Genomic DNA, 57,445 nt, shown 5'->3' with positions numbered 1-57,445 from the left:
GGGGGCGGGTCCCGTGCTCATGGCCTCGCGTCACCTGGCACGCGTCGCCGAGAACGCCGACGACTACCGTCGCGTCTACCGCGAGGTGCTCGCATCGGCCACGGTGCCGGTCGTGCTGCACTGGCTCGGCACCGCCTTCGATCCCGAGCTCGCCGGCTACTTCGGAGCGGATGACTGGCAGACGGCATCCGCTGTGCTGCTCGATGTCATCGCCGAGAACCCCGACAAGGTCGCGGGCGTGAAGATGAGCCTGCTGAACGCCGAGTCCGAGATCTCGGTGCGCGAGCAGCTGCCCGAGGGCGTGCGCATGTTCACCGGAGACGACTTCAACTACGTCGGCCTGATCGGCGGCGACACCACCCGGTCGTTGAGCGAGGAGCGAAGCACCGAGACGAAACGCACCCACTCCGACGCGCTCCTGGGCGCGTTCGCGGCGATCACCCCGGTGGCCTCCGCGGCGATCCAGGCGCTGGATGCCGGAGATCCTGCGCGCTATCTCGAGATCCTCGGCCCGACCGAAGAGCTCAGCCGTCAGGTGTTCGCGGCTCCGACGTTCTACTACAAGACGGGCGTCGCCTTCCTCGCGTGGCTCAACGGGCATCAGCCCGCGTTCCAGATGGTCGGCGGGCTGCACTCGGCGCGGAGCCTCGTGTACCTCAGCCGCATCGTCGAGCTGGCGAACGCCTCGCTCGCACTCGAGAACCCCGAGCTCGCACGCGAGCGCTGGCACGGGATGCTGCGCCTGAACGGCATCGATGCAGGAGGCGTGACCGCATGACCGTCGATCCCCGCCTGTCGATCAACCAGGCCACCATCAAGCACGCCGATCTCGCGACCGCGCTGCGGGTCACGGCGGATGCCGGTGTCCAGGCGATCGGTCTGTGGCGCGAGCCGGTGAACGAGGTCGGCCTCGACGTCGCGGCACGCATGCTCACGGACTCGGGTCTGCGGTTCACGACGCACTGCCGTGGCGGCTTCTTCACCCTCCCCGAGGGGCCGGAGCGCGTCGCCGCACTCGACGACAACCGCCGCGCGATCGAGGAGACCGCGACGCTCGCCGCTGCGGGCGCCGAGGGATCGACCGCCGTGCTCGTGCTCGTCGCCGGCGGCATCCCCGCCGGGTCGCGCGATCTGATCGGCGCGCGTGAGCGGGTGCGCGACGCGATCGGCGTGCTCGCGACCGATGCGAAGGCGGCGGGCGTGACGCTCGCGATCGAGCCGCTGCATCCGATGTACGCCTCCGACCGCGCCGTCGTCTCGACCCTCGGCCAGGCGCTCGACATCGCCGCCGACTTCGATGCCGATGTGGTGGGCGCGGCCGTGGACACCTTCCACATCTGGTGGGACCCGCAGGTGCTCGACCAGATCGCCCGCGCCGGCCGAGAGGGCCGCATCGCGACCTATCAGGTGTGCGACTGGAAGACCCCGCTCGCCGCCGACGTGCTGCTGTCGCGGCACTACACGGGCGACGGCGTGATCGACTTCGGCTCGCTCACCCGCGCCGTGATCGACACGGGCTACGACCGCGACATCGAGGTCGAGATCTTCAACGCCGACATCTGGGCGGATGCTCCCGAGAACGTCGTGCGTCGCACGGCCGAGACCTTCGGGGCCGCGGTCTCGCCGCACCTGCGCTGACGCCCGGGAGTCGATCGTCCCGGGCGTGCGATTTGCAGGACTCGGGCACGGATGCCGGGCGGGGGCACGGTTTCCGGTCCTGCATCCGGGCCGCGGTCCTGCAGAGGGCACGGCGAGCCGACACGACGCGCGCCGCCGGACGCAACCCCCGAGACGCCGAGCCGCCCCCCTTGAGAGGATGAACCCATGACGAAGATCCGACCCGGGCTCTGCTCAGTGACCTTCCGTTCGCTCGAGACCGAAGAGGTCGTCGGGCTCGCGGCAGAAGCCGGGCTCGAGGTCATCGAGTGGGGTGCCGACGTGCATGTGCCGGTCGGCGACATCGAGCGTGCCGCGCAGGTGGCCACCGAGACGGCGGATGCCGGGCTGTCGTCGTGCTCGTACGGGTCGTATTTCCGGGCAGGGGCCGATGAGGAGCTCACGCCCGTCCTCGACAGCGCCGAGGCGCTCGGAGTCGACCGGGTGCGCGTCTGGGCGGGGCACCTCGGATCGTCGGAGGCGTCGGACGAGCACTGGGCCGACATCGTCTCCCGCCTGCGCGATGCGGCGGCCGAGGCGCAGGATCGGGGCATCGGCCTGGCCCTCGAGTTCCACTCGGGCACGCTCGCCGACACGGCGCCGACCACGCTGCGACTGCTCGCCGACGTGAACAGCCCGGCACTCAGCACCTACTGGCAGCCGACGGTCGCTGCGACCGTCGACGCCGTGCTCGGCGAGTATCGCGACCTCGCCGTGCACACCACCGCCGCGCACGTCTTCTCCTGGTGGCCCGCGCAGGAGCGCCTGCCGCTGCGGGCGAGGGATGCGCTGTGGACGCGCTTCTTCGCCGAGGCGCTGGCATCCTCCCGGCCGCCCAGGGATGCACTGCTCGAGTTCGTCCCCGGTGACGACCCGGCGCTGCTGCGAGGCGAGGCCGCGGCTCTCCGCTCGTACCTGTCGATCTGAGGCCCGGTGCCCGCTCTGACGCGCTGCTGCGCGATGCCTCTTCGCTCCCCGTTCTCGCGGTCGTCCCGCAGTATGCTCGGGGCATGAGCCAGCCGGAAAGCCCTTCCCGCGTGCGTCAGCCGCGTCACGCGCGAGGCGCCGCCCCGACCCTGCACGACGTCGCCCGTGAGGCCGGTGTCTCGCTCGCGACGGCATCCCGTGTCCTCAACGGATCCGAGCGCAAGGTCGCCGAATCCTTCCGCGAGAAGGTCGAGCAGGCGGCAGCCGAGCTGGGCTATACGGCCAATGCGTCGGCGCAGGCGACGGCCCGTGGATCCTCTCCCGTGATCGCGCTGCTGGTCGCCGACATCGCCGACCCGTACTTCGGTCTGATCGCCGCCGGCGTCGCCCGCGGAGCCGACGAGCAGGGGCTCGTCGTCACGATCGCGATCACCGAGCGCGATCCGGCCCGCGAGGCGCGCATCGTGCGGGCTCTCAGGGGGCAGCGGCCGCAGGGACTCATCCTCGCCGCCTCCCGCACGAACGAGCCGACCGACTCCGACACCGCGCGCGAGCTGGCCGAATACGCCCGCTTCGGCGGACGCGTCGTCACGTTCGGTGCGGGCAGCGCCGAGAACCGGCACGTCGAGATCGACAACCGCGCCGGAGCCGAAGAGCTCGGTCGGCGCATGGCGGCGCTCGGGTACCGCTCGGCCATCGCGATCGCGGCGGCCGAGGGCGTGCTGACCTCCGATGAGCGTCTCGCCGGGTTCCGTGCCGGCTTCGAGTCCGGCGGCGGCGCGATCGACCGGGTGATCCGCGGCGACTTCCGCCGCGAGTCGGGTGTGCAGGCCATGAGCGCCGCACTCGCCGACGGGGTCGAGCAGGGGACTCTCGTGTTCGGCATGAGCGACGTCGTCGCGATCGGCGCCATGTCGGCGATCCGCGACGCAGGACGCGAGATCGGCACCGACATCGCGGTGTGCGGCTTCGACGATGTCCCCTCGAGCAGCGACGTCACACCGGCGCTCACGACGGTGCGCGTGCCGCTGAGCGAGGTCGGCTACCAGGCCTTCCGCGCGACGGTCGACGCCGACTGGGAGCAGGCGGCACTGCCGCTCGAGGTGGCCGTGCGGGCGAGTACTCCTGGCACCGAACCCGGCATCGACCGATGACCCGGGTGGTCCTCGCTCCCGACAGCTTCAAGGGCACGATCACCGCGGCGGATGCTGCGGCATCCCTCGCCGCGGGCTGGGCGTCGATCGATCCGACCGCGACGTTCGTGCACCGTCCGATGGCCGACGGAGGGGAAGGCACCGTCGCGGCGTTCGAGGCCGCGGTGCCCGGTGCTCGCCGTGTTCCGGTGGTCGTCGACGGCCCTGCCGGTGCCCGCATCGACACGAGCTGGCTGCTGCTTCCTCCTGTTGCCGATGCTCCCGGCGGTACCGCCGTCGTGGATCTGGCCTCGACCTCGGGCATCGAGCTGCTCGACGAGCTGCGCCCGTGGAACGCCGACACCACCGGCTTCGGCCAGGCCATCGCCGCCGCCCTCGATCACGGCGTCTCGCGGCTGGTCGTCGGCATCGGATCGAGCGCGTCGACCGACGGCGGCACCGGGATGCTGTCGGCGCTCGGCGCCCGCTTCCTCGACGTCGCGGGCGACCCGGTCGCGCGCGGTGCCCGGGGCCTCGCCGACATCGCCTCGGTTGACCTGACCGGTCTGCGCCGAGCCCCGGAGGTGCGGGTGCTCACCGACGTGACCAATCCGCTCGTCGGCGCCCGCGGTGCGGCTGCGGTGTTCGGCCCGCAGAAGGGCCTCGTCGGTGACGACATCACCCAGGTGGATGCCGCGCTCGCGCGCCTCGCCGACCTGCTCGCCCTCGACGCCGCTCTCGCCGGCACCGGCGCTGCCGGCGGCACGGGCGGGGCGCTGGTCGTCTGGGGTGCGACGCTCGCCCCGGGAGCGGCCGAAGTCGCAGAGCTCATCGGACTCGCAGACGCGATCGCCGACGCCGACATCGTCATCACGGGCGAGGGCTCGTACGACGGACAGTCCGGCGACGGCAAGGTTCCCTCGTTCATCGCGGGCCTCGCGGCTGCGGCGGGGGCGACCGCCCTGCTCGCCGCCGGACGCATCACGCCCGACTCCGGCACGGCGCTGTTCGCGGCATCCGCCTCGCTGACCGACATCGCGGGGTCGTCGGAGGCCGCGCTCGCCGAACCCGCCCGCTGGCTGCGCGAGGCCGGGGCGCTGCTCGCCCGGTCGGCCTGACCGAGCGAGCATCGGCGAGACTCAGCCGCCGAGGGCGGCCGACACCACGGCGCGGGCCTCGGCCTGCACCTCGGCGAGGTGCTCGGGGCCGCGCAGGCTCTCGGCGTACAGCTTGTAGACGTCTTCCGTGCCCGAAGGGCGGGCGGCGAACCAGGCGTGCTCGGTCTGCACCTTGAGGCCGCCGATCGCCGCGCCGTTCCCGGGAGCGTGCGACAGCTTGGCGGTGATCTCCTCGCCCGCGAGGGTCGTCGCCGAGACGGCATCCGGCGCCAGCTTGCCCAGCGTCGCCTTCTGCGCGGGCGTCGCCGGAGCGTCTACCCGCTGGTATGCCGACGATCCGAACGCCTGCTCGAGCTCGGCGTACCGCTCCGACGGGGTCTTGCCTGTCACGGCGATGATCTCGGCGGCGAGAAGGCACAGCAGGATGCCGTCCTTATCGGTCGACCAGACGGTGCCGTCCTTGCGCAGGAACGACGCTCCGGCGGATTCTTCGCCTCCGAAGGCCACGGAGCCGTCGAGCAGCCCCGGAACGAACCACTTGAAGCCGACCGGCACCTCGAGCAGGCGGCGTCCGAGCGACTCGGCGACGCGGTCGATGATCATCGACGACACGAGGGTCTTGCCGATCGCTGCGTCGCGCGGCCACTCGGCCCGGTGCGAGAACAGGTAGTCGATCGCAACCGCGAGGTAGTGGTTCGGGTTCATCAGCCCGGCGTCGGGGGTGACGATGCCGTGGCGGTCGGCATCCGCGTCGTTGCCCGTCAGGACGTCGTAGTCGCCCTTCTTGGCGACCAGCGAGGCCATCGCCGAGGGGGAGGACGGATCCATGCGGATCTTCTCGTCCCAGTCGAGCGTCATGAAGCGCCAGGTCGGGTCGACCTCGGGATTCACGACCGTGAGGTCGAGGTCGTAGACCTCCTTGATGAGCGCCCAGTACTCGACCGAGGCTCCACCCAGCGGGTCGGCGCCGATGCGCACGCCGGCGCTGCGGATCGCGTCGATGTCGATGATCGTCGCGAGGTCCCGCACGTAGGCATCACGGAAGTCGTAGCCGGGAACCGCATCCCAGTCGACGTCGGCGAAACGCTCGCGCTTCACGTCGACCAGTCCGCCGGCGATCAGCTCGTTGGCGCGGTCGGCGATCCAGCCCGTGGCGTCCGTGTCGGCCGGTCCACCGTGCGGCGGGTTGTACTTGAAGCCGCCGTCGCGCGGCGGGTTGTGCGACGGGGTGACGACGATGCCGTCGGCGCGGCCGGGAGCATCCGGGGCGAGGTCGCGGTTGAAAGTCAGGATGGCGTGGCTGAGTGCGGGCGTCGGAACCCACGAGTCGCGCGAGTCCACCCGCACGTCGACGCCGTTCGCGACCAGCACCTCGATGGCGCTGCGCTCGGCCGGAAGCGAGAGGGCGTGGGTGTCGCGGCCGAGAAACAGCGGGCCGGTGATGCCCTGGGCCGCCCGGTAGTCGACGATCGCCTGGGTGGTGGCCAGGATGTGGTTCTCGTTGAAGCTGTTCGAGAGGGAGGAGCCGCGGTGACCGCTGGTTCCGAAGGCGACGCGTTCGGCGGCGACCTCCGGATTCGGGACGCGGTCGTAATAGGCGGCGATCAGTTCATCGACATCGATCAGATCGGATTCTTCGGCTGGTAGACCGGCACGGCTCGTCATGCAGACAGTCTGCCCCCATCTCGGCATCCGCGCATCTTCTGCGCGCTCGGAGTTGCCCTAAGGTGAAACGCGTGACTGAACGCCGCACCTACAGCTATCTCGGCCCTGCCGGAACGTTCACCGAAGCGGCGCTCGAACAGGTCGCCGAGGCGCGCGGACAGGAGTGGCGCGCCGTGCACAACGTCGGCGAGGCGCTCGCCGACGTGCTCGAGGGCCGCAGCGATGCCGCCATGATCGCGATCGAGAACTCGGTCGAGGGCGGCGTCTCGACCACGCAGGATGCCCTCGCCACACTGCCGGGCCTGCGGATCGTCGGCGAGTACCTGGTGCCGGTCAACTTCGTGCTCGTGGCTCCCCGCGGCACCACGCTGGCCGACGTGCAGGTCATCGCGGCGCACCCCGTCGCCTACGCGCAGTGCCACTCCTGGCTCGGCGAGCATCTGCCGACGCACTCGCACGTGCCCGCGGCGAGCAACGTCGCCTCGGCGGTCGGCATGCTCGACGGCGATCTGCCTGCGCAGGCGGCCATCGCAGCCCCCGGCGTCGTGAAGCACCTCGACGTCGACGTGCTGGCCGAGGACATCGGCGACAACGCCCAGGCCGTCACGCGCTTCGTGCTCGTCACCCGCACCACCACGGCACCGGCTCCGACCGGCGCCGACAAGACCTCGCTGATCGTCGAGCTGCCCAACGATCACCCGGGTTCGCTCCTCGAGATGCTCGAGCAGTTCTCGACCCGAGGCATCAACCTCTCGCTGATCCAGTCGCGTCCGATCGGCGACGAGCTCGGCCGCTACCGATTCGTGCTCGACGCCGACGGGCACATCGAGCACGAGCGCATGGCCGACGCCCTGCTCGGCATCCGCCGCTTCAGCCCCCGCGTGGTGTTCCTCGGTTCGTACCCGCGGGCCGACCGGCAGATCGTGCAGTACCCCGAGCGCTATGCCGACGACATCTTCGTCGAGGCGCGCGATTGGCTGCGCGGCATCCTCTCGGGCGAGCCCGAAGACTGACGCGGTTCGCGCGGCCGCTCGGACAGCGCAGACCCGCGCTGCACGAGCGCGACCACTTTCTCGGTCACATCCGGGAGGTCGTCGATGAGAACTTCAGGAATGCGTCTCGGATGCGCTCCAGGTCGCTGCGAGCCCGGTGATCGTCGCGGCTGCCGTGGCGGTGTCTTCGCGACTGCCGCCCGCACGCCCGGCGGCAAGGCCGGCGAGATAGGCGCTGAGCGGTGCGGCGGGGCGGGCGACGCCGTGCGCGACATCGCGGGCGAGGTCGAGGAGCAGCGCGATGTCGACCGACTCGCGGTCGATCTCGAGGGCCGCGCAGGCGGCGGTGGTCCAGTCCTCGAGGGCCTCGACCGGAAGGTGCTGCGTTTTGTCTGTCATGTCGTCTCCTCGTCGGATGCACTCGCGGTCGCGTCGTCGCGGCGGGGCATCGACATCATCGCGCGGGCACGTTCCAGATCGTCCCACGTGTCGACGTCCATCGCCAGGTCACCGGCCGGAAGCGTCGTGAGGGCGAGGCCCGCGAGCAGCGCGCGCACAGAGGCGCCGTGCCCCGAATCAGGCAGCGCGGCGACGGCCCTGCGGAGCGAAGCGGTGCGATAGCGGCCGAGCAGCCACTGCATCCGTCCCGCGGCATCGGTCAGGCAGATGCCGTCCACGCTCTCGTTCTCGTTCTCGTTCTCGTTCGCGTTCGGGGAGAGCGGCGGATGCTGTCGCAGCACAGCGACGGCCGCCTCGGCGTTCGGCAGGTCGGCGGCGAGGACGTAGACCTCCGCTGTGTCGATCAGGGCGAGTGCGGCGGCGATGCCGGCCACGGGGCCTCCGAAGGAGGGCGTCTCCCGTGCCCACACGACGTCGGCCTGCAGGGGTGAAGGCGGGCCGACCACGACGATCGGCGCGCAGCCGGCGACGGCGGCCACGGCCCTGTCGAGCAGCGTGCGTCCGTCGATGTCGAGCAGCGGCTTGGCCGCGCCGCCGAGGCGAGAGGCCCGGCCGCCCGCGAGGATGATCGCTGCGGACGGGGTCTCCGGCATCGTGCTCACGAGAGCAGCATCACGTCGATCAGGTCGCCCGCGGCGACTGCCGAGACGTCCTCGGGAACGACCGCGTAGGCGTCCGCTCGCGCCAGCCCGGCGGCGAGGTGCGAACCGGACGACCCATCCGCGGCGGCCGGGCGCACGGACCAGGCGGCCGGGTCCGAGCGGTCGAGCGTCACGGGCACGTACTGCCGTCGCCTTGCCGGGCTGCGCCAGCCGGTCGTGGCAGCGACGCGGAGCACTGGGCGGTGCAGCGGCTCGCGACCCTGAAGAGCGAGGAGAGCGGGGCGCACGAACGCCTCGAACGACACCGCGACGCTGGCCGGGTTGCCGGGGAGGCCGAAGACCAGGGTGTCGTCGAGGCGTCCGAACGCCTGCGGCCTGCCCGGTTGCATGCCCACGGCGACGAAGTCGATGCGATCGCGCAGCACGTTCTTGACGACCTCATGGGCGCCGGCGCTGACCCCGCCCGAGGTGACCACGACGTCAGCGTGGTCGAGCGCGCGTGCGAGCAGCGCCTCGAACGTGGCATCCTCATCCGTCACCGTCTCGACCGAGACGACCTCGGCACCTGCCTGCGTGCACAGCGATGACAGGAGCACGGAGTTGGATTCGGGGATCTGGCCGTGCGCGAACGTCCCGCCGGCGGGCGCGAGCTCGCTGCCCGTCGAGATGACGGCGACGCGGGGCCGTCGTCTCACGACGATGCTGTCGACGCCGACCACCGCGAAGGCCGTCATCTGCAGCGGGCCGACGACGGTCCCGGCGGCGGCGACCTCGGCATCCGCCCGCAGTTCCTCACCCCGGCGACGGATGTGGGCTCCCTCGCGGACTGGTGCGGTGGTGACCACCGCGGGGGCATCGATGCCCTGCAGGCCGTCCCTGGTGTGCTCGAACGGGACCACCGCGGTGGCCGTGCGGGGCACCGGGGCACCGGTCATGATCCGTGCCGCGTCGCCCGCGCCGAGCTCGGGTTCGACGGTCGACCCGGCGGGCAGATCGGCGATCACTCGCAGCGCGATCGGATGCGCAGCTGATGCCGCGGCCACGTCCGGGTAGCGCACGGCGTATCCGTCCATCGCGGAGTTGTCGAACAGCGGTGCATCCACCCGGGCGTGCACCGGCGCGGCGAGGGTTCGCCCCTGGGCATGGTCGACCAGCACGGACTCGTGCGGGAGTTCGACCACGGACGCCAGCACCGTCGCGAGATGCTCATCGACCGTCCGCATGGCGGGAGGAGCAGCAGGAGGCGCGATACGCATGCAGTCAGCGTACGACGGTCGCGGGCATGACCCCGCGACCGTTGCGCCCCGCCCTCCCCGTCTGGGTCAGTGCTCGCGGAACATGGGCCAGGCGCTGCCCGGCGACATGTGCGAGTGCAGCGCGCCCTTCGCCGACGCGAGATTCGGGTACGTGCCCGTCGCCGCATCGGAACCCGCCATGACGACGGTGTACCCCTCGTCATCGTGTCGGATGCTGCCTGCGACACCGTTCGTGCCGTACGCCACCCAGAGTGCCAGGGTCTTGGTCGTGCTCATCATCGAACCCCTTCCGTTGCTCGTGACGCTACGCCCAGGCGCACCGGAATACCAGCCCTTGACGCGGGGGCGGGGCGCGGTCGATCAGAGCGCCGCGGCGACGAGCTCCAGCGTCTGGGCGCGGCCGGCGGCGGAGTCGCGCGGCTCGGATTCGTAGGCTCCTGCGACGGGCGACAGCATGACCTCGTCGACGCCCCACTTCGACGCAAACGTACGCACCTCTTCGGCGACGGATTCGCCCGTTCCGACGAACCAGCGCGAGTGGGCGGCCTCGACGACCTGGTCGGTCGCGGCATCCGGCTCGGCGGCCAGTGCCTCTTCGACCGTCTCGAGTGCGGTCAGCGGCTTGTTCAGGCGAAGACGAGACATCATGCGCAGCTGGGGGAGTGCGCGGGCCTCGGCCTCTTCCTGGGTGGGGGATGCCACGACGTTGACCGTCAGGAAGGTGCGCGGCTCGGGGTGCTGCTCGCTCGGCTGGTAGCCGGTGCGGTACAGGTCGAGGGCGCGCTCGAGGCCCTGCCCCGAGAAGTGGTTCGCGAAGACGTACGGCAGGCCGTGCGATGCGGCGAGCTGGGCGGAGTAGTCGCTGGATCCGAGCAGCCACACCTCGGGGCTGCCGGTGGCCGACGGCGTCGCGTGCACGGTGTACTCGCCACCCGACGTGAAGCGCACGGTCGCGCCCTCGCCCGAGATGAGAGCCGCGATGTCCTGCACGTTGCGGGGGAACTGCTCGACGTCGCTCGTCGTGCCCGATCCGCGCAGCAGCTGCGTGATCACGGGGTCGCTGCCGGGCGCGCGGCCCAGGCCCAGGTCGATGCGGCCGGGGGCGATGGCCTCGAGCGCGGCGAACTGCTCGGCGACGATCAGCGGAGCGTGGTTGGGCAGCATGACGCCGCCCGAGCCCAGACGGATCTGCGTCGTGCGCATCGCGGCTGCGGCGATCAGCACCGGAGGAGTGGTGGATGCCACGGCGGGCATGTTGTGGTGCTCGGCGAACCAGTAGCGGCGATAGCCGAGCCGGTCGGCGGTGGCCGCGAGGGACAGGGAAGCGGAGATCGCCTCGGCACTGGTCTGCCCGGTGCGAACCGGGACGAGGTCGAGAACGGAGAGCGCGGTGGAAGTCATCCCCGGATGCAACGGCGGAGGCGGGCGGGGAATTCCCGCCCGCCTCATCGTGCCCGGTGGGTCGTCACGCTGCGGCGAGGGAAGAGGATGCCGACGGCGAGAACTCCTCGGCCAGAGCGTGGCGTGCGACGTGGTAGCGGATGTGCCAGGCCGCGCTGAAGCTCTGCTCGGGAAGCCGAGCGAGCACCGCTCGATCGTCGGAGCCGAGACCGTCACGGGCTGCTTCGCGCAACAGGTCGTCGCGCGTCGCCGGGTACTCCATCCCGCGCAGGAAGCGGTCGAGTGCAGCGGAGTTGTGCATGGGTCGTCCTTTCCAGAGGAGGAAGTGGGGGCCGGGTGTGCCCCGGCCCCGTGCTGTCAGGCGGCGATCGACTGTCGGTTGTCGCTCGACTCGACCTCGATCTTGCGGGGCTTCGCCCTCTCGCTGACCGGGATGATCACCGACAGCACGCCGCTCTCGTACGAGGCGCTGATCGCGTCGAGGTCCACTCCGTCACCGAGCGAGAACTGACGGAGGAACGAGCCTGCTCCGCGTTCGCGTGCGAGCCAGCGGACGCCTTCGCGCCCGTCGGCCGTGCGCTGTGCACGGATCGTGAGCTGTCCGCCGTCGAGGTCGACGTCGATGGAGCCCGGATCGATGCCGGGAAGATCGGCGTGCAGGACGTACCTGTCGCCGTCGCGGAAGAGGTCCACCGGCATGAGACGCGGTGCGCGGACCGAGTCCAGCACGCTCGCGGCGAAGCGGTCGAGTTGACTGAACGGATCGAATGACATGGCCATGAGTGTCTCCTTTCATGTGGCCCAGGTGGGCATCGGTGGTGCAGATTATCTGCACCGTTTGCTATAGATTTTTTATAGAACAACTCCCGATAGAATGCAAGTGCCGCAAGAAGGAGGTTCCGATGGCTGATCGTGATCCGGCGATGCCGGTCTATGGCATCGCCGTCGCCGCCCAGCTCAGCGGCGTCCCCGAGGCGAGTCTGCGTCTCTTCGAGGCGAAGGGTCTCGTCACTCCTGCGCGCAGTGACGGCGGCACCCGCCGGTACAGCGACGACGACCTCGAACGGATCCGCCGCGTGACGGGTCTGCGCGTCGAGGGGATCAACATCGTCGGCATCCGCCGCGTGCTCGATCTCGAGGACGAGAACGCCGGGCTCCGCGACGAACTCGCCGACGGCGGGGACTGACCCGGAGACCCCGCACCCGCGCACCGGCGACCCCGCACCCGCGACCCCGTTCCCGGGCCGACGGGCAGTACTTTAAAAGGCATGGATGCCGAGATCTTCTACGTGCTCGTCGGTGCTGTCGTCGTGGCGGCGATCGCCCGATGGCGCGGCTGGCCGGCACCGCTGCTCGTGACGGTGGTCGCGCTCGCGGCATCCTTCCTGCCTTTCGTGCCCGACGTCGAGATCGACGGCCACCTGCTGCTGAATCTCGTGCTTCCGCCGCTGCTGTACTCGGCCGCCCTCGACGTGTCGTTCGTGGGCTTCAAACGCAGCCTCCCGCAGATCCGTCGACTCGGCATCACTCTCGTGCTGCTCACATCGCTCGCGGTGGGGCTCGTGGCGTGGTGGATCCTGCCGTCGCTGACTCTGCCGGGCGCGCTGCTGCTGGGCGCCATCGTCGCGCCGCCCGACGCGGTCTCGGCGGCCGCGATCGGTCGCAAGCTGGGTCTGCCCCGGCGCATCATGACGGTGCTCTCGGGGGAGAGCCTGATCAACGACGCGACCTCGCTGACCCTGTACCGGGTGTTCGCGGCGATCATCGCCGGCGCCACCGTCGGCATCGTCGACGGCATCGGGCAGTTCCTGCTCGCCGTCGGGGTCGGCGTCGCGATCGGACTCGTCTTCGGCATCGTGCTGCACCAGCTGCGCATGCGCATCAACGACGCCGTCGTGATCGGCACCTTCGGCCTGCTCGCCCCCTTCGGCGCCTACGCGATCGCCGAGCACCTGCTCGGATCCGGTGTGCTCGCCGTCGTGGCGATGGGGCTCTACGTCGGGTACAACTCCCCGCGCACCGACTACACGACCCGCCAGCAGGAGACGCCGCTGTGGCTGTCGGCCGACCTGCTGCTCGAGAGCTTCGTGTTCGCCTACATCGGCTTGCAGTTCCCCCGGGTCCTCAGCGACCTCGGCGGCGAGGAGGTGGGGCGCATCCTGGTGCTCTCGGGTGCCGTGCTGCTGGTCGTCCTCGTCATGCGGCCGCTCTACGTGTACCCGGCGAACGGATGGGCCAACTTCCAAGACCGCAAGCGGCTCGAGCGCTGGGATCGCACGGTCGAGTCCGGCGCCTTCGACGAGCGACGGCGTGAGTCGAAACGGTGGAAGGACTACAGCGCCGAGGAGCTGCGCTCCAAGATCGTGCGCGACCGGATGGCCGGGCTGCAGCTGACCTGGAAGGACAACGCCGTCATCTCGTGGGCGGGGATGCGCGGCGTCGTCACGCTCGCGACAGCGCTCGCCGCGGCCGACCTCGCGGCTCTCGACACCGAACCGTCGCACGCGATCGTGGTGGTGGCGTTCATCGTCACGGTCGGGACTCTGCTGCTGCAGGGGCTCACGCTCCCATTGCTGATCCGTGGGCTCGGCATCGCCAGCGATGTCGACGACGAAGACGACGAGAGGGCGATCGCCGCCGTCAAGGAGAAGAGCCGCGAGGCGGGCAAGGCGTTCCTGGCCGAGAAGCGCGTCGAGTGGGAGCAGAAGTACGGCGAGGTCGACCTCGGCGTCTTCGACGCCTTCACGAAGCGCATGACCCGGGTCGAGAAGGACACCGATGAGGCGCAGCAGGTCGAGGATGCCGCGGCGCGGCCGTCGTACGACGATCTTGTCGCCCTCTCGCGCGGGTGGCTGCAGGTGCGTCGCGACATCCTGCTGGCCGAGCGCGACGCCGGCAACCTCGACGAGGAGGTCATGCGCGAGCTGATGACCGCGATGGATGCCGAGGAGCTGGCGCTCGACACGCGTGGCGCCACGCGCCAGCAGGGCCGCGCGTAGTACCGGCACAGGTTCCGAACGCACGCGGCGGTTGCGGAGCCACCTGCCGCACGCACGAGCGCCCCGCCCCGGTGAGGGGCGAGGCGCTCGGGTGATGCGGGGTCAGCGGCGGCCGGCCGGTTCCTTCTCGGCGTCCGCGGCGCCGGATGCATCCGCCTCGGGCGCGTCGTCGTCGGAGTCGTCGGCGAAGGGCAGGCCTTCGCGCGGGGCGTTGTAGAGCTCCTCGTCGAGGATGCCCTCACGCTTGGCGACGATGGTCGGCACGAGCGCCTGGCCCGCGACGTTGACCGCGGTGCGGCCCATGTCGAGGATCGGGTCGATCGCGAGCAGCAGTCCGACGCCCTCGAGCGGCAGGCCCAGGGTCGACAGCGTCAGCGTGAGCATGACCGTCGCGCCCGTGGTGCCGGCGGTGGCGGCGGAGCCGACGACCGAGACGAGCACGATCAGCAGATACTGCACGAGGTTCAGCTCGATGCCGAAGAACTGCGCGACGAAGATCGCGGCGATGGCCGGGTAGATCGCGGCGCAGCCGTCCATCTTGGTCGTCGCGCCGAACGGCACGGCGAACGAGGCGTACGAGCGGGGCACGCCGAGGTTGCGCTCGGTGACGCGCTCGGTGAGGGGCAGGGTGCCGATCGACGAGCGGCTGACGAACGCGAGCTGCACGGCCGGCCACACACCCGAGAAGTACTGCTTGATCGACAGTCCGTTCGTCTTGACGAGGATCGGGTAGACGACGAACAGCACGAGAGCGAGGCCGATGTACACGGCGATCGCGAACCAGCCGAGCGAGGCGAGCTTCTCCCATCCGTACTTGACGACCGCCGCGCCGATCAGGCCGAAGGTGCCGAGCGGGGCGATGCGGATGATCCACCACAGCACCCGCTGGATCACCTTGAGCAGCGACTCGGTGAACGCGAGGAACGGCTCGGCCTTCTTGCCGGCCTTGAGCGCCGCGATGCCCACGGCGACCGCTATCACGATGATCTGCAGGATGTTGAAGTTCACGCTCGACGAGAAGGTGCCCTCGGTCGCGCCGGCGTTGGTGCTGACGCTGAGACCGAGGAAGTTCTGCGGGATCAGTCCGAGCAGGAAGTTCCACCACGTGCCCACCGTGTACGGGTCGCTGGGCTCGAGGCCCTCGCCGGCCCGGTTGCCGGGCTGGATGACGAGGCCCAGCGTGATGCCGATGATGACGGCGATGAACGCGGTGATCGCGAACCACAGCAGGGTCTGGCCGGCGAGGCGAGCGGCGTTCTGCACGCGGCGAAGGTTCGAGATGCTGGCGACGATCGCGGTGAAGATCAGCGGCACGACGGCGGTGCGCAGCAGCGTGACGTACGAGCTGCCGATCGTGTCGAGCGTGGCCGAGAGACCGTTGGGGCTGTCTGCCGTGGCGCCCAGCTGGCGGGCGATCAGACCGGCGGCGATGCCGAGGACGAGGGCCGCGAGGATCTGGAAGCCGAACGAGGTCAGCAGCTTCCGGACGGGACCGCGGGTGTCTGGCGCCTTCGTGGCGCGGACGGTGGTGCTCATTGGATCGAGGACTCCAGAATCGATGCGCGCCGTGTGCGCGCTTCCGTCCACGCTATGAGCAGGGCCGGAGTCCCGAGGCCGAGATGACGAAGGATGACGGATGCCGAAGCATCCGTCATCCTCTGTCGATCGGAATGGTGCGGGTCAGCCCGCGCACTCCTCGATGTTGTCCTGCAGGATCTTCGTCGTCAGGGCCTTGTCCGCCTCGCTGGACTGCTTGTCCTCGCCGTTGGCGAGGAACGTCAGCGTCTCGTTGCTGAGCTCGGAGTCCACCAGGTAGCCGGCGAAGCACTCGGAGGCGCCGTCGGGCAGCTCCTGGCCCTGCGAGGTGAAGAACTCGTCGAGGCCGGCGGCGACGTCGTCGGCGCTGGGACGAGTGGATCCGCCGCAGGCGGCGAGCGAGAAGGCGAGTGCCGCGATGGGCAGCGCCATGAGGAGGCGGGAGGAGGTGCGCAGGTTCCGGTCGTTGAGCTTCATGCGCTCAACGCTATCGGCTCACAGCGAATGCATAGAAGGGGTTGTGCCGATTCGTCTCGCGCTGGTACTCCGTATCGGCGCCCGGGGCATGGCACGATGTCCTCATGTTCATGGTGACGACGAACGACATCCCGGGTTATCGCATCACTCAGGTGCTGGGGGAGGTCATGGGACTGACGGTGCGCTCGACCGACTTCGGGCAGGGGTTCACCGCCGGGTTCCGCTCGCTCGGCGGCGGGGAGATCCCCGAGTTCACCCAGGTGATGTACGAGGCGCGGCAGGTGGTGATGGGCCGCATGTGGGCCGAGGCCCAGCAGCGCGGCGGCAACGCGATCGTCGCGATGCGCTTCGACGCAGGGTCGATCGCGAACTTCACCGAGATCTGCGCCTACGGCACGGCTGTGGTGGTCGAGCCTCTCGCGCCGGTAGCGCAGCCCCACCCGCCGGTGCCGCCGCAGGCCTGACGGCGGCTCGCGACGCCTGACGCTACGCGAGCACGAGCAGGTCGCCGACCTCGCAGTCGAGGGCGTCGCAGATCGCGCGCAGAGTCGAGTACCTGATCGCCCGCGCTCTGTCGTTCTTCAGCACCGACAGGTTGACGATGCTGACGCCCACCCGCGCACTCAGCTCGGTCAGCGTCATCCCGCGCTCCGTGAGCAGCTCGTCGAGTCGACAGTGGATGCCGGTGAGTTCGTCGTCGTTCTCCGCCGGGCTCATACGAGTCCCTTCGTGTCGTCCTCGAGCACGGCCTTCTCGCGCTGCAACCGGATTCCCTGGCGGAATGCGGCCGCGATGAGACCCACCGCCACGCCTGTCGCGAAGATCGGCACGATCGACCAGAACTCGATCGGATGCACCGGCTCGCCGGAGCCGAGACCCGCCGCGGCGGACACCCCGTTGAGCCCCAGCTTCTCGAGCAGCACGATGAACATGGGGGCGAGCACGAGCGTCCAGCCGATCGCGTCGAAGGCCCGGGCGTTGCTCCGCACGAAGAAGCGTCCGCGGAGGAAGTTCCAGGCGACGAGCATCACGCCCACGATGACGATCAGCGGAGCGACCGCCCACAGCACGAGAGAGCCGATGATCGCTGCGGTCGAGGCGGCGTCCACTCCGGTGGCGAACACCATCGCCTCCTGGGCGATCCCCTGGACCGACGCGGCCCCCGAGCCGACGGTCGCGTCGATCGGCTGCTCGTCGATGGGGATCGACCACGCGATGCCCTGGTCGCGGAACGTGCCGAGCACGCGCAGGACGGTGCTGATCGCCGTCACCACGAGAGCTGCCGCACCGAAGAGGATCACGGTGATCGCATCGGCGGCCTGCGACCGTGTCGTCGCGGTCGTGGTGGCCATCAGACGAGTCCCTCCGTGTCGCGCTGCAGGCGGTCGCCGACCACGAAGACCGTGCCGATGAGCGCGAGGACGAACGCCGCGAGCACGAAGGTGAAGGGTTCCACGCTCATGACGGCGTTCTCGACGCCGTTGTCGGTGATGTGGGCGATCGTCGCATTGGCGAGCATGTTGTCGAAGAAGCGGACGGCGGCGAAGCCGACGAGTCCGGTGATGCCGGCGGTCGACGCGAGAGCGGTGTTGCGGCGGCTGAAGACGCGGCCGGCGAGAACGCTGCGGGCCAGCACGATGAGGCATCCGATCACGATGACGATCGTGAGGATCTGCGCGATCTGCCCCATGATGCCGGGCACGGCCGCGACCGTCGGCAGCTGAGGGGCCGTGATCACGGCGCTGTCGAGCCCGACGGAGATGCTGTCGCCGGTGCTGAGCGGCAGGTCGACCGGGGTCTTCGAGCTGATGAACTCGGCGAGCACCGGCACGTTCACGCCACGGGCGAGCTCGACGATCCGGATGATCGAGAACACCGTGATGTACGCGGCGATCGCGACCCCGGCGATGCAGAATCCGATCAGCGCTCCGGTGTCGCCGCGGGAGATCGTGCGGTTCTTGGTCGAGGTCATGATCCACTCCTTATCGAGAGTCGTTATTACCGATAATCGTTAACATAACGACTGTCGATATGTTCGTCAACCCCGGCCCCGCGAGAGCGCCGTCACCGACCGTCACGGCACTATGCCGACGGCGAACACGGGCATACGTGATCCGCACGGTGGTTACTCTCGATGTACAAGCGCTTCACGCGTCTTCGCCAGTGTCGAACAACACGTGCGAATAAGGAGTCACAGCATGTTCGAGAGATTCACGGACCGAGCCCGTCGAGTGGTCGTCCTCGCCCAAGAAGAGGCGAAGATGCTCAACCACAACTACATCGGCACAGAGCACATCCTGCTCGGCCTCATCCACGAGGGTGAGGGTGTCGCAGCCAAGGCGCTCGAGAGCCTCGGCATCTCGCTCGACGCCGTGCGCGAGCAAGTGCAGGACATCATCGGCCAGGGCCAGCAGCAGCCGACCGGGCACATCCCGTTCACGCCGCGCGCCAAGAAGGTCCTCGAGCTGAGCCTCCGCGAGGCCCTCCAGCTCGGCCACAACTACATCGGCACCGAGCACATCCTGCTCGGCCTCATCCGCGAGGGCGAGGGTGTCGCAGCCCAGGTGCTCGTCAAGCTCGGCGCCGACCTGAACAAGGTCCGCCAGCAGGTCATCCAGCTCCTGTCCGGTGCACCCGGACGCGAGCCGGCAGCCGTCGGCGCGCAGTCGAACGACACCCCGAGCGCCCAGGGCGGCTCGCAGGTGCTCGACCAGTTCGGTCGCAACCTGACGCAGGCCGCGCGCGACAACAAGCTCGACCCGGTCATCGGTCGCGAGAAGGAGATCGAGCGGGTCATGCAGATCCTGTCTCGCCGCTCCAAGAACAACCCCGTGCTGATCGGTGAGCCCGGCGTCGGCAAGACCGCCGTCGTCGAGGGCCTCGCCCAGGCGATCGTCAAGGGCGATGTGCCCGAGACGCTCAAGGACAAGCAGCTCTACTCGCTCGACCTCGGCTCGCTCATCGCCGGTTCCCGCTACCGCGGTGACTTCGAAGAGCGACTGAAGAAGGTCACGAAAGAGATCCGCACACGCGGCGACATCATCGTCTTCATCGACGAGATCCACACCCTCGTGGGTGCGGGTGCCGCCGAGGGAGCGATCGACGCGGCCAGCATCCTGAAGCCGCTGCTCGCACGCGGTGAGCTCCAGACCATCGGTGCGACCACGCTCGACGAGTACCGCAAGCACTTCGAGAAGGATGCCGCTCTCGAGCGCCGCTTCCAGTCGATCCAGGTGAACGAGCCGAGCCTCCCTCACACGATCAACATCCTCAAGGGGCTGCGCGACCGGTACGAGGCGCACCACAAGGTGCAGATCACCGACGGCGCGATCGTCGCGGCATCGAACCTCGCCGACCGCTACGTCTCCGACCGGTTCCTGCCCGACAAGGCCATCGACCTGATCGACGAGGCCGGCGCACGCCTGCGCCTCAGCATCCTGTCGAGCCCGCCCGAGCTGCGCGAATTCGACGAGAAGATCGCCAAGGTCCGCGAGCAGAAGGAAGTGGCATCCGAAGACCAGGACTTCGAGAAGGCCGCATCGCTGCGCGACGAGGAGAAGAGCCTCCTCGCCGAGCGCCTGCGCCTCGAGAAGCAGTGGCGTTCGGGTGACGTCGCGACCCAGGCGGTCGTCGACGAGGGCCTGATCGCCGAGGTGCTCGCACAGGCCACCGGCATCCCGGTCTTCAAGCTGACGGAGGAGGAGTCCTCGCGACTCGTCTTCATGGAGAAGGCGCTGCACCAGCGCGTCATCGGTCAGGAAGAGGCCATCGCGGCGCTCTCCAAGACGATCCGTCGTCAGCGCGCCGGCCTCAAGGACCCGAAGCGTCCCTCGGGCTCGTTCATCTTCGCCGGCCCCACGGGTGTCGGAAAGACCGAGCTCGCCAAGGCGCTCGCCGAGTTCCTGTTCGACGACGAAGCCGCTCTCATCTCGCTCGACATGAGCGAGTTCGGCGAGAAGCACACCGTCTCGCGTCTGTTCGGTGCCCCTCCCGGATTCGTCGGATTCGAAGAGGGCGGCCAGCTCACCGAGAAGGTGCGCCGCAAGCCGTTCAGCGTGGTGCTGTTCGACGAGATCGAGAAGGCCCACCCGGACATCTTCAACTCGCTGCTGCAGATCCTCGAAGAGGGTCGTCTGACCGATGGTCAGGGCCGCGTGATCGACTTCAAGAACACCGTCATCATCATGACCACCAACCTCGGTGCTCGTGACATCGCCGGTGGTCCGGTCGGATTCCAGATCGAGGGCGTCAACTCGACGAACTACGAGCGGATGAAGGGCAAGGTCAACGAAGAGCTCAAGCGCAACTTCAAGCCCGAGTTCCTCAACCGTGTCGACGACATCATCGTGTTCCCGCAGCTGTCGAAGGACGAGCTCGTGCAGATCGTCGATCTGTTCACGAAGCGGCTCGGCGAGCGTCTGCTCGACCGCGATATGACGATCGAGCTCTCGCAGTCCGCCAAGGAGCGCCTCATCGAGATCGGTTTCGACCCGGCACTCGGCGCCCGACCGCTGCGTCGCGCGATGCAGCACGAGGTCGAGGACCGTCTGTCCGAGAAGATCCTGCACGGTGAGCTGAACCCCGGCGATCACGTCAAGGTCGACTCGAAGGACGGCGAGTTCCTCTTCGAGCACGGCCCGCGCGGCGAGCAGGTCGCAGTCGGCGTCAACACCGGCGGAGCGATCCCCGGCACCCCCGACCTGGCCATCGCCAGCGGAGAGTGACCTGATCAGAGAAGGGGCGGATGCTGAGGCATCCGCCCCTTCTCTGTGTCCGGGACGCTCCAGCACTCCGGCATTCCGGGCTCGCTCAGGGTCTGGGGAGGTGAGGAGTTCTAGGCTTGACGATGTGAGCGAGTACATCGTCCGGCCTGCGCGCAGCGCCGACATCATCGGCATCCGGAATCTTCTGCAGCCGATGGTCGAGCAGCGCATCCTGCTCGGCAAGGATCTCGCTGTGCTCTACGGCGCCGTGCAGGAGTTCGTGGTGGCCGAGGCCGACGACGAGCTGATCGGCTGCGGCGCGCTGCACGTCTTCTGGGAGGACCTCGGCGAGGTGCGCACCCTCATGGTCCGCGGGGACTGGCTGCACCACGGCGTCGGCGGCGCGATCGTGGGCGCCCTCGAGGAGCAGGCTCGCGAGCTCGGGCTCAGCCGACTGTTCTGCCTCACGTTCGAGATCGACTTCTTCGGGCGCCGGGGCTATACGACCATCGGCGAGCAGGTCGTCGACCCCGACGTGTACTCTCAGCTGCTGCGCAGCGGTGACGCCGGTGTCGAGGAGTTCCTCGACCTCGCCCACGTCAAGCCGAACACGCTCGGCAACACCAGGATGCTGAAAAGGCTCAACTAACCTGGACTCATGCCCCGTCACTCCGCCGCCGTCTATCGTCGTCGGCGACTGGTGACCCTTGTCGCACTGATCGTCTTCGTCGCGTTCATCGTGACAGCGGTGTGGCTTCTCGTGGCCCGGCCGTGGGCGAGCGCGACGGATGCGACACCGTCACCGACGCCCTCGGCGTCATCGACTCCCGTGGCCCCCACGACGTCGACGACGCCCGATCCGACCGCTGCCGAGTCGCCCGCACCCGAGCCGTCCAGCGACGAGACGCCGGGCATCGTGGCGTGCGAAGCGCAGGACGTCGAGGTCGCAGCCGTCACGGATGCCGACACGTACCCGGCGGGAGTCCTGCCGCAGCTGTCGATCTCGCTGACGAATCGCGGCGCCGCCGACTGCGCGATCGACGTCGGGTCGACGACCCAGGTGCTCACGGTGTCGAGCGGATCCGACGTGTGGTGGCGATCGACCGACTGCCAGGAGAACCCGAGCAGCATGATCGCCACGCTGGCCGCCGGCGCGACCGTCACGAGCAAGGTTCCGGTGACCTGGGATCGCACGCGGTCGAGCGTCGAAACCTGTGCCCAGGAGAACCGCGCGCGCGCTCCCGGCGGGGGAGCGTCGTATCACGTGGCCGTCGAGATCGGCGGCTTCAAGGGCGCGGCCACCAAGCAGATCCTGCTCTACTGAGAATTCGGTGCGTCGCTCGGTGTGCGTCGCTCGATGCGTCGCCCGTCGAGTCCGCCTTGGCCAAAGGTCTTGAATACAGACCTGCACTCAGTTTCGGTGCTGACAGCACCCGTTCTTTGGGATACCATTGGGGTGACCCTCGCAGACTTGCGGCGCATGCCATCCCCAGTGGCGTCGAACACAGCGTCCCCAGCGCTTCGACACTGCCGCCCGAGGGTCCGCGGGCCCTCTCGAGTACCCCAGTCCCCAATGGATGACTCGAGAGGGCCCTTTTCTTCGCTCACGTTCGGGCGAGACATCGGCGCGGGCTGAATATGCTGGATACATGGCATCGAAGAAGGCGAAGTCCGCGAAGAACAAGCCCGCGCCCGAGGACTTCCGCTCGGATGCTCTCGCGCAGGCTCTCGAGAAGCAGGACATCGCCGCAGTCGCGCTGGCGCTGAGACACGGCACCACGGTCGTGCCGCTCGTGAAGCCCGGCGCCCGCGACAACCCGCTCGACAGTGGTGAGGTGTGGACCTACCGCGACCCGAAGTCGGGTGACCTGGCGCTTCTGCTCTTCAGTGACGCGAGGAACAAGCCGGCGAACCTGCCCCCAGGGGTGGGGATCTACACCGCGGACTGGTTGCGCAAGTTCCTCGCCGCGCACCCGATCACCACCGTCTTCCTCGATATCGCAGGTCCGCACCCGATGCAGGCCTCGCCCGACGAGCTGCTCAAGGCGCTCGACGCCTGAGCGCGGTGGCGCCCGCGACCCTGCGGTCGGCGCGGATTCAGAACGGCGGGATGTCGGCTTCGCTGCGCCGGGTGGTGTTGCGGGAGCGGACGTCGTTGAGTGCCGCGCGCAGGGTCTTCGAACGGTCGTCGACCACCTGCTCGTAACCGAGTCGCGATGCCTCCGATCTGCGCTGCGCCGACTGCGTGACCGGCCGGATCTCGCCGGCGAGGCTGAGCTCGCCGACTGCGGCGACCGTTCGCGGCACCGAGATCTGCTGGATCGACCCCGCCACGGCGATCGCGATCGCGAGGTCGGCGGCGGGTTCGGTGAAGCGCACGCCGCCGACGGTCGAGACGTAGACGTCGAGGTTGCTCGTCTTGATGTGCGCCCGGCGCTCGAGGATCGCCAGCACCATCGCCACACGGGACGAGTCGAGTCCGTGCACCACACGACGGGGATTCGGCGCGGTGGTGTTGATCGTCAGCGCCTGCACCTCGACCGGGAGCGCCCTGCGGCCCTCGAGCGAGATGGCGACGCACGTGCCCGGCTCCGTCTCGCCCTGAGACAGGAAGAGGCCCGAGGGGTCGGGAACCTCGGAGATGCCCGCACCCGTCATCTCGAAGCATCCGACCTCGTCGGTGGGGCCGAATCGGTTCTTCAACGCCCGGATGAAACGCAGTGACGTCTGCCGGTCGCCCTCGAAGTGGCACACCACATCGACGAGGTGCTCGAGCACACGGGGGCCGGCCACGGTGCCGTCTTTCGTCACGTGGCCGACGAGGATGACGGGCAGCCCGCGGTCTTTCGCGACCCGGATCAGCGTCGCCGCGACCTCGCGCACCTGGCTCGGCTGGCCCGCCGCGCCGTCGATCAGCGATGACGACACGGTCTGCACCGAGTCGACGATCACGAGCTGCGGGGCCACCTCGTCGATGTGACCGAGGATCGTCGCGAGATCGGTCTCGCTCGCCAGGTAGAGCTCGTCGTGCAGTGCTCCGGTGCGCTCCGCACGCAGACGCACCTGGGCGGGGGACTCTTCGGCACTCGCATAGAGCACGCGACGACCGGAGCGCGCGGCTTGAGCAGCGACCTCGAGCAGCAGGGTCGACTTGCCGACTCCGGGCTCCCCGCTCAGCAGGATCGCAGCCCCCGGCACGATGCCGCCGCCCAGCACGCGGTCGAACTCGCCCACGCCACTCGTGCGGCGGGGAGCGTCTTCGGTGGTGATCTGCGTGATCGGCCGTGCGGCCTTCGCCGCGGTCGGCGCGAGCGGGGTGATGCGGCTGAGGATGCCGGTCTGCGCGCCCTGCTCCTGCACCGTGCCCCACTGCTGGCACTCGGCGCAGCGGCCCACCCACTTCGCCGTCGTCCACCCGCATTCGGTGCAGACGTACGCGGGAGGGGCAGGTTTTCGGGTGGCCATGCAGCCAGGCTATCGCCGGGATCAGACATCCCTATCGCCTCGGGCATTATTCACGGCCGAACCACCCCACGGGAAGCAGTGGCCACGGAATACTGGAGTCATGGCCAATGGCGGGCCCGTCTGCGGGCCGATCTCGACGTTCTCACGGGTGCAGCTCCTGCACCTCGTGCAGACGCGTTCCGATCGCACGATCGGCGAGCTGTGCGACGCCACGGGGCTGCATCCCAACACGGTGCGCGAGCACCTGCAGCGCCTGATCGAGGGCGGCTACGTCATCCAGGCCAGCGAGCACCGCACCACCCGCGGTCGTCCGCGCACGCTCTACAGCGCCGCGACCGGCACCGCTGACGCATCCAGCCCCATCGCTCGCAACAAGGCCAAGGCCGCAGCCGAGCGCGGCGACCTGCTGCGCCGGGTGCTGCCCGCATCCGCCTCCGCTCTGGGTCGCGACGCGACCTATCAGCTGGACGCCCTGATCGAACACTTGGAGGAGAGCGGCTTCGAGCCCGTCGTCGATGACGAGCAGCTCACCGTCGATCTCAGCCCGTGCCCGCACGCCGCGGGTCGCGCCGAAGACCGTCCGATGCTGTGCTCCGTGCACCTCGGTCTCATGCAGGGGGTGCTCACCGAAGCCGGTGGGCCGCTCGCTGCCGAGGCCGTGCGCGCCACCGCCCTCCCGGCGGACTGCACCGTGCAGCTGCGCCTGACGGAGATGACCGCCGCCTAGGCGAGCATCTGTCTTATTCACGGCCTGCAGCCCTCCGGGGGCCGCGGGCGCGTCGTTAGCGTGGCACCCGGCGCACAGAAGAACAAGGGCATCGAAGAAGGAGTGGCACATGGAATGGCTAGACCCGCTGGTCCTGTCTCGATGGCAGTTCGGTCTGACGACCGTGTACCACTACCTGTTCGTGCCGCTGACGATCGGCATGGCCCTCGTCGCCGCGATCTTCCAGACCGCGTGGGTGCGCACCGGCAAGGTGCAGTACCTGCACCTGACCCGGTTCTTCGGCAAGATCTTCCTGATCAACTTCGCTATGGGCGTCGTGACCGGCATCGTGCAGGAGTTCCAGTTCGGCATGAACTGGTCGGACTACTCCCGCTTCGTCGGTGACGTCTTCGGCGCCCCGCTCGCCTTCGAGGGTCTGCTCGCCTTCTTCTTCGAGGCGACGTTCATCGGCCTCTGGATCTTCGGCTGGGACAAGCTCCCGCAGAAGCTGCACCTCGCCACGATCTGGTGCGTCTCGATCGGCAGCATCCTGTCGGCGTACTTCATCATCGCCGCCAACGCGTTCATGCAGAACCCGGTCGGATACGTCTACAACCCCGAGACGAACCGCGCCGAGCTCACCGACTTCTGGGCGCTGCTGACGAACCCCGTCGCGCTCGCCGCCTTCCCGCACACGATCTTCGGGGCGCTGATGTTCGCCGCCGGTGTCGTGATCTCGGTGTCGGCCTGGCATCTCGCCCGCGGCCAGCACTTCGACACGATGCGCATCTCGCTGAAGTTCGGACTCTGGGCGATGATCGTCTCGACCGCCGGCGTCGTTCTCACCGGTGACCAGCTGGGCCTTGCGATGTACGCCGCGCAGCCGATGAAGATGGCGGCGGCGGAAGCCACGTTCAACACCGTCTGCGGCTACGACGCCTCGTTCAGCATCTTCACGCTGGGCACCCCGGACGGCAGCTCAGAGCTGTTCTCGATCCGGGTGCCGTATCTGCTCTCGCTGCTGTCGACCCACTCGTTCGACGCCTGCGTGCACGGCATCAACGACCTCAACGCCGAGTACAGCACCACGTTCGCCGACACCGGACTCACCGAGTTCGCCCCGATCCTCTGGGTCACGTACTGGGCGTTCCGCTGGATGATCGGCCTCGGTATCGCCGCAGCCCTCGTCGCCGTCGTCGGCCTGTGGCTGACCCGCAAGGGCGCCAAGAAGCCGCCGGCGCAGTGGATGTGGAAGCTCGCGATCTGGTCGTTCCCGCTCGCGCTCGCCGCGAACATCATGGGCTGGGTCTTCACCGAGATGGGCAGGCAGCCCTGGATCGTCTTCGGACTCATGACCACGCAGGACGGCGTCTCGCCGGGCGTCAGCGGGCTCGAGGTGCTCATCTCGCTGATCGCCTTCACCGCTATCTACGCGGCACTCGCCGTGGTCGAGATCCGCCTCATCATCAAGGCCGCGCAGAAGGGCCCTGACACCGACGAACAACCCCACGAGGAGACGGCCCAGCTGCCGTCTGTCGTGTACTGAGAAAGGGATCAGTCATGGAATACATGTGGTTCTGGATCGTCGCCTTCCTCTTCGTCGGCTACTTCGTGCTCGACGGGTTCGATTTCGGCGTGGGCATGTCGCTGCCGTTCCTCGGCAAGAACGACGTCTCGCGTCGCCAGGTGATCAACACGATCGGCCCGATCTGGGATCTCAACGAGACCTGGGTCATCGTCGCGGGCGCCTGCCTGTTCGCGTCGTTCCCCGAGTGGTACGCGACGCTGTTCAGCGGGTTCTACCTGCCGCTGCTGCTGATCCTGCTCGCGCTCATTCTGCGCGGGGTGTCGTTCGAGTACCGGCACCAGCGCGAGTCGGCGAAATGGAAGCGCGGCTTCGACCGGATGATCGTGATCGGCTCGGCCGTGCCGGCGCTGCTCTGGGGCGTCGCCTTCGGCAATATCGTGCAGGGGGTGGCGATCGATGAGAACCACATCTACGTCGGTGGCTTCTTCGCGCTGCTGAACCCGTACGCGCTGCTCGTCGGCGTCACGACACTGCTGCTGTTCTTCCTGCACGGCGTGCTGTTCGTCTCGCTCAAGACAGACGGACAGGTGCACACCGATGCCCGTCGCCTGGTGAAGCTCGCGGCAGGGCCCACGGTGCTCGCCGCGGCCGGCACCGTCGTCTGGACGGTCGTCATGGCCGCCGGGCGTGAGGCGCCGCTGCTGTGGATGGTCGTCGGATGCGGACTCGTCGCCGCGCTCGCCCTCATCGCTTCGGTGCTGTTCTCCCTGCGCGGACGCGACGGTCGGGCCTTCACGGCGGGCGCTGTGACCGTGGCATCCGCTGTGGTGATGCTGTTCGCGGCGCTGTTCCCCTACGTGATGCCGTCGACGATCGACCCGGCGTTCAGCCTCACGATCGAGAACGCGTCGAGCACCCCGTATACGCTGACGATCATGAGTTGGACCGCGCTGATCGCCCTGCCGCTCGTGCTGGCGTACCAGACGTGGACCTACTGGATCTTCCGCAAGCGGGTCACCCGCAGCTCGATCGAGGGGGCTCCGGCGCACGCGTGAGACACGGCTTCGCGGGCTGCGTTTCGTCACTTCGACTCGCTCCGCTCACTCAGTACGGCGCTCGCTTCGCTCGCACAACGACCGAGGGCCGGTCGTTGAGCGAGGACGCGCGGTGCAGGGTCGGATCCCGGTCGTTGAGCGAGGCCGCGCGGAGCAGGGTCGGATCCCGGTCGTTGAGCGAGGCCGCGCGGAGCGTGCCCGAGACGAAACGTGGTGAGCGGTGAAGCCGGTCGACATCCGTCTGCTGCGATATGCGAGTGCGGCCCGCGGATTCCTGCTGCTGTCGGGCGCGATCGGCGTCGCGCAGACAGCGGTGACGATCGCGTTCGCCTGGATGCTGACGGATGCCGTCACCGGCGCTCTCGCCGGACGCGATGTCACGACGACGCTGCTGTGGCTGCTCGGCCTCGCCGCCCTGCGGGGCGTGCTGATCGCGGCGTCGGATGCCGCCGGAACCCGCGCTGCGGCGAAGACAGGGATGCAGCTGCGTGCCGCGCTGATCGCCGCCGTCGGGCGCCTCGGACCGGGGTGGCTCGCGCAGCGCAACCAGGCGCAGCTCGCCGTCACTGCGGGCCACGGGCTCGAAGCCCTCGACGCGTACTTCGCGCGGTACACCCCGCAGCTCGTGCTCACGGTCATCGCGACGCCGGTGCTTGTCGCGGTGATGTGGTGGCAGGACTGGCCGAGCGGGCTGACGGCGCTCATCACGCTGCCGCTGATCCCGCTGTTCCTGATCCTGATCGGCATCGCGACCCGCACGGTGCAGCGCACGCAGTGGCAGACGCTGCAGCGCCTCGCAGCTCGGTTCGCCGACACCGTGCAGGGGCTCTCGACGCTGCGTCTGTTCGGGCGCGAGCGCCGCGCCGCCGCGCAGATCGAGACGACGGCCGACGAGTACCGCCGCGAGACCATGAAGGTGCTGCGGTTCTCGTTCCTGTCGGGCTTCGCGATGGAGCTGCTGGCCTCGCTCGCCGTGGCGCTGATCGCGGTGGCGGTCGGCTTCCGGCTGCTGTCGGGCGACCTGTCGCTCGAGGTCGGGCTTTTCGTCCTGCTGCTCGCCCCCGAGGCCTTCCTGCCGATCCGACAGGTCGGTGTGCAGTTCCACGCCGCGTCCGAGGGGGTCGCGGCGACGGAAGACGTGTTCGAGGTGCTGGATTCGGCCGCGGCTCGGGCCGGCTTCCGGGCCGACTCTCGGACCGCCGGTGTTCACGATTCAGCAGGAGATTCCGACACCCGATCTTCTGACGGGCTGACAGCCGGTCGCGACGACATCCATGCTGAATTGCGAACCCCGAACGCGCGAGACCTGGTCGTCGTAGACCTGCAGGTGCGCGAACTGCCGCCTGTCTCGTTCACCGCAACACCCGGAACCATCACGCTGATCGAGGGACCGAGCGGCGCGGGCAAGTCGAGTCTGCTCGCTGCTCTGCGCGGTGCGGTGGAGTTCTCGGGCGCGGCCACGGTCGGCGGCATCGATGTGCGCGAGCTCTCCCCGTCGGCATGGCTGGCCTGGAGTGGACAGCGCCCGCAGTTGAGCCGCGGCACGATCGCCGCCAACGTGGCGCTGGGCTATGAGGCGCCGGATGCCGACGGCATCCGTCACGCCCTCGATGACGCCTGCGCGAACGACCTCGACCCGGCGCTCGAGCTCGGTGTGCAGGGCAGCGGGCTCTCGGGCGGGCAGGCGCAGCGCGTCGCGGTCGCCCGAGCGCTGTATCGGCAGGCGCAGCACCCTGACGCGGTGCTGGCGCTCGACGAGCCGTCCAGCGCGCTCGACCCCGACACCGAAGACCGGCTCTGGGCGTCGCTTCGTGCACGGGCAGATACCGGCGCCACCGTCCTCCTCGTCTCGCACCGCCGCTCGGCGCGCAACATCGCCGACCACGTCGTCGAGCTGGGGGTGAGCGTATGAGTGCCCCCGGTACCGCGGCGCGGGTGCGCGGCATCCTCCGTCTCGCGCAGCCGCCGCTGCGTCGCTTCCTGCCCGGCGCGGTCTGGGGCTTCCTGTCGGCGGGCGCCGCCGTGAGCCTGCTCGCCGTCAGCGGCTGGCTAATCGTCAGCGCCTCGATCGTCGACTCGCTCGTGCCGCTGTCGATCGCCGTCGTGGGTGTGCGTTTCTTCGCGGTGTCCCGTGCCGTGACACGGTATCTCGAACGGCTGAGCGGGCACGATGCGGCTCTGCGTCAGCTCGCTTCGACGCGGGCCGACATGGTGCGCCGGCTCACTCCGCTGTCGCCCGCGGGGCTCGGACGCACCGACCACGGACGCGTGCTGTCGGCCCTCGTCGACGATGTCGAGAACCTGCAGAATCTGCCGCTGCGGGTGGTGCAGCCGCTCGCCGTGTCGGGTCTCGTCGCGGTCGGTGCGGTCGGGTTCCTGCTGTTCGTGTCGGTACCGGCCGCGCTCACCCTCGCTGCGTGCCTGGTGATCGCCGCCGCGGCGGCGATCGGACTGGGGTGGGTGTTCGGATCTCGCGCCGAGGCCGCGGTCTCGCGTCGACGCGGCGATCTCTCGGCTGCTCTCACCGACTACTTCGGCACGCTCGACGTGCTGCTCGCCTTCGGCGCGGAACCTCAGGCGCGCGAGCGCGTGCGACAGGCGGATGCCGACCTTCGCCGCGCTGTCAGCAGGGCGTCGCTCGCGCAGGCGATCGCCGCCGGCGTGGTCTCGGCCGTCGCGGGTGCCGCGTCGGTGTGGGCGCTCGCTGTCGCTGCCCCCGGTCTCTCGACAGGGGCGATCGACGGCCCGTGGCTCGCAGTCGCCGTGCTCGTGCCGATGGTCGTGTTCGAGGTCTTCGGCGCGGTGCCCATCGCCGCAGCATCCTGGCGCAGCGTGCGCTCGAGCGCCGAGCGGATCGTCGACGTGCTGCCCTCCGAGATGCCCGCCGAACTGCGGTCAGACGACGGCGAGGAGGCCGAGATCGTCGGCGTTCCGACTCTGCGGCTGCGAGGCGTGCGGGCGTGGTGGCCGGGTGGAGCGCCCGCGCTGCGCGGAGTCGACCTCGACCTGAAGCCGGGGGAGCGCGTGCTGGTGGCGGGTCCGAGCGGGGCGGGCAAGAGCTCGCTGGCTGCGGCGCTCGTCGGATTCCTGCGTGTCGAGGGTGAGTATTCCGTGGGCGGCAGGGATGCTGCCGCGCTGTCAGGCCCTGCTCTTCGTCGCACGATCGGGCTGTGCGAGCAGAGCCCGCAGCTGTTCGATGAGGACATCCGGCAGAACCTGCTGTTCGCCAGGGATTCGGCGACCGACGACGAGCTGCTCGCCGTGCTCGACCGTGTCGGCCTGGGGTCGTGGGTCCGCGAGCGCGGGGGACTGGATGCGCGGGTGGGCGACCGCGGCGGTCTCGTCTCGGGAGGTCAGGCGCAGCGCATCGCCCTCGCTCGCGCCCTGCTGCGCGGCTTCCCGGTGCTCGTGCTCGACGAGCCGACCGCGGGCGTCGACCCGGATGCATCCGACGCGCTGCTGAGTGACCTGCTGCAGGCGGCGGGGGAGCAGTCCGTGCTGCTGATCTCGCACGTCGCCCCGCCTGCAGAGACGGTCGATCGGGTCGTCCGGCTCGAAGACGGGCGCACCGTCTTGGCGTGAGTCGGGTGGCGCGTCTCGCTTCGCTCGCTCGCTCAACGACCGGATGTGGTCCGTTCGTCGAGTGAGGGCGCAGCGGGGCGTTTCCGTTCGTTGAGTGAGGGAGCAGCGGCGCGTTTCCGGTCGTTGAGCGAGGAGCGCAGCGACGAGACGAAACGGGGCGACCGGCCCGTCAGACGCTGAGGTCGGCGCGGGGCTCCATGACGATGCCCTGGGCCTCGAAGACGCGACGGCGTTCTTCGATGCGGCGGTGCAGCTCGACCTGCGCGTCGTCGACCAGGCGCGGGTCGAGATCGACAGTCACCGGATGCGGGTCGCCGTGGTTCGCCTCGATGTAGGCATCGAGTTCGGGACCCGACGTCCATGACGTGATCAGGGCGTAGCGCGGGGCGGTGCCGCGGTGCCAGACCGCGTGCCAGAAGCGCTGGGTGTCGACGATGATACGCGACCCCTCGCGCAGCGGCAGGCGGATCTCGGTCGCCGGGTCGAAGCGGTCGGAGCGCAGGAGCAGCAGCGAGTCGGTGTCGTCGGAGAGGTTGTAGTAGCCGCGCACGACCCAACCGGTGCCCTCTTCGTTGAGGCGGTTGTTGTCGTCCTGGTGCAGGTTGTAGACGGCATCCGCGTACTCGTTGGGCTGCAGCTCGATCACGCGGCAGCGGCCGACTCCCGCGCCGGGTTCGAGCGCACGCCGCTGCAGGGTCGGTGCGATCGCGACCTGCGACTCGATCCAGACGCCGTCCTTGTCTGTGCGAGGAGGGGTGTGATTCCAGAAGCCGTTGCACTCGATCGCGCCGGCATAGCTCGCGAGCGGGGCGAAGCGCGTGACGCCCGACGAGCGCCAGCCGATGTACTCGAGGTCGAGCCACTCGGCGGGGTCGGATGCCTGGTCATGGTCGTCGAGCACGACATAGCCGGTCTCAGCCAGCGCCTCTGATGTGATGAAACCCATTGCGTCCCCTCCGTGCCCGTTGCCTTAGGCCATCCTAACCAGGGGGCTTGAGGGCCGACGGGGAGCGTACCGGACAAAAGCCCGCGTCGGAACTCACCTGACTGCTCGATTCGCGCCGTGGCCCGGGTTGTCGTAAGCTAGTCCGCGGTGACGTGTCCGAGCGGCCGAAGGTGCAACTCTCGAAAAGTTGTGTAGGGTAACCCCCTACCGTGGGTTCAAATCCCACCGTCACCGCCATGGAAACCCCCGAGAAATCGGGGGTTTTTCCGTATCCGGGGCGGGGCGTGGGGCACGTTCGGTGGGCAGCGAGTTTGCGGCTCCGCGGAGTCTCAAACCTCGCGCTTGCGATCTGGGTCAAAATCCGCCCGTCGTCGTGTGCATGGCTGTGGTGCGGTAACCCAGCGCTGCCGGGCTCCACCATAGACTGCGTGGTCGACACCCTTGACGGTGAAGAACTGCTCGTAGACGATCGGCTGCTTGCCTGAGCACGGGCAGGAGCGATGGGCTCTCGACAGTGACCGAAGGCGTCAGCGGACCCTCGTGCTTTCGCGGCGATTCGACGTGGGCATGGACGCTCGCTATTCCGCGCTGGGTGGGACGATGCAATCGCTCGACATGGTATCCAGGGTGTTGAGGCTTTCGCTCACGGCCTCCGCGTGACGCTGGACGGCTAGTCCTCGCGCGCGGTGGCGTCGAACTACAGGGAGTGCTGTCCAGCCCGCTGACAGCGCGCCCCCCTTTGGAGGGTTGGCATCGACAGGTTCAGCATTTCGGCGCGTCCTACGACTTGGCGACGATCTTGGCCCAGCTGTCGATCCGGCGGCAGGATGATCGTCGTAGTTAATGACGGAGCCGGACCGACCGGCCCGCGACCCACTGCAGGAGGCACTCCATGTCCCAGTACGCAATCCTCATCTACGAAGACCAGGCGCAGTACGCGACCATGTCGCCCGAGGCATGGGGCGCGCTGGTCGACGCGCACAGCACGTTCACCAAGCAGGTCTTCGAGCTCGGTGGGTCCCTCACGGGCGGGGAGGCGCTCGCGGCCACGACGACGGCCACCACGATCAAGCGCGGCACCACGGTCACGGACGGCCCGTTCGTCGAGACCAAGGAGGCCTTCGGCGGCTTCTACGTCATCGAGGCGCGCGACCTCGACCACGCCGTCGAGATCGCCAAGCTGTGCCCGGCACCCTTCGGCGGCGTCGAGGTTCGCCCGGTCGTGGACCCGACGACGAACCCGTTCTGAACACTCCCCGCGACGAGCCGACCGCGTCCGCCATGCAGGCGGACGCGGTCGCTGCCGCGCTGGCGAAGGCCCACCGCTCCGAGTGGGCCTTCGTACTGTCCGCCACGGTGCGCGTCGCGGGCGACCTGGACGTCGCGGAGGAGTGCGCGCAGGAGGCGTACGTCAGCGCGCTGAAGGCCTGGACCCGGGACGGCGTCCCGGAGCGGCCCGGCGCGTGGCTGACCACCACGGCGCGGAACCACGCGCTCGACCGGTTGCGTCGCGAGGTCACCCTCCGGCGCAAGCTCCCGCTGCTCGTGGAGCCGGCGACTGTCGATCCGCACGACCCGGCCAACCTGGACCAGCTCGACGCCGCGGTGCCCGACGACCGGCTCCGGCTGGTGTTCACGTGCTGCCACCCCACCCTCGCCCCCGAGGCCCGCGTCGCCCTCACCCTGCGCCTGGTCTGCAACGTTCCCACGCCCGACGTCGCCCGGGCCTTCCTGGTGTCCGAGTCGACGATGGCGGCACGGATCACCCGGGCCAAGAAGAAGATCTCTGAAGCGCGGATCCCCTACCGGGTTCCGAGCCGGGAGGAGCTGCCCGAGCGCCTGGACAGCGTACTCACCGCCGTCCACCTGCTCTTCAGCACCGGCCACACGGCCGGCGAGGGAGACGCGCTCGTCCGTCAGGATCTCTGCGACCGGGCCCTGCACCTCGCGCGCACTCTCACCGCGCTGCTCCCCGAGCAGGCCGAGACCCGCGGCCTGCTGGGCCTGCTGCTCCTCACCGACGCGCGCCGGGCAACCCGGACCGACGAGCAGGGCCGGCTGCTCCTGCTCGCCGACCAAGACCGGACTCGCTGGGACCAGCGCGCGATTCTGGAGGGGCTCACCGTGACGGCCGGGGCGCTGGCGTCCGGCCCACCGGAGCGGTTCACCCTGCAGGCGGCGATCGCCGGCGTACACGCGATCGCGCCGTCCCTCGAGCAGACCGACTGGCCGCGCGTCGTGCACCTCTACGACCGGCTGCTCGTGGTGTGGAACACCCCGGTGGTCGCGCTCAACCGGGCCGCCGCCGTGGCGTTCGCCGACGGTCCGGCCGCCGCCCTGCCGCTCCTCGACGAGCTGGCGACCGATCCCCGGCTCGCCGACTACCCCTACCTTCCGGCCACACGCGCCGATCTGCAGCACCGCCTCGGCGACGCCGCCGGCGCGGCTCAGTCGTACCGGCGCGCGATGGAGCTCACGGCGAACGCCGCGGAGCGCGCCTTCCTGGAGCAGCGCCTGACGGAGGTCAGCCGCGCCGCCGGCGGCGAGCCCGCGTCCGGCTGAGTAGGGCGGGCTCGCCGGTCACCACTCCAAGGCCCCGCACGGGCTCCCGCGCACCTTGCTGGGATTGTCCTCCGCCGTTCCGGTCGTCGCCCGAAGGCTCGAACGTGCCGTGCTGGTCCATCTCGCGGTGGCCGTGGCGGGATCGAGATCGCGGGATCTAGACGAGTTTCGAAGCGTGGTTCTCCATGCGATCAGCGTAGGGGCTGGATACAGACGCTGGGCTCTCTTCCAGCCGCTGTGCGCGCCGCACGGATCCGAGATTCGAGCTTCACATTGCTCCCAAGTGCCCTGTGAAATGCAGGTACTAGGGTCGGCCGGGGCATCGACGCCTGAGGCAAAGCAATCACCAGCAGGGGGCTGGCTCAGCAGGCCTTGATGCCACGCAGATCCGCAGTAGAAAGTCTCATTTCAGGGGGAAGTACCATGTCCAAAAAGCGACAAAGAGGGTTGATCGCGCTATCGATCGGCGCGCTGTTCGCCACGCTAGCCGTGGCAGTTCCGATGTCGGCAGGTGCCGCCATTCCTGTGGACGAACCGCTCGGCACCAACAACCCGGGGAACCCCGACAACCTCGACATCACCGAACAGTTCTCCGAGGGGCAGGTGTTCCCGAACACGCTAGTCGGGGGAGGGGTAGGACCGGTCGCCCATGTCGACCCGACCTACTCGAACCAGTGGCGGATGGCCGAAGACGTCGACACAGCGAAACATCAAGGCGGCGCGGTGTGGTCGAACACCCAACTTGATCTCTCGCAGCCGTTCGAGAGCACTTTCTCTGTGTACCTCGGCTATCAGCCGAACCTCGGCGACGGCATGACCTTTACTCTTCAGAACGATCCTCGCGGACGAGGAGCTGTTGGTTCTGCCGGCGGCTCGCTCGGTGCGTACGGTGGAAACTGGGGCACAGCATTCCCGGATCGGGATGTAAAGGACGATGAAGCACAGCAGCAGTACATCCGCAACGCGTTGTCGATCGAGTTCGACACTTACATGAACGACGCACACAATTACGGGGGGGAGTCTGGGGACCGAGAGCTGTGTTCATGGTGGATATTCTGTGGCTCGCAGCTGTATGGTCATGTCGGTGTTGTGACGCCGGCGCCGATTGCGGTGTCGCACTCGAACCTTCAGTACGGTTCCGCGACGGACACACTCAGCAATGACACGTGGCGCGACTTCCACGTTTCCTGGGAACCCCATGGCGACAACACAGGAACGCTCAAATATCAGCTCGGCAGTTGGACGGCCCAGACCTTCACGGTGTCCGATGTGAACGCCCAGTTCGGTCTCCAGAACGGCGACTCGAAGGTGTACTGGGGCTTCACCGCCGCGGCAGTTAGCAAAAGTCGTGCAGGTGGGGGAACCTCCGGTGGCTCCGACGTAAACGCGAACCCGCTTGCTTTCGCGGTACTGAAGCAGCCTGCACCCCCGGTGGTCACCGCGACTCCCGAGATGCCAGCTGTCGTGCAGGCTGTCTGCACTGACACGGGGGAGGCGTCTACGCCGTTTGTGACGCCCGCGTCTACTGCCGGGATCAATTACACGATTGACGGGTCGGTCGTTGAGGGTTCGACGGTCACAGTAGTCGCAACGCCCAAGTCGGGCTACGTGCTCGCGGCGGCGCAAGGGTGGACCGCAGCGGCCGACGGAAGCGCGTCATTGCAGGTGACGCTCACTTCCGTTGATTGCGCGGACGCGGTTGTCGTGCCCGTGGAGCCTCAGGTCAAACAAGCGGTGTGTACAGCCTCAGACCGTGCCTCAACACCCACAGTCACGGTCGCAAAGACCGAGGGCATCACCTATCGCGTGGAAGGCAAGATTGCTCAGGGGAACACGGTCACCATCCTGGCTATTCCGCAGCCGGGCTACCAACTGAGTACGTCGCCGGGGTGGAAAACCGCAGATGACGGATCCTCATCGATGACAGTCGCTCTGAAGACTGCAACGTGTGGGCACTCTGACTCGACGCCTACCAACGGCGCGCTCGCGACCACTGGTGGCAGCGGGGCAGGATTCCTCGCCGTTGCGGGACTGGTCGTCGTCGCTCTAGGCGTGGGAGCAATGCTCATCGCACGCCGGCGCACCAAGAACTAGCAGACAGGAGGGGGGGGCTGCCTGGCGCAGCCCCCTCCGTGTGTGGTCACGCCCCGCTCTCGACCGGCCTCGTCGACCGTGCAGCAAGCAGATGTCGGCGTGGACTTGCATCCAGCGGGGATCACTCCCGTTCGCGCGAGGGAAATCTCAGATCCTCCACGGACCGACGCCAGTTCAACCGCTACCTGCTCTGCTAGCGCGACAATTTGAACGCGTCCGTTGCCGGCAGCCTCCGAAGGCAGCCCTGGCGGGAGTAACGGAACAACGACTTCGCTGACATCGATCTCGTCCACTGAGATATCCGTGATCTCACTCGGCCATCAGTGCGACTCGCCTCGAGGAAAGCCGACGCGTAGGCGCTGTGATACCCACCCTCAGTTCAGTCTGCTGCTACCAAGGCCGCTCTTGGCCAACGACGGCGGGTGGGCGGAGGGGGCCGAACCGGATCCCCAGGTGAGCACCAGACGGCCCGGTCCGAAGCTTTGTCGGTGCACACTGTGGCTCAGGCCACGCGCGGCGTGCGAGTGATTGCGAACTCCGGAGCGCCGCTCCTCACGTTCTCCGATCCAGTCGGGCGCGGCGTCAGCCGAGAATCGCCCCCAAAGCACGATGTCGCGACATCGTCCATTCACGCCGTAGGCGATGCTGGTGCGTTGCGGGTAGTCCGCCGGATAGTCAACTGACCACTCCAAGCTCATCGTCCCGGGGCTCTTGAGTGGGTGATCGAGTTCTACATCGATGCCGAGAACCCGCCCACCCGGATGAGCAAAAGTCTGAATGATGTGTCCACCGGACACAATTTGGATACGGGGAGGTCGGGGCGATGCAGCATCCGAAACCTCGAGAATCGGAAACCTAGAGACTGTTCCTGCGACCGCCTGCAGGAGCACCCGGGTCACGACTCGCGCCACTTGGCGGTTGTCGTCTACATCTGCGGTTATCGAGACCACCACCTGCTTTGCGGTAACGGTGGCGAGGTGCCCGAGTTCGGTCGTGGTCTCTCGCATCTCAATAACGAGGACCGGATCTTGCGTTGGTGCAACCGTTGCGAGGTACATGTGCTCAGATGTGTGGTCGATGTAGTCAATCAGCTCATCGTTGGGTAGACCGAGATCATGCTCGATCGCAGCCACGATATCGAGTGAACGCCGCCCCGAGGGTCGTCGCTTCCCCGAGCGCCAATAGCTCAGCGTCGAAAGCGCTACGTGGTGACCTTCCGCGATGAGCCGGTGGCGAAGCTCGGAGAGCGACATGTTGTGGCGTCTCAGCGCGCTGGCGAACACACGTTCAAAGCTGGCGTCGCTCATGAATCTCTCCTCCAAAGTCCGGTGTGGTGCGCACCGGGAGCATTCACGCGGTCAGGATGAGCCGTGTGAAAGGCGGTGACTAGGGTCGTCCTAGCGTCAACTCGTTGATGGAGCTGAGTCGCAGTCTCGAGCCGCACCTCCGCCTCTAGAGACGTGTGACGAGCAACCTAAATGAACCTGTCGTCGCATCCCCTCACCCTCCCCGGCTGTTGGCGCGACGGCGGAATCGCTGGCTTCGCCTGTGATTCCGAATGGCGCAGCCCGCTCGGGCATGCGCCATGGAGGGCCTGGAGGCAACCCCTCGAACCGCCGCCTTCAGGCCCTCCACCTTTCGGGCGCCCCCCGCATCTCGACGCAGGGCGGCACGCAGACGGCGCTCAGCCGTTTCAGCGCAGACTCGGTCGGCGACTTGCCGGTTGCATCGCGTTCACAGCCCCGGCTGCCGCGCCGCTGGGGCTCTTCAGCGACAGATTTGACGGGTCGGGTCGTCCACCATGTGACTAACGAGGCAAGTGGACTCCCCTCGCACCGCGGTGGCAACTGGCCGGCGTCAGTGGGGAGCGCAGGAGGTCCGCAAGGCGCGGTCTCTGATGCCTGACTTTCGGGGATATTACTGTGGCTACGCAAGACGAACTGAACGCTCTCATTCAGCAGATCGCGGACGACATCAATGGATTTATTGGCGCATCGGTTGTTGACGTTGAGTCAGGTTTGCCGCTCGCGACGAAATCGGTCCGCCCTGACTTTGATCTGGATGTTGCTAGCGCGTACAACAGCGAAATGGTCAAGAACAAGCGGAAGACGATCGAGGCTCTTCGTCTCGGCGCGACTCTCGAGGACATGCTCCTCACACTCGACACCCAGCTCCATCTGCTCAAGATGGTCGATGCGGACACGTTCCTTTACCTTGCGGCAGATCGGCAAGTCACGAACCTCGCGCTGCTCCGGTCCGCTGTGAACCGCCATGTCACGGCGCTGAGCGCTTGACTATCGGACTTATCCGGACGACCGAGCTCGTTGACGTCTCCTGGGCGCACCCCGTGTTGGCGGAAACAGCGATGAAACAGAAACGCACGCGCTGGCGACGGGTGGGCCTGCCGAACCGGTATCGTCTCGTGTTCGCGGGACCGGTGGGTGCGGGGAAGACGACGGCCGTACGCGCGCTGAGCGATGTGTCACCGGTTGACACGGACGTTCCGATCTCGGCTGGATCTGATGAGCTCGGTGACGACGAAAAGAAGACCACTACCGTGGGGCTCGACTACGGTGCATGGAAGCCCACAGCAGAACTTTCTGTGGCCCTCATCGGTGTGCCGGGACAGGACCGTTTCGCGCATGCGCAGCGGTACTCATCGATGCCTGACGCCCGGTTCCTGCTCTGGTTGCGCGCTGATCACGCGGACATAGCCACGGACGCGGCTACATGGATCCCCCGATTCGCCGGCGACGAGCACCGGCTCGTGATCGCCGTCAGCCACTGCGCGGACGACGCACTCGAGGCTGCCCGCGGATCGCTCTCCGAGGTACTCGACCGCCACGGGATTCCCGTCGACCGTGTGATCGCGGCCGATGCGCGCGATCGCGACAGCGTGGAACGAGTCGCGTGCGTTGCGCTCGACCTGCCGGAGAAGGACTTGTGAGCAAATACTCAAGCGAGCAAACTCTCTCCGATGGGGGATCCTCGACGATGAACGACCAGGCGCTCATGCATCCTGCCATTGCGACGGACTGGGCCCTGTGGTCGGCGGTAGTAAGCGGGGCCGCGCTTACGCGGCTACGCCACCTAGAGGCTTCGTTCCCTGAGATGACGTCAGCAGTCCTCTCGACCGCCGACGGACTCCATATCGCGTCGGTCGGCGTCCCTCACGACTCGGGTGATCGTTTGGCGGCGATGAACGGTTCGCTGTTCGGAGTTGCCAGGGCAGAGGCGGACATCCTCTCGCAGGGGACGACTCCAAGCATGTCCGCGGTGGTGTCGGTATCGATCGGGGCCAGTCAGATGTCGCTGCTGAGTTTCATCCTTGCGCCTTACGGGCAGTTGCTGTTGTCGGTGTCAGCCAGCGGAGTGCAGCTCGGCACGGTCATCGTGCAGGCACGGTCTGCTGCATACGAACTCATCACCGCCCTAGGGGTATCCGCGCCGCCCGCATAGGCACTAGATGTCCCGGGTCGGAGCATTGGTTGCGCAGCGGGACGAGCCCACAGCTCCGTATGGACCGTGCATCGTGGACAGTGCGTGACTGTGCCCAGATGAAAGCTAGGAATGGAATGCGACCATCGGAGTGGGTTGCGGACCAAAACAATGCGTCTTCGCAGTTCTTGGAGAACGCACTTGCATCGTTCTTCCAGCCTGTAGGAGCGATGGGGCTCTTTCTCTCAGTGGGAGCGTCGATCGTCGCAGCGGTTGCGATCGTCGTCGGGAGGCCGTCGACGGCGGAGATCGTGGGGACAAGTTCGCTGGTTTGGATCGCAGGCGCTGTCCTAAGCGTTACCTCCTGCTTCACTATGTCGTGGCAGCCACCGGTCGTTGCCACCACTACGTTTCCTTCGGTGGTTGTGGGGACCCTAGTCGTGAGCTACTTTCGCCGGCGGTCGACTCAGAATCGTGGTGTCGTACGAGCGCGAACGATGTCCTGGCTAGAAAAACGGGCATCGCCATCGAGGCGGCGTAGGGTGTGCGGCGGGGGCAGCCCGCCAGTCGCAAGCGCACTTCTCTTCACCCAGCTTGAGTTCGATGCTTTCTGCGGTGACTCGACAGGGGCGATGAGGGCCTCTAATTGCCCTGGAGGATCGTGAAGAGCGCGCACACCGTTGTTTCGGCGATCTCCCTGTTTCCGGTCTGGAGAGCGTCGCTGAGGGTGGTGACAACAGGGGTAAGGCTGCTGTCGGCGTCGCTCGAGGTGAGGGCGGAGAACCGCAGTGCGCAGTACGCCAGGAGTGCGACTTCCGTCAGGTGGCGGCCCTGCGGGGGATGGGGGACGAGGGCGGCTACAGCAGAGAGGAACGCAGCGGTGGCGTCGGGGCGGTTCTCTGCACTGATGATCTTGGTGGCGGCCGCTGCGAGCTTCTTTCGGGTTCGGGACGGTTGGGTCGGGAGAGAGTTCTTTAGGGCGAGGCCAGCAAGGCTGCCTGCGTAGCCGATCGAGGCTCGGGACTCGGCGGCTGAAAAGTCGGCGACCTTGGTGTACCGGGCGGGGGAGACCTCTACAAGTCCGATGTCGCGGAGGCGCAGAATCGCCTCGCGAACTGGATTGAGCGACACTCCGAGCTCATCGGCGAAGTGGCGGTTGTGCAGCACGTCTCCTGGCCCGTACTTGCCCTGGAGTATCCGGTCACTGATGTGTTGAAAGGCCAGCTCTGACAAGGGCGTGGGGTCTACTCCGCGTCGGGTAGTCAAGGTCACTGCTTGCGGGTGCTTAAGGATCGTCATCGCTGCTCCTGGGGTGCGGGGTAGGTGAATGCCGTTGCGCGGAGGGCGACGGTGAACGTGGCAAGAATGAGGGATGTAACTCGGTTAGAGAGGTGAGTCCAGCCACGAGCCGTAAGCGCGTTTGACACCCGAATCTGTTCCGCGTTCTGGTCCTCTGGGTATCGCAGCCCGTCGGCAAGCCACGACTTCACAGCGACCATGTCGGGGGCGTGACGGCAGCGCCCGGTGAGTAGCTGGGACACCTTTCGACATCGCCCGACTGCGCGCCCCGGGTCCTTTGAGCGTGAAGAGCTCCGGAGATAGCCCCGCCGACCAGAAGATGGCCCTGTCCATCTCGGACACTCGACACCCACGCGGATCTCGTTGCGATATCGGCCAGGCTGAACGAGGAACGCCTTCGAGGGAGGATCGCCGCTCTTAAGGCCTCATATACGTCGTCGTAGGCGAGCCGGGTGGGGTGGGGTGTCGGCGCGGGGGAGGGCAGTCCTGCTGCAGCGCGTACATGATCCATCCCGTTACTCCTCGGCCAAGACACGAACGGATGTTGCGCCGACGAATGACATAAGTGGTTCCCCGTAAAGGCAGGTTTGCAAGGCCAGTTCGCCTTTCATGCCGAGGAGGTCCTTGGGGGTCGCCGTGTACTTCGGGAGCAGCCGCACTTCAACGACTTCATATTCTTCGTCGCCGACGAGGAATCGCTGCCCCTCTTTCCAGGGCAGGATCGTGTCACCGCCGCAGTTGTTGTGCGCGGCCCACACCGGGGGGACCTCACGTTGTCGGTAGTCGACCATCTCGGTGAACGTGCCATCGCAGCGATCGAGGTCGATGGCCGATCCTGACGCCCCAAGCCGGACAGACGGAAGCTCGCGGGTGAAGAGCTGAGGTGTGGTCACGGCAACACTCCGTATGGTGCCCCAGGCATACTCGAGGGATCGTGGGGCGATCGCGGTCGCCGTAAGAAGACTGCCACCGAGAGCGATGAGAGCAACACTGGCGACGATCAACGCGACAGGGTGTCGTCGTCGACCCTCGCGTGCCGGACGACGCCTCACGCGAGACCTTGGTTGTTCAGGGGTCAGCATCACATTCCTTCGGAGATCTCGGCCTACGGTCGGTCGCCTACGCGGCGAGGGCGGGGACGATGACGGACAGCATCCAGGGGATGCCGAACTTATCGACCAGCATCCCGAACTTGCCTCCCCACGGTGGGGTGGCAAGCGGCATCGTCACGGTGGCGCCCTCGCTCACTGCTTTCCAGATGCGCTCGATTTCTGCTTGGTCGTCGCCGCTCAACGAGACCGACATCCCCGCGGCAGGCGAGTGTGGCATATGCGTCGGGGTGTCCGCAGCCATCAGTATGGGACCATCATCGATCATGAGTTGCGAGTGCAAGACGAGGTTCTTGTCTTGCGGCGAGGACATCATCGCGGGGACGGTGTCGAAGGTATCGATGCGTAGCTCGCCACCGAGCACGGAATGATAAAAGTTCATCGCGTCTCGAGCGTTGCCGCGGAACGACAGGTAAGGGGTGACCTGGTTCATTCGTGCCTCCATGGTGATGGCCGTTGTGGCCGAGAGCGGTGCGAGTGGTGCGAGTGGTGGAAGAGGGCGCGCGGGTTGTCTGTCAGCCCCGGTCGAAGCCAAGTAGCCCGCGGCGCGTTGCCGTTGCCTCAGCGAGGGTCCGCACAAACTCTGTGTAGGGCTGGCGCATATGGGTGTTGCCCGTTTCGAGCAGGCGGCGGGCTGTTCGCCCGTCGTGTTGTTCGATGGTGATCTGTTTCGTTTGGTGGGTGGGTGCGGTCACCCACACGCGAGAGAGTTCCGAGAACGGGTATTGCTGGTCATCGATGAGGATGTCGTGCGCGTTCACGCGGATGGCTCGCGGGAACCGGCGTACCTGGTCGTCCACGATGATGACGGCGATGAGTAAGCCGATTACGAAAGGGCCGGCGATGAGCACCGCGACGAACGGGAGGGAAGGAGCCCGAAGGGGCTGAACTCCGATCGCGCCCTCAGTCGCCACGACAGCGAGCGTCACAAGTGTCGCGAAGAATGTCAACGTTCGCCGAGTCCTAATCATCGACGAAGCATCGACCGTGAACACGACATTCTGTGCGGGCGTCGCCGATGGGGAGGTGCGCAAGTCTCCGGTCAGATCGGAGCCCGGCCTCGCGGGATTCAGATGGTCGAGCAGTTCGCTGAACGTTTCGGGGGGGAGCTTGTTCAGCGTGAACACACTCGATGTCCCGTCCGTGCGGGTCGCGATCAAGGTTCGTGTCGTTGCAGAAGGGAGTCCCGTGGTGCGGTGCGTGATGACCGTGGACCTGAACGACGTGCCAGCGCGGTGAAATGATGCAAGAACGTGAAACGGGCGTCGAACTGTGACGGAAGTCGTCGAGATCACCACGCTGAGGTTCTGCATCCAGAAGGCGAGAAAGAGCGCGACAAGGACGCCGACGAGGATCAGGCCGATGACCGCATCCCAACCGGCGTCTCTGATTCCCGGTACGGGTAGCCTCACCGTCATAACATCAATGACCACAGCCGAGGCGATCGCGGAGCCCACAAAGGCTCCGAGCAGGGGAGACCACACTTTCGAGGCGTAGGTGGCGGACGCTGGCCCACCCGCCATCGGCGACACGGTACTCATCACTGCTCAGAACCCTTCACGGTACCTGGCACGGACCCTCTGGGATCAGTGATGGCGCAGAGGACTTCGTGGTCAGCGGGTTCCCACGTCTTTGCAGTGGAAACACCGTTCCAGACATCGAGCGCCGACGTGTCGGAGGCTCGACCGACGACCTCCGGCAGCAGCCCGTCGGACTTGAAGCGGCGATCGCGGCATCGTCGAACTCGCCGTCGGGCATCCCGCGCGCGTAAGAAATCTCATTCGTGTGCGACTGAGCGAACAGCACGACAGGGACATCTGAGGATGTTGTCGCGGGCTGATGGTCGAAGCAGTCGCCTACTTCGACCGCGAACACGCCAGCGGCCCCTGCTTCGGTGAATTCCGGGGACGCAGGCTCACAAACCTCGGTATCGGTCGTCGTGTCGTGTGTCGCACACCCAGAGAGGGCCGCCATCGCAATGACGAACATCGCGACGCCAAGCACACGTGGTGGACGGCGGTAGAACAGGGACACGGGACTCCTACGGGACGGCACACGGTACACAAGAGACGACGACTCTGACGTCCTAATCTGTCGCCCTTTGGCACAACGGGAGTCGGCCGACAGACTTTTCCCGCCCGTTCGTCTTCCATTCCGACTGATCAGTCACGTGGCCGATTCCACGGTTGCGCGCCGGGCTCCTTCATCCGGCGAGGGGGCGAAGTCCCCAAGCTTCGTCCCCTCACACTTCGATAGCCGCGGCACGCTCATCCGTTGCTGACGACCGACCTGCGTGTGTCGACAGTCCCAACCCGCTGCTGCGTCGTATCCGCAACATCGAGACAACCTGTGGCTCCGGCGGTCGCCTTGATCTGTCCCGCGGGCGGGAGCGACTTGGGCGAGACGGGGCGCGGCCCGCACGTCAGGACATGGCCGCGATCGCGCGGCCGCTGGTACCCAGGGGGCAGAACTCTTTCCGTTTGTTCTCGAGCGTGCGGCACTGGACTTCGTCACGTCCGATGACCTTCTCCGCCTCCGGTCGGCCGCGGCATGCCTAGAAGCGCGGCCGCACCTTGAGGCTCGCTCGGCCAGCCAATCGAAAGTGTGGGGACGCAGGTTTCGATATCCGCGGGTGTGAGGACAAAACGTCGACGATTGCAGCCTCGACGGCGTTGGCGACGGGATGGTCCATGGTCCAACGGAAAGATAGGGATTCTCAGTGTGAGAGGGGGCCGCCCTTGAAAGCGTTAAGCGTGTAGCCGTCGGCATGCGCGATGAGGTCGACACGGTACGTGGAGTCCCTGTCCGCCGAATAACCCGAGAGGACGAAGTCTCCACCGGACGCGCTGGCGACATCACTAGTACATTGCGTCGCTTCCGACTCCGTCTGCGTGCAGATCCATCCTGGTGGAGGCGCATCGACCGTGAAGCCTGACGGGAGCGTGAAAGTGAGCTGGTCGACCGTCCATGGACGGTCCACGACGATACTGACGTCCAGAACGTACCGGTCACCGAGTGTCGTTGGCGTCACCGCAAAGTCAGCCGTCGGCGGTGTCGGGCCCAAGAGCGGGGCGACGAGGGCGCCAATCGCGATTGTGAGCGAACCGAGCGCGACTGCTGCGGCGCCTACCCTCATCGGGCTTATCGACCACGATCCTGAGTGCCGGGCCCAGGACCGCAGGAGTGATGGGCCACTCCGAAGGGCTGGCGTTGAGGTACTCTGCAGCTCGCTTGCCTCAGCGCTCCCGGAAGGGAAGAGGACGCCGCTGACGGTGAGGAGTGTGACAATCCCGAGTGCCGAGGACATCGTCCCGAACCGGGCCCATGCCGCACGACAGCGCGTGCAGGTTCGGATGTGCTCCATTCCACGGGCGTCGCCGGCGTCGTCAACCGAATCCACTACCGTGTCGGGGAGTTCCGAGGCCGCCTCTCGACACCTTTGTGGTGCTCGATCTTCCAATACCACTCGCAGCGTTGCTCGACGCAGGCTCAGGCGAGCGCGCCGAGACAAGGAGTAGATCGCGGCCGCTGGTCTCCCCAGCTCGGTCTCGAGCTCCGCGGGCTTGCGTCCTTCCAGCACCGTCGCGACAAGGACAGTGCGCTGGTCGGGAGATAGCAGATCGAGCGCTTGACGCACGATCGCATACTCACGATGCATGTCTGCGACGTGCTGTTCATCACTCGGGTCGTGCACGGGTGCGTTGGTGTCGGTAATTTCGCTGACTCGCGAGCGTGGGGACTTCAACTCGTCCTTCACCCGATTTCGCATCGTTTGTATCAAGTACGCATTCGCATAGCGATCGGGACCGACACCCTGCGTCCACTTCGTCAGCATCGTAACCATCGCTTCGCTGAGCAGATCATCGGCATCGATCACACCGCCGCCGATGCGATGAGCCATCGCCATGAGCAATCGGTGATTCTTCTGAAAATATGCACCAGCTGCCGCTCGATCGCCCTTCGCCGCGAGAGCAACGAGCGCGAAGCTGTCATCGTGTTCGACCGAAGGGTCCCCTGAAATTTGCATGACTCCCCAAGTCCCCGCGCCGAACCCTCCCACTCCAGGTCCGCCGTCTCTTGCCGGTAGCCGACACAACTGTGTCTACCGGATTGTTTCCCCAAAAACTGATTCTTATGTTATGGACGAGCGACGCGACAGAATCTGTCGCTGTCGCTGTTCTGTGAACGTCAGCTCTACCCTGGCGTCACGACATTCGTTGCGGTCGAGCTTCGTGCTGCACCTTGTCAGCGGATCTGTCTTCACGCCGACCGGTGGAGCAGGCCAGGCGCAACGCGGCTGCGCGGCAAGCGAGTAGGCGGGCTGCGAGACGAGGTTGCCCTCGCGCGACAGATTTGATGACCTCGTTCGTCTTGTGTGGTGAACCCCTCTCAGCGGGGCGTGAACTGTCTCCCCGGTTCACGTAGCCGACAATACCCAGGTCGGCCGGGGCGGAGGCTCCCCCTCCGCCCCCTTCTCCTCTCCCGCCGCAACGATGCAAGTGGGCATGGGCGCGCAGATCCGCCCGCGGACACCCCAGCTGGGGGGAGCGGCGCAGTTGCCGATCAGCGTTGGTGAGGGGTTACGACGTCGTTGATAAACAGAGTCAACCTGTTGATGTGGAAACTGTCGTACGCTCATCGGGATAATCGGACCGGCGCTTCCCCGCCTGCGGGACCCTCGAGGCTTGATCGCCATGGGGGCGGCAGTCCTTGGTGTTTACAGCCGCCACCCACAGCTCGGGTAGACCTTCTTCACTGAGCGCGTCCACCTGGGTGAGTGCATGCACCTCGTTCATTGGACGACGCAAGGAGGTTGATCTGACGACGGGTTGCGATGTCCGTTCGGTCGTTTCGCGTGGGCAGCACCTGGTCGCTCGCTTCCACGCGGGTGTGGATCTGATTTAGCATCGTCGCTCGGAGACTCCACTGTGCCCGCGACAAGCGTCAGCGTGATGGAGGACAACGTGAACCCGAACCGACGAGTTTTGTCTCTCAATACCCTGGTCGGCAGCGGGAGCACTAGCTTCGGTCGGTCACCCTGACCCAAAGGTGCCACCTGCCCCTGAACGAACACCCCGACAGCACGCGACAGATTGCCGGCGCAAGATCGTCGAGCTAGAGATGTTCACGGTCCGACTGCCAAATCATCCGACAGCCCTAGGTGAGGTCGGAGGAGAACTTCAACCGAGAATCTGGGGAGTTTCATGTCTGCTTCGGTGTCCTATCCGCACGGCCTAAGGCGCATGACGGGGCGCGATACGACGGAACCGCATCGGACCGCGACCCCTTTGGAGTTGTTGTTCGATCTGACTTTCGTCGCTGCGTTCGGCGTGGCCGGAAACGCACTCGCATCCTCGGTCGCGCATGGTGAGGTACTCGCAGGCGTCGGCGCCTTCGGCTTCGCGATGGTGGCCATCGTGTGGGCATGGATCAACTACTCATGGTTCGCCTCGGCGTTCGACACCGACGACTGGCTGTTTCGGGTGCTGACGATGGTGCAGATGACCGGGGTGGTCATCCTCGCCATCGGACTGCCTGAGATGTTCGCGTCGCTCGAGCAAGGCGAGCCAGTCCAGAACGAAGTGATGGTCGCGGGATATGTGGTGATGAGAGTGGCGGTCATCGCACAGTGGATGCGTGCGGCACAGGGCAACCCGGTGTATTTCGCCGCAGCGAAGACCTATGCACTGATCATCGGTGTCGCACAGGTCGGGTGGGTGCTGCTGATCTTCCTGCCGCTGGACCCGCTCGGCTTGCTGATCGCTGCTCTGATCGTCTCGACCATCGACTGGTCGAGTCCGATCATCGCTGAGAAAAAGGGACTGAAGCACGGCGGAGCGACGCCCTGGCATCCGCACCACATCGCAGAACGGTACTCGCTGCTGGCCATCATCGCATTAGGTGAGACCGTACTCGGCACCCTGGCGGCGGCGCAGGCAATCACCGCCTCCGAAGGCTGGACGCTGTCGTCAATCATGGTGGTGGGCCTCGGAATCGTCACGGCATTCGCGCTCTGGTGGACATACTTCATGCTGCCCAGCGCACGGATTCTTGCCGTGCGACGTTCGCGGGCCCTGCTCTGGGGGTATGCCCACATCCTCGTTTTCGGCTCGATCGCGGCAATTGGCGCCGGGCTCCATGTCATCGGCTACGCGTTCGGCGACGAGTATCACGTGAGCACGTTCACGGCGATCGCGTCCGTCGCGATCCCGGTTGTGGTGTTCATGGTGACGTTGTACCTGTTGCATGCGTGGCTCGTCTCGGCCCTACCGAAGAACGCGTTGCTTCAAGTGATCGTGCTCGCTCTGCCGGTAGCGGCGATGTTTTTCGCCGCCATCGGCTGGCCGCTGTGGGTCTGCCTGCTAATCGTCACCATCTCGCCGGTTGCGGTCGTTGTCCGGTTTGAAGCGGGATCCTGGCGTTCGATGGAAGTCCAGATAACGAGGGTCATCTCCGGGCCGCAGCCCGGAACGGATAGAGCTGTCGCCAACGGCTGAGGACAGGGCGAGCTGGAGACTCACTAGTTCGCGATCCTCGCAACGTCGGAATCGCCCTCGCGGCGGACTCCTGATCTCACCCGACAGAACGGTCTTCGTATCGATGCGCGATTCGGGGCGCTCAAGCGAGTCGGAGAGCGTACAGGGCAGCGCGCACGTGGGGACCTGAGGTTTCTCCGCCTCACGCATCACGGCTTCGGACCACAAACGAACTAGCGCGAATTTAGCGCTTCACCGGAGCACTCCTGGAATGACGCGGTCACATCGAGAGGGGACCAGGCGCCCCGGGCTTCAGCCGGAGGGCTGCGGCAACAGAAGAGATAGGCTTCGGACAAATCAGACGCACACCGCAAGAGAACAACCGCGCGTCCGCGCGCGCTGCCGCTGAACAGGCTCGCGCGGAGACCAAAACACTATGTCTCGTTCGTTCAGAGCCGATGTCACCGACCCCGTCGGAGTGTTGTTCGGTGCCCTCGACACCGAGAGCTGCAACCGTCTCAATGTGTAGTCCGAACGGAGTGACAAGCGTCACCCACACCCACCGACAGCCAGCGACTCCTGCTTCCCTCGCGATCAGGGCCCAATGCAACCGCACGCAGCAGTAAGATCGCGTCCAAGTACATCCCGCTTGCCGTCTCCGCTACGGGACAGCGGCAGGTATCACGAACAGCCATACGTCGGTAGGACTTCGAACGCAGATGGAACCATCGAATCGACTGATTGGGCGCGAGGACGAGCTCGCCAGGCTTCTTGACTTGATTCAGCAGCGCGCTCCCCTGGTCACGGTGTCCGGGCCTCCGGGGGTAGGGAAGACGTCCCTCGTGGAGGCCGCGGTCGAGAGCCTTCGCGGTGGCGGGGCGATGACCCTGACTGTGAACGTAGATCGGATGGGCGGGGATGTATCGCTCGCCGAAGCTGTGGCGAAAGCGGCTGACGTGCTCGTCGGGGCGGGCGACAGTACTCGCCTCGGTGACTTCTTGGGATCGCACGACGCCATTGTCATTCTCGATGCCTGGGTTCCCTCGAGGGTGAGTGCGGTGGAGCTCACGGAGACGCTTCTCTCAACCTCACAACGAACGAGGGTGGTGGTTACCAGCCACACTCCGGTGAATGTTGTCGGCGAAACCGTTCTTGTTCTCGGAGCCCTCTCTTTGGAGGTGCGCGCGACGTCCCTCAGTGAGGCAGCGCGCGTGTATGCCGCTACCGCGAACGCGCATCATCGGCTCTCGGTCACGCAGTCACCAAACGTCGAGAAGGTCGCTCGCCGACTGGGGGGAGTCCCGTATGCACTGGAGGTCGTTGCCAGCTGCGCCGGCGCGATCGGTCTCGAGCAACTTGAGGCTGAGCTCGCGGTGCTGGCGGCGCGTAACGAGATCGACGGTCAAGAAGTGGCGCTCGCATTGGAGTGGGTCTGGGGACGGCTTTCGCCGGAACTAAAGGAGGCGTGGTCGAAGCTGGCGTTCATTGAGGGGGATTTCACTCTTCAGTGCGCCATCGCAGTCCTCGACGAGGGCGCTCCCCCGATGCTCGAGGCGCTCGTTTCGGCGAACTTGCTGAGACGGATTCCGGACAGGGGCCTGACCAGCTTTCGCATGTCACAGCCCGCTCGTACTTTCGGCGCCTCTCACCTGACGGGGGAACGGGAGCTGATGGAGACGCTCGTACTCTACGCCGCGCGTCTAGGGCGGGCTGCCCTGGCCGTCTCGCCGAAAGGTCCGCAAGAGCTCTGGACGATTCGCGCCGATGCCGAACGCGCAGTCTTGCGTCAGGCGCTCACAATTTGCTTTGATGAACCGCGACTCCAAGACCACGCGATAGACATCGCGTTTCGCCCCTTCCGCACGCTGTGGTGGCCCCAAGGGCACACGAACGAGGTGATTCGATGGGCACGGAAGGTCAACCCGCCGGATCCTGACTCACTTCTGTTCGGGTTCAGTCTCGTGTTCGGTCACATCATCACGGGTGCGTTCGAAGATGCCGAGCGGCGATTGGCTGAAGCGCGTCGCATTTCCCGGCTATGGGACTCTGAGGACCTCGCCTTCGCGGCCGACTACGTTGAAACCACCGGATACCTCGTCCGGGGGATGTTCAGGGAGGCGCACGTCGTCGCCCAAGCCATGGCCCAGACCTCGTGGAACCGGCAAGAACATCACCTCAGCAGTCTGCAGCTTGCGATGGATGCACTTTTCGGAATCGGTGACCTAGACCAGGCTGCGGCCACCGCCCTTGACCTGATTCGGCCGCTCGAAGGCCTAGGTGAGCGCTGGTACCGATCGATGGCGATGGGCACCCTTGCGCTGATTCGTTCCCGCAAGGGGCTTCACCGTGAAGCGATATCGATGGCGCGCGACGGGCTGAAGCTCGCAAGGACGAGCGGAGTGACGCTGACGATGTCAGCAGTCCAGACGATTGCCGTCGTCGCATATCGAGCCGGGCTCTCGCGTCTCTCCGCGTACTTGGAGGGCGGCGTCGAGGCCAATGCCTCCACGGTCGCCTTCTACCGACCGATGCTCACGGCGACGGGGGATCTCCCGGAAATGCGACGCGGACTGCTGCGCGAGCTCGGGGCGCGTGAGTACACGTCGAGGCGTGAGAGCAGCCAGTTCGCCCCACTGTGGTGGCTCGTGACCGTCGCCCTGGATGACGACGACGTCCACGGTTTCGAACTGCCGTCAGTGTCGACTGAGCCCCTTACAGCACGCGAGGAGGAGGTCGCACGGCTGATTGCGGAGGGGGCGACCAATCAACAGATTGCTGAGCTGCTGATCGTATCTCGAAGAACGGTCGAAACCCACGTCGCGCGGATCTTCCGAAAACTCGGAGTATCAAACCGTGCCGAGCTAGCCGGCAAGCGGTCCCGTCGGGCGGCAAGCGGTTAGAAGGCATTAGCCGGCCGCTCTCGGCTACCACGTGGGTGCGGGCCGAGGATCATTTCGCGCGAGCTTGACGTTCACTCCAGCGGTCGAGCTCTCGTTCAGCGGCAGGTCGACTACCGTACGTCAACGCAATGTCGAACCACACTTCAAGGCACGTCCAGCAATGGGTCAAACCAGGTTGACGATGCCCCCGGGCCGCACACTGCTCGGAGAGCACGTCGAGGAGAGCTTCCGACATCGACTGGCGGGCGCGCTGAGCAAGTGATGAGAGAGCCGGAGCAGGTCGCCCGAACTCCTCGGTGAGTTCCCGAGGCTTGCACCCATCGACGACAGTGCGAAGGATGTATCGCCGATGCACTACGGGCATCCTTTCCAGGGCGCGCCACACCAACGATCGTTCATCCAGGTCATTGGCGGGGGTCGCGACCGGCGCCGATAGCAGTGCTTCAACTGCGGGCGAAATCGCAACATTGCCATGACGCGGAGCGCGGGCCTCGTCGATGACTCTGTTGCGCATCGAAGTGGCGAGGTACGAGTACAGTCCGGCCGGCGAACGGAGATCCGTGGCGGACTCCAGGCTGCGGAGGACCGTTTCAGACAGGAGGTCGTCAGGGTCCAACACGCCATGCGACAGACGTCGCGCGATTCGAGTCAATCTGCCGCGGTACTCCGCGTAGAAGCGTTCGATATTCGCATAGTGATCGCGCTTTCGTTCGTCCGCCGTCACCGACGGTGCGCTTTCTGCTGCAGCTGCACACTCGACTGTCATTGTTCTCGCTCCCCGTTTGCTCGGCCTACCCATCTAGGCCCGTTACGAGTCTCCCGAGGAGGGCGTGGGCGCACATCCGTGTAAGTACGTACCCGCATACTGATATATCGATGAATCTGGCTTGGAAGGTGCCCCGCAGACCCCTGGATATTCCTGAAGCCAGAGGCTGTCGCGGGTGCGTGGGATGGTCTCGAGGCTATGGGCCAGCCCAGATCCTGCTCGATGCGGTCTGTCAGCCGCCCAGCTCGTACGCGGCCAACGGATGAGCTCACCGCGCTAGCCTTGGCGGCAAATGAGATCACAGCTACGGTGGCGCATTCCGTGCTGCAGATGATGGCGGGCGGATGTCCCCGCAAATCAGGTGCGAGCATTAGCGAAGTACGGGGACCGGTCGCACCGGCGGTCCCCGCGAGATGGGACTTGCTCGGGCGACATGGAATCGGCGCTCGATCGTCTTGTCCTTCGCGGCGACTAGGCCGCCAAGGATGGATGGAGCGTCAGTGGGGTATCCCTATGAGGCAACGGCGTACGTCGACAAAGGTTGGTGGTTGGTGCACGCAGTGGATATCGGCCGGCAGACCCGGGTAAGCACGCTGGCGGAAGCCGAGTATGCGGCCAGAGATCTCTACGCTCGGCATTTACGCAAGCCGATCGCCGACATCAGCGTCACGGTGCACGTCTATAGAACGACACCAACTGCGGTTATCCGCACACGCTGGACCGGGTTGCCGCGACGCTAGCGGGCGGCGCGTCGACATATGGACGGCAGGCGATTTCTCCCGGAAAAGCCGAGTGAGGGTTGGTTCCGGGCCCTAGGCGCGAGGAGCGGGGGAACGCTGCGCTAGCAGATGCTCCGTCCTGCGAGGGAAGCCATCGAGATACGGGCATACATGGCGGACCCGGAAGAAATATCGCGGTTGGCGCCTGCTGGAGGGTGGATCTGACCGGCTCAACCAAGCGTGATACACGCGGTACGCGTTTGATGACGCTCTCCCGGCGCACATTCGATTCCGCGTCCCTGTTCGAGGCCATTGAAGCACCGTTCGACAGCATTGCGCCCCGCGGTAGCGTTCCTCAAACCTAGAGCAGAAATAGCCTGAGCTTATCTCGGCTATGGATCTCCACCCGTTGCGAGCGAGCATGCACGCGATACCACGAACTGTCTATGACAATGCCGTACTTAGGCGCGTGCTACAGCGACAGGTTCAGCGTTCCGGCGCGTCTTACTGGTTGATAGCGCGGACGGTCTTGGGTGACGGACACCCGACCATGCCCTACAGAATCAGGTCGCCTCTCGTGGAAAGCAGGATGTTTTGGGAATCTTCCGCCGAAGAGCAGAGCACTCATCCAGACAACGCAAGCACTACACCAAGCTTGTTCAAGCCAGAGTGGGCGACGCTCACACACTAATGATGATCGACCAGCAGTCCGGGGCGGCCGAACGATTCCCCCCGATCGATCTCCTCCTAAGTGGGGCGAGCGACTTTCAAACGAAGGTTTCCGCTCTCAACGCTCGAGAGGCAGGCGCTGGGAATCTGATTCTGGGTGAGACAGTTGCCCCGGGCATCGTCTCCACGTTGAACCTCGATGAGCCGCAACGCTACGTCCTACTCACCCGCACTCATCTCGAAGGCATGCGCCTGAGCCCGGAGCTTGCTCGAACCGGCGCTTTGGCGCGCTTGCGCATGGCCGCGAACGACCTGCGCATAGAGGGAATCGGAGGGCGATTTCGCGTCTGGACTCCTGCCGCCCCCGATCTCACCGCTTCTTTGATGCTTGTCGCGGACACGTGGCTGAACAACGATGCGATCAATGGTGCTCCAGTGTTCGCAGCGGGCGGCCGGACCTCTCTCTATGTGTGCGGCGCCAACGACCACGAAGCTCTCGAGGACCTCCGCCAAATCGCAGAAAAGCGGTACCGCGCCAGCGCTGAGGCCCCTCAAACGGAAGGGCTTCCACTGACTCGCAAGCTCCTCACGTTACGTGAGGACAAGCTCACTGAACTCGACGTTTAGCGGTGATGTCGTAGGACGCTGGTGAGTGATCGGAGCCCACTCAATCTGCCCTCGCTCCTCGCGGTCGCATTCGGTTGGCGAAGCTGTTCGTCGACGACCAGTGGACGGTGGCTACCGAGACGAAGGTGTTCATGATCGCGTCAGTCACCGGGCACCACATGACGTGACGCGACACAACTCAGTGAGCATCACGGGCTTCTCGCTCAAGTCGCCGCTGATTACGAGGCGGCGGCCGGCAGGGCCGACTCCGGAGATGAGTGCATTGACTGCGGTGCGATCTCGGTAGCGAACACGCATGATATCCGCGTCACATTCGTAGTCATGGATCGCGAGGACGTCGGTGTCTGCCCGCCCCCAACCGTCGTTGGAGACGGCGGGCCGGCTGGGATCGGGGGGCTTTGGTCAGATGCACGAGGGCGCGCGCGTGGTGCAGCATGCGCTCGTCGTGAGCGATGTGCTGGACGCCCCAGCTCTCGTTCAGCGGCGCCCAGGGGGAGAGGTCTCGGTGCACGACTTCCAGCCACTCGCGTACGGTGCGTTCGGCGGAGGTGGGGGTGAAGATAAAGGTCGCGGGGGGCTCTGCCCAGACCATGAGCCCAGCTTGTCCGCCCAATACAGGAACCGCGGATCTTCGACTTATTGGTGTATACGCGCGGCGTTGAAGCCGAGACTCTTGATGAGTTCGACTTCCTCGCGGAGGGCAGCGGAGGAAGGGGCCGCGAGGTGGGATGCGGGCCACTACCCCTGGCTCAGCATGGAGCGCACGTACCGAGGTCGATCGTTGAGGAGGAAGAGTCGACGGTCGACGGCGGTGGACCGGAGCCCCAGATATGACGACACTGCATCGTGGGTGCGGTCTTCGCCGTCCACATGCACCACTACGTCTATCAGGCGGGGCCGCTGCGGTGACCAGAGCAGTTCTTCGCACGATTGCCCGGCGGGGCGGTGGGCCGTGGATCGAATCGGCACTACGTCGAAATCCACCCTCAACAGATGCGCGGCTGGGCTGATCTTGTCGATCACCCCTGGGTGCGCTCCGTGTCCGAGGCTGTGCTGGGACCTGACTACCAGATCGTCGAGCTCGGATTTGATGTCCCGAACGCCGGAGCACAGGACCAGCCCTGGCATCGAGACTTCCCGATGCCGGCCGAGACTCGCGAACACGGACGCCTCACTCGCGACCCGAAAGCTCCCCCAACGCGGGGATGTGTCAGTGAGATCCGCGCTCGCCGTCCATAGCGGTACCGCGAATCGGTCACGAAAGTCACGCCCCGTCCTCGTGCTTGGCCTCGACGTCCCCGGGGCCGGCAACGCGGATCATCGCGACATGGCCGTCACTCGAGACTTCTACGACGCCCTTCCGCAGCGGGTTCGACGTCATCTCCTCTGCCACGTGGTCGACGAGCTCACCCGGTCACCCAGAAGCACTCCATCGAAGGCCTCATGATGGGCGATGCGTAGGGTGTTCTTGAGTTCGCTCATACTGAATCGCAAGAGTGCTTCCCGTCACACTCTCCCGAGGGCTCATGGTCGGCGGAGACAAGGAGGCAGCCGGAGATGGAGGGATGATGACGCATAGGGACGACACCGTATCGGAGGCGACCCCGCCGAATACACGACACTGTCAGGTCGAGCGGGGTGACTTCGCGGATACCGTGATGCGCGACACCAGCCCGCAGGAGATTCATGCTCCTCGGCTCGCAGGATCGATCGAGGGTGTTGTCCGCTCAACCACCAAGTAGTCCCCGAAGGGAACGCACCTAACACGGCTGAGCACTTCGATGCTGCTGAGGACTCGGAGAAGCCTCCGCAGCTTCGATGGTGGTACCGGCGTCAGTGACAAGGCCGTCATCACCCCCATACGGATAGCGCCTGACCCGCTCTATCCGGCCTCAGCGAGGTCGCTTGCATTTCGGTGATGCCAGCGGATCGATCAGATGGCTCCCGAGCGTGCGTTGGCCGACAACTCCGCTCTGTGATCGCCAAGATCCGTCGCACCCGAGAGTCGGCACGTGCGCTCTGAGCGGACGGTGCATGGTTGGCGGGCGGATGCTGCAACCGTGGTCGCTAGCACTCCAGAACTGTCCTCGTGCCCGCACCTGTGCGAGACGACAAGTGGCCGGCACCCGACACGTCGAGCCAGGGGGTGCCTTTGGGGGGACGTGCCGCCACCCTCACAGCGTCGAAAGACTTGCGCGCGCGTTGCTGCCCTATCCAGGTAGGTCTTCAGGTGCGGTCGACGACGCTCACAGTCCGTTAATGAGCGACATCGCATCGCCCCGGGTATCTTGTCGAAGCTCCTGCTGTCCCACTCAAACAGGCAGCTGGATGCACCTACCGTCCTGAGCGGAGACCCAGCCGAGCCGGACGTGGTGCTTGTTGTCGTCCGGTGTTGTTTGCCAGACGCCTGCGGCATTGTCCGGTCGACGTGTTCGGGAGATCGCATGTCCCAGAATGAGTCGAGACGATATTGGTGGATAGTCGGACGCGTAGCGTCTGATTTGGGGTGCTGCCTCGTCTATCTCTAAGGATCGGCATGCGTGCTCGGCGCGAGAGTGACAGCGATCCTAACCCTTGAGA

At 66.7% G+C, this 57,445-nt stretch carries 49 protein-coding genes and 1 tRNA gene (1 of these 50 cut by a window edge); 28 read left to right on the top strand and 22 right to left on the bottom strand.

All coding sequences use genetic code 11. The features are described from left to right. From ASF63_RS18265 to ASF63_RS18245, 5 genes are all read left to right on the top strand, one after another. Positions 1–778: the 3' portion of a dihydrodipicolinate synthase family protein gene (locus ASF63_RS18265; protein WP_056517560.1), read on the top strand. 437 nt of this gene lie to the left of the window's left edge; 778 of the gene's 1,215 nt are visible here — the last part of the coding sequence; its start codon lies off the left edge, out of view; it ends in the stop codon at positions 776–778. Beyond that, positions 775–1,638 carry a sugar phosphate isomerase/epimerase family protein gene (locus tag ASF63_RS18260; protein WP_056517557.1) on the top strand — a complete coding sequence of 288 codons (864 nt, stop codon included), beginning with the start codon at positions 775–777 and terminating at the stop codon, positions 1,636–1,638. The genes ASF63_RS18265 and ASF63_RS18260 overlap by 4 nt, the downstream gene beginning before the upstream one ends. A 186-nt stretch (positions 1,639–1,824) precedes the next feature. Next, entirely contained in the window at positions 1,825–2,583 is a 759-nt protein-coding gene (locus ASF63_RS18255) for a sugar phosphate isomerase/epimerase family protein (protein WP_056517554.1), read from the top strand. Between the two features lie 83 nt (positions 2,584–2,666). Continuing rightward, entirely contained in the window at positions 2,667–3,737 is a 1,071-nt protein-coding gene (locus ASF63_RS18250; RefSeq protein WP_082478352.1) for a LacI family DNA-binding transcriptional regulator, read from the top strand. Then, entirely contained in the window at positions 3,734–4,834 is a 1,101-nt protein-coding gene (locus tag ASF63_RS18245; RefSeq protein ID WP_056517545.1) for a glycerate kinase, read from the top strand. Before ASF63_RS18250 ends, ASF63_RS18245 begins: the two co-directional genes overlap by 4 nt. A 21-nt stretch (positions 4,835–4,855) precedes the next feature. Here ASF63_RS18245 and pgm read toward each other — a convergent pair whose 3' ends face one another. Beyond that, a complete protein-coding gene (gene pgm, locus ASF63_RS18240) occupies positions 4,856–6,499 on the bottom strand; it encodes a phosphoglucomutase (alpha-D-glucose-1,6-bisphosphate-dependent) (RefSeq protein WP_056517542.1) in 1,644 nt (547 codons plus the stop codon). 62 nt (positions 6,500–6,561) lie between these two features. On the opposite strand from pgm, the gene pheA reads away from it, so the two are divergent. After that, positions 6,562–7,512: a prephenate dehydratase gene (pheA, locus tag ASF63_RS18235; RefSeq protein ID WP_056517539.1), complete on the top strand. Its 951-nt coding sequence runs from the start codon at positions 6,562–6,564 to the stop codon at positions 7,510–7,512. 93 nt (positions 7,513–7,605) lie between these two features. Here pheA and ASF63_RS18230 read toward each other — a convergent pair whose 3' ends face one another. From ASF63_RS18230 to ASF63_RS18200, 7 genes are all read right to left on the bottom strand, one after another. Continuing rightward, a complete protein-coding gene (locus ASF63_RS18230) occupies positions 7,606–7,890 on the bottom strand; it encodes a DUF6457 domain-containing protein (RefSeq protein WP_056517538.1) in 285 nt (94 codons plus the stop codon). After that, positions 7,887–8,543 carry a molybdenum cofactor guanylyltransferase gene (locus tag ASF63_RS18225; RefSeq protein WP_056517720.1) on the bottom strand — a complete coding sequence of 219 codons (657 nt, stop codon included), beginning with the start codon at positions 8,541–8,543 and terminating at the stop codon, positions 7,887–7,889. The genes ASF63_RS18230 and ASF63_RS18225 overlap by 4 nt, the downstream gene beginning before the upstream one ends. Before the next feature lie 5 nt (positions 8,544–8,548). Beyond that, the gene (gene glp / locus ASF63_RS18220) at positions 8,549–9,808 is read right to left on the bottom strand and encodes a gephyrin-like molybdotransferase Glp (RefSeq protein WP_235560859.1); all 1,260 of its coding nucleotides are present in this window, start codon (positions 9,806–9,808) and stop codon (positions 8,549–8,551) included. A 66-nt stretch (positions 9,809–9,874) separates the two neighbouring features. Beyond that, positions 9,875–10,084: a hypothetical protein gene (locus ASF63_RS18215; protein ID WP_056313719.1), complete on the bottom strand. Its 210-nt coding sequence runs from the start codon at positions 10,082–10,084 to the stop codon at positions 9,875–9,877. A gap of 84 nt (positions 10,085–10,168) precedes the next feature. Next, positions 10,169–11,209 carry an LLM class flavin-dependent oxidoreductase gene (locus ASF63_RS18210; protein ID WP_157534442.1) on the bottom strand — a complete coding sequence of 347 codons (1,041 nt, stop codon included), beginning with the start codon at positions 11,207–11,209 and terminating at the stop codon, positions 10,169–10,171. 64 nt (positions 11,210–11,273) lie between these two features. Next, complete coding sequence (locus tag ASF63_RS18205; RefSeq protein WP_056517528.1) at positions 11,274–11,510, bottom strand: DUF2795 domain-containing protein; 237 nt, start codon at positions 11,508–11,510, stop codon at positions 11,274–11,276. A 56-nt stretch (positions 11,511–11,566) separates the two neighbouring features. Next, positions 11,567–11,989 carry an Hsp20/alpha crystallin family protein gene (locus tag ASF63_RS18200; protein ID WP_056517523.1) on the bottom strand — a complete coding sequence of 141 codons (423 nt, stop codon included), beginning with the start codon at positions 11,987–11,989 and terminating at the stop codon, positions 11,567–11,569. Positions 11,990–12,111: 122 nt separating this feature from the next. On the opposite strand from ASF63_RS18200, the gene ASF63_RS18195 reads away from it, so the two are divergent. Together ASF63_RS18195 and ASF63_RS18190 are read left to right on the top strand one after the other, a co-directional pair. Then, complete coding sequence (locus tag ASF63_RS18195; RefSeq protein ID WP_056517520.1) at positions 12,112–12,396, top strand: MerR family transcriptional regulator; 285 nt, start codon at positions 12,112–12,114, stop codon at positions 12,394–12,396. Between the two features lie 81 nt (positions 12,397–12,477). Beyond that, the gene (locus tag ASF63_RS18190; RefSeq protein WP_056517515.1) at positions 12,478–14,208 is read left to right on the top strand and encodes a cation:proton antiporter; all 1,731 of its coding nucleotides are present in this window, start codon (positions 12,478–12,480) and stop codon (positions 14,206–14,208) included. 102 nt (positions 14,209–14,310) lie between these two features. Here ASF63_RS18190 and ASF63_RS18185 read toward each other — a convergent pair whose 3' ends face one another. Further along, positions 14,311–15,744, bottom strand: a complete 1,434-nt coding sequence (locus tag ASF63_RS18185; protein ID WP_082478350.1) for a dicarboxylate/amino acid:cation symporter — start codon at positions 15,742–15,744, stop codon at positions 14,311–14,313. Between the two features lie 144 nt (positions 15,745–15,888). Next, positions 15,889–16,221 carry a hypothetical protein gene (locus ASF63_RS18180; RefSeq protein WP_056517511.1) on the bottom strand — a complete coding sequence of 111 codons (333 nt, stop codon included), beginning with the start codon at positions 16,219–16,221 and terminating at the stop codon, positions 15,889–15,891. 104 nt (positions 16,222–16,325) lie between these two features. Between ASF63_RS18180 and ASF63_RS18175 the strand changes: the two genes are divergently transcribed. Next, entirely contained in the window at positions 16,326–16,685 is a 360-nt protein-coding gene (locus ASF63_RS18175) for a YbjQ family protein (RefSeq protein ID WP_056517507.1), read from the top strand. Between the two features lie 22 nt (positions 16,686–16,707). On the opposite strand, the gene ASF63_RS18170 is transcribed toward ASF63_RS18175, so the two are convergent. From ASF63_RS18170 to ASF63_RS18160, 3 genes are read right to left on the bottom strand one after another with little or no spacing between them, the layout of a single operon-like run. Continuing rightward, the gene (locus ASF63_RS18170) at positions 16,708–16,938 is read right to left on the bottom strand and encodes a helix-turn-helix domain-containing protein (RefSeq protein ID WP_056517504.1); all 231 of its coding nucleotides are present in this window, start codon (positions 16,936–16,938) and stop codon (positions 16,708–16,710) included. Beyond that, positions 16,935–17,573 (bottom strand): DUF2975 domain-containing protein, encoded by a 639-nt coding sequence (locus ASF63_RS18165; RefSeq protein WP_056517501.1) that lies wholly within the window; start codon positions 17,571–17,573, stop codon positions 16,935–16,937. Before ASF63_RS18165 ends, ASF63_RS18170 begins: the two co-directional genes overlap by 4 nt. Continuing rightward, positions 17,573–18,193 (bottom strand): hypothetical protein, encoded by a 621-nt coding sequence (locus ASF63_RS18160; protein WP_056517498.1) that lies wholly within the window; start codon positions 18,191–18,193, stop codon positions 17,573–17,575. Before ASF63_RS18160 ends, ASF63_RS18165 begins: the two co-directional genes overlap by 1 nt. A 226-nt stretch (positions 18,194–18,419) precedes the next feature. On the opposite strand from ASF63_RS18160, the gene ASF63_RS18155 reads away from it, so the two are divergent. The 4 genes from ASF63_RS18155 (at position 18,420) to ASF63_RS18140 (ending at position 22,984) form a co-directional block, all read left to right on the top strand. Then, complete coding sequence (locus ASF63_RS18155; protein WP_056313341.1) at positions 18,420–20,945, top strand: ATP-dependent Clp protease ATP-binding subunit; 2,526 nt, start codon at positions 18,420–18,422, stop codon at positions 20,943–20,945. 124 nt (positions 20,946–21,069) lie between these two features. Beyond that, positions 21,070–21,573, top strand: a complete 504-nt coding sequence (locus ASF63_RS18150) for an amino-acid N-acetyltransferase (protein ID WP_056517495.1) — start codon at positions 21,070–21,072, stop codon at positions 21,571–21,573. 9 nt (positions 21,574–21,582) lie between these two features. Then, positions 21,583–22,248: a hypothetical protein gene (locus ASF63_RS18145; RefSeq protein ID WP_056517492.1), complete on the top strand. Its 666-nt coding sequence runs from the start codon at positions 21,583–21,585 to the stop codon at positions 22,246–22,248. Between the two features lie 325 nt (positions 22,249–22,573). After that, a complete protein-coding gene (locus tag ASF63_RS18140; RefSeq protein ID WP_056517489.1) occupies positions 22,574–22,984 on the top strand; it encodes a hypothetical protein in 411 nt (136 codons plus the stop codon). Between the two features lie 37 nt (positions 22,985–23,021). Here ASF63_RS18140 and radA read toward each other — a convergent pair whose 3' ends face one another. After that, positions 23,022–24,389 (bottom strand): DNA repair protein RadA, encoded by a 1,368-nt coding sequence (radA, locus tag ASF63_RS18135; protein WP_056313333.1) that lies wholly within the window; start codon positions 24,387–24,389, stop codon positions 23,022–23,024. Between the two features lie 100 nt (positions 24,390–24,489). Between radA and ASF63_RS18130 the strand changes: the two genes are divergently transcribed. From ASF63_RS18130 to cydC, 5 genes are all read left to right on the top strand, one after another. Beyond that, positions 24,490–25,116 carry a helix-turn-helix transcriptional regulator gene (locus ASF63_RS18130; protein ID WP_056517487.1) on the top strand — a complete coding sequence of 209 codons (627 nt, stop codon included), beginning with the start codon at positions 24,490–24,492 and terminating at the stop codon, positions 25,114–25,116. A 109-nt stretch (positions 25,117–25,225) separates the two neighbouring features. Next, positions 25,226–26,641 carry a cytochrome ubiquinol oxidase subunit I gene (locus ASF63_RS18125; protein ID WP_056313331.1) on the top strand — a complete coding sequence of 472 codons (1,416 nt, stop codon included), beginning with the start codon at positions 25,226–25,228 and terminating at the stop codon, positions 26,639–26,641. Between the two features lie 14 nt (positions 26,642–26,655). Further along, positions 26,656–27,678 carry a cytochrome d ubiquinol oxidase subunit II gene (gene cydB / locus ASF63_RS18120; protein WP_056517485.1) on the top strand — a complete coding sequence of 341 codons (1,023 nt, stop codon included), beginning with the start codon at positions 26,656–26,658 and terminating at the stop codon, positions 27,676–27,678. Positions 27,679–27,898: 220 nt separating this feature from the next. After that, positions 27,899–29,590, top strand: a complete 1,692-nt coding sequence (gene cydD / locus ASF63_RS18115; RefSeq protein ID WP_056517481.1) for a thiol reductant ABC exporter subunit CydD — start codon at positions 27,899–27,901, stop codon at positions 29,588–29,590. Next, the gene (gene cydC / locus ASF63_RS18110) at positions 29,587–31,260 is read left to right on the top strand and encodes a thiol reductant ABC exporter subunit CydC (RefSeq protein WP_056517478.1); all 1,674 of its coding nucleotides are present in this window, start codon (positions 29,587–29,589) and stop codon (positions 31,258–31,260) included. The genes cydD and cydC overlap by 4 nt, the downstream gene beginning before the upstream one ends. 169 nt (positions 31,261–31,429) lie before the next feature. Here cydC and ASF63_RS18105 read toward each other — a convergent pair whose 3' ends face one another. Next, the gene (locus ASF63_RS18105) at positions 31,430–32,206 is read right to left on the bottom strand and encodes a hypothetical protein (RefSeq protein WP_056517472.1); all 777 of its coding nucleotides are present in this window, start codon (positions 32,204–32,206) and stop codon (positions 31,430–31,432) included. 146 nt (positions 32,207–32,352) lie between these two features. On the opposite strand from ASF63_RS18105, the gene ASF63_RS18100 reads away from it, so the two are divergent. The 4 genes from ASF63_RS18100 to ASF63_RS18080 all read left to right on the top strand — a co-directional run bounded on the left by ASF63_RS18100 (position 32,353) and on the right by ASF63_RS18080 (position 36,862). Further along, positions 32,353–32,443: transfer RNA gene (locus tag ASF63_RS18100), tRNA-Ser, on the top strand. A 655-nt stretch (positions 32,444–33,098) separates the two neighbouring features. Next, entirely contained in the window at positions 33,099–33,455 is a 357-nt protein-coding gene (locus ASF63_RS18090; RefSeq protein ID WP_056517467.1) for a YciI family protein, read from the top strand. A 32-nt stretch (positions 33,456–33,487) separates the two neighbouring features. Further along, a complete protein-coding gene (locus ASF63_RS18085; protein WP_056517464.1) occupies positions 33,488–34,768 on the top strand; it encodes an RNA polymerase sigma factor in 1,281 nt (426 codons plus the stop codon). 423 nt (positions 34,769–35,191) lie between these two features. After that, positions 35,192–36,862 carry an L-type lectin-domain containing protein gene (locus ASF63_RS18080; RefSeq protein WP_056517461.1) on the top strand — a complete coding sequence of 557 codons (1,671 nt, stop codon included), beginning with the start codon at positions 35,192–35,194 and terminating at the stop codon, positions 36,860–36,862. A gap of 374 nt (positions 36,863–37,236) precedes the next feature. Here ASF63_RS18080 and ASF63_RS18075 read toward each other — a convergent pair whose 3' ends face one another. Further along, positions 37,237–38,169 (bottom strand): helix-turn-helix domain-containing protein, encoded by a 933-nt coding sequence (locus tag ASF63_RS18075; protein WP_056517458.1) that lies wholly within the window; start codon positions 38,167–38,169, stop codon positions 37,237–37,239. A 615-nt stretch (positions 38,170–38,784) separates the two neighbouring features. Between ASF63_RS18075 and ASF63_RS18070 the strand changes: the two genes are divergently transcribed. From ASF63_RS18070 to ASF63_RS18060, 3 genes are all read left to right on the top strand, one after another. Further along, entirely contained in the window at positions 38,785–39,156 is a 372-nt protein-coding gene (locus tag ASF63_RS18070; protein WP_056517455.1) for a hypothetical protein, read from the top strand. Positions 39,157–39,227: 71 nt separating this feature from the next. Further along, positions 39,228–39,809, top strand: a complete 582-nt coding sequence (locus tag ASF63_RS18065) for a hypothetical protein (protein WP_157534440.1) — start codon at positions 39,228–39,230, stop codon at positions 39,807–39,809. A gap of 47 nt (positions 39,810–39,856) precedes the next feature. Next, on the top strand, positions 39,857–40,321 hold the full coding sequence (locus tag ASF63_RS18060; RefSeq protein ID WP_157534439.1) for a hypothetical protein: 465 nt from the start codon (positions 39,857–39,859) through the stop codon (positions 40,319–40,321). A 621-nt stretch (positions 40,322–40,942) separates the two neighbouring features. On the opposite strand, the gene ASF63_RS18055 is transcribed toward ASF63_RS18060, so the two are convergent. The 5 genes from ASF63_RS18055 to ASF63_RS18035 all read right to left on the bottom strand — a co-directional run bounded on the left by ASF63_RS18055 (position 40,943) and on the right by ASF63_RS18035 (position 46,735). Next, a complete protein-coding gene (locus ASF63_RS18055) occupies positions 40,943–41,599 on the bottom strand; it encodes a GntR family transcriptional regulator (protein WP_056517445.1) in 657 nt (218 codons plus the stop codon). Positions 41,600–42,114: 515 nt separating this feature from the next. Next, a complete protein-coding gene (locus ASF63_RS18050; protein ID WP_056517441.1) occupies positions 42,115–42,492 on the bottom strand; it encodes a hypothetical protein in 378 nt (125 codons plus the stop codon). Positions 42,493–42,718: 226 nt separating this feature from the next. Beyond that, positions 42,719–43,141 (bottom strand): VOC family protein, encoded by a 423-nt coding sequence (locus tag ASF63_RS18045; protein WP_056517437.1) that lies wholly within the window; start codon positions 43,139–43,141, stop codon positions 42,719–42,721. A gap of 82 nt (positions 43,142–43,223) precedes the next feature. After that, on the bottom strand, positions 43,224–44,249 hold the full coding sequence (locus ASF63_RS18040; RefSeq protein WP_056517436.1) for a hypothetical protein: 1,026 nt from the start codon (positions 44,247–44,249) through the stop codon (positions 43,224–43,226). A 1,175-nt stretch (positions 44,250–45,424) separates the two neighbouring features. Next, positions 45,425–46,735, bottom strand: a complete 1,311-nt coding sequence (locus ASF63_RS18035) for an RNA polymerase sigma factor (RefSeq protein ID WP_082478345.1) — start codon at positions 46,733–46,735, stop codon at positions 45,425–45,427. Positions 46,736–47,912: 1,177 nt separating this feature from the next. On the opposite strand from ASF63_RS18035, the gene ASF63_RS18030 reads away from it, so the two are divergent. Together ASF63_RS18030 and ASF63_RS18025 are read left to right on the top strand one after the other, a co-directional pair. Continuing rightward, entirely contained in the window at positions 47,913–49,205 is a 1,293-nt protein-coding gene (locus ASF63_RS18030; RefSeq protein WP_082478343.1) for a low temperature requirement protein A, read from the top strand. A 698-nt stretch (positions 49,206–49,903) separates the two neighbouring features. Further along, complete coding sequence (locus ASF63_RS18025; protein ID WP_056517432.1) at positions 49,904–52,084, top strand: LuxR family transcriptional regulator; 2,181 nt, start codon at positions 49,904–49,906, stop codon at positions 52,082–52,084. Between the two features lie 49 nt (positions 52,085–52,133). On the opposite strand, the gene ASF63_RS18940 is transcribed toward ASF63_RS18025, so the two are convergent. After that, the gene (locus tag ASF63_RS18940; RefSeq protein ID WP_162238909.1) at positions 52,134–52,850 is read right to left on the bottom strand and encodes a sigma-70 family RNA polymerase sigma factor; all 717 of its coding nucleotides are present in this window, start codon (positions 52,848–52,850) and stop codon (positions 52,134–52,136) included. A gap of 1,412 nt (positions 52,851–54,262) precedes the next feature. Here ASF63_RS18940 and ASF63_RS18020 point away from each other — a divergent pair. Then, positions 54,263–54,865 (top strand): hypothetical protein, encoded by a 603-nt coding sequence (locus tag ASF63_RS18020; protein WP_157534438.1) that lies wholly within the window; start codon positions 54,263–54,265, stop codon positions 54,863–54,865. Positions 54,866–57,445: the final 2,580 nt, after the last annotated feature.

Source organism: Microbacterium sp. Leaf320 (assembly GCF_001423485.1).
Classification (GTDB): Bacteria; Actinomycetota; Actinomycetes; order Actinomycetales; family Microbacteriaceae; genus Microbacterium.
Note: the sequence above shows the minus strand (reverse complement) of the source record. Positions and strands in the feature narration are given on the sequence as shown.

Coding starts and splice junctions, on each gene's coding strand:
- ASF63_RS18250 (WP_082478352.1), top strand. CDS start 2,667: ATGAGCCAGCCGGAAAGCCCTTCCCGCGTGCGTCAGCCGCGTCACGCG.
- ASF63_RS18105 (WP_056517472.1), bottom strand. CDS start 32,206: ATGGGTTTCATCACATCAGAGGCGCTGGCTGAGACCGGCTATGTCGTG.
- ASF63_RS18160 (WP_056517498.1), bottom strand. CDS start 18,193: ATGACCTCGACCAAGAACCGCACGATCTCCCGCGGCGACACCGGAGCG.
- cydB (WP_056517485.1), top strand. CDS start 26,656: ATGGAATACATGTGGTTCTGGATCGTCGCCTTCCTCTTCGTCGGCTAC.
- ASF63_RS18020 (WP_157534438.1), top strand. CDS start 54,263: ATGATCGACCAGCAGTCCGGGGCGGCCGAACGATTCCCCCCGATCGAT.
- ASF63_RS18080 (WP_056517461.1), top strand. CDS start 35,192: ATGTCCAAAAAGCGACAAAGAGGGTTGATCGCGCTATCGATCGGCGCG.
- ASF63_RS18140 (WP_056517489.1), top strand. CDS start 22,574: ATGGCATCGAAGAAGGCGAAGTCCGCGAAGAACAAGCCCGCGCCCGAG.
- ASF63_RS18175 (WP_056517507.1), top strand. CDS start 16,326: ATGTTCATGGTGACGACGAACGACATCCCGGGTTATCGCATCACTCAG.
- glp (WP_235560859.1), bottom strand. CDS start 9,808: ATGCGTATCGCGCCTCCTGCTGCTCCTCCCGCCATGCGGACGGTCGAT.
- ASF63_RS18155 (WP_056313341.1), top strand. CDS start 18,420: ATGTTCGAGAGATTCACGGACCGAGCCCGTCGAGTGGTCGTCCTCGCC.
- ASF63_RS18185 (WP_082478350.1), bottom strand. CDS start 15,744: ATGAGCACCACCGTCCGCGCCACGAAGGCGCCAGACACCCGCGGTCCC.
- ASF63_RS18165 (WP_056517501.1), bottom strand. CDS start 17,573: ATGGCCACCACGACCGCGACGACACGGTCGCAGGCCGCCGATGCGATC.
- ASF63_RS18180 (WP_056517511.1), bottom strand. CDS start 16,221: ATGAAGCTCAACGACCGGAACCTGCGCACCTCCTCCCGCCTCCTCATG.
- ASF63_RS18940 (WP_162238909.1), bottom strand. CDS start 52,850: ATGACAGTCGAGTGTGCAGCTGCAGCAGAAAGCGCACCGTCGGTGACG.
- ASF63_RS18255 (WP_056517554.1), top strand. CDS start 1,825: ATGACGAAGATCCGACCCGGGCTCTGCTCAGTGACCTTCCGTTCGCTC.
- ASF63_RS18085 (WP_056517464.1), top strand. CDS start 33,488: ATGCAGGCGGACGCGGTCGCTGCCGCGCTGGCGAAGGCCCACCGCTCC.
- ASF63_RS18230 (WP_056517538.1), bottom strand. CDS start 7,890: ATGACAGACAAAACGCAGCACCTTCCGGTCGAGGCCCTCGAGGACTGG.
- ASF63_RS18125 (WP_056313331.1), top strand. CDS start 25,226: ATGGAATGGCTAGACCCGCTGGTCCTGTCTCGATGGCAGTTCGGTCTG.
- ASF63_RS18040 (WP_056517436.1), bottom strand. CDS start 44,249: ATGAGTACCGTGTCGCCGATGGCGGGTGGGCCAGCGTCCGCCACCTAC.
- ASF63_RS18065 (WP_157534440.1), top strand. CDS start 39,228: ATGAAACAGAAACGCACGCGCTGGCGACGGGTGGGCCTGCCGAACCGG.
- ASF63_RS18245 (WP_056517545.1), top strand. CDS start 3,734: ATGACCCGGGTGGTCCTCGCTCCCGACAGCTTCAAGGGCACGATCACC.
- ASF63_RS18215 (WP_056313719.1), bottom strand. CDS start 10,084: ATGAGCACGACCAAGACCCTGGCACTCTGGGTGGCGTACGGCACGAAC.
- ASF63_RS18130 (WP_056517487.1), top strand. CDS start 24,490: ATGGCCAATGGCGGGCCCGTCTGCGGGCCGATCTCGACGTTCTCACGG.
- ASF63_RS18060 (WP_157534439.1), top strand. CDS start 39,857: ATGAACGACCAGGCGCTCATGCATCCTGCCATTGCGACGGACTGGGCC.
- ASF63_RS18205 (WP_056517528.1), bottom strand. CDS start 11,510: ATGCACAACTCCGCTGCACTCGACCGCTTCCTGCGCGGGATGGAGTAC.
- ASF63_RS18025 (WP_056517432.1), top strand. CDS start 49,904: ATGGAACCATCGAATCGACTGATTGGGCGCGAGGACGAGCTCGCCAGG.
- ASF63_RS18075 (WP_056517458.1), bottom strand. CDS start 38,169: ATGAGCGACGCCAGCTTTGAACGTGTGTTCGCCAGCGCGCTGAGACGC.
- ASF63_RS18200 (WP_056517523.1), bottom strand. CDS start 11,989: ATGGCCATGTCATTCGATCCGTTCAGTCAACTCGACCGCTTCGCCGCG.
- radA (WP_056313333.1), bottom strand. CDS start 24,389: ATGGCCACCCGAAAACCTGCCCCTCCCGCGTACGTCTGCACCGAATGC.
- ASF63_RS18045 (WP_056517437.1), bottom strand. CDS start 43,141: ATGAACCAGGTCACCCCTTACCTGTCGTTCCGCGGCAACGCTCGAGAC.
- ASF63_RS18210 (WP_157534442.1), bottom strand. CDS start 11,209: ATGACTTCCACCGCGCTCTCCGTTCTCGACCTCGTCCCGGTTCGCACC.
- ASF63_RS18190 (WP_056517515.1), top strand. CDS start 12,478: ATGGATGCCGAGATCTTCTACGTGCTCGTCGGTGCTGTCGTCGTGGCG.
- ASF63_RS18195 (WP_056517520.1), top strand. CDS start 12,112: ATGGCTGATCGTGATCCGGCGATGCCGGTCTATGGCATCGCCGTCGCC.
- ASF63_RS18145 (WP_056517492.1), top strand. CDS start 21,583: ATGCCCCGTCACTCCGCCGCCGTCTATCGTCGTCGGCGACTGGTGACC.
- ASF63_RS18260 (WP_056517557.1), top strand. CDS start 775: ATGACCGTCGATCCCCGCCTGTCGATCAACCAGGCCACCATCAAGCAC.
- ASF63_RS18170 (WP_056517504.1), bottom strand. CDS start 16,938: ATGAGCCCGGCGGAGAACGACGACGAACTCACCGGCATCCACTGTCGA.
- ASF63_RS18030 (WP_082478343.1), top strand. CDS start 47,913: ATGTCTGCTTCGGTGTCCTATCCGCACGGCCTAAGGCGCATGACGGGG.
- ASF63_RS18055 (WP_056517445.1), bottom strand. CDS start 41,599: ATGACGATCCTTAAGCACCCGCAAGCAGTGACCTTGACTACCCGACGC.
- cydC (WP_056517478.1), top strand. CDS start 29,587: ATGAGTGCCCCCGGTACCGCGGCGCGGGTGCGCGGCATCCTCCGTCTC.
- pgm (WP_056517542.1), bottom strand. CDS start 6,499: ATGACGAGCCGTGCCGGTCTACCAGCCGAAGAATCCGATCTGATCGAT.
- ASF63_RS18090 (WP_056517467.1), top strand. CDS start 33,099: ATGTCCCAGTACGCAATCCTCATCTACGAAGACCAGGCGCAGTACGCG.
- ASF63_RS18035 (WP_082478345.1), bottom strand. CDS start 46,735: ATGCAAATTTCAGGGGACCCTTCGGTCGAACACGATGACAGCTTCGCG.
- ASF63_RS18225 (WP_056517720.1), bottom strand. CDS start 8,543: ATGCCGGAGACCCCGTCCGCAGCGATCATCCTCGCGGGCGGCCGGGCC.